Source organism: Streptomyces sp. URMC 124 (genome assembly GCF_051386455.1).
Classification (GTDB): domain Bacteria; phylum Actinomycetota; class Actinomycetes; order Streptomycetales; family Streptomycetaceae; genus Streptomyces.
The window spans coordinates 1-57494 of sequence record NZ_JBPQTS010000022.1 but is presented as its reverse complement, the minus strand read 5'-3'; the positions used below and the strand labels follow the sequence as shown (position 1 = coordinate 57494).

Sequence of the window (57494 nt, the reverse complement as noted above, 5' to 3'; positions counted from 1 at the left end):
GTGGTGGTGGGAGGCAGGAGCTCGGGGGACGACGGGGACGACGGGGACGACGGCGGCGTGGCAGGCGCCGCAGGCGCGGCAGGCGCGGCAGACGTGGCAGACGTGGCGAGCGCTTGCGCGGTCCGCGCCGCGGTGGTGTGCAGCGGAAGCCGTACGGTGAACTCCGCCCCGCCGCCCGCCGCGCGCGTGACGGAGACCGTACCGCCGTTGCGGCGCACGGCCTGCCGGACGAGCGCGAGGCCCAGGCCGCGGCCGTGCGGCGCGCTGCCGGGCGACTTGGTCGACCAGCCGCGCCGGAACACCTCCTCCATCGCCTCGGGCGCCACGCCCGCCCCCGTGTCCGCGACGCGCAGCAGCAGCTCGCCGGAGTCGGCGCGCAGGGTCACGGTGACCTGCGCGTGCCGGACCTCCGCCGCGTTGCGGTTGGCCTCCTCGGCGGCGGCGTCCACCGCGTTGTCGACCAGGTTGCCCAGGACGGTGACGAGATCGCGGGCCGGCAGGTGGCCGGGCAGCAGGCCGTCGTCGACGCGCGTGTCGGGGGTGAGGACGAGCTCGACGCCGCGCTCGTTGGCCTGGGCGGCCTTGCCGAGCAGCAGGGCGGCGAGGACCGGCTCCGCGACGGCGCCGACCACCTCGTCCGTGAGGGCCTGGGCGAGCTCCAGTTCGGCCGTGACGAACTCGACGGCCTCGTCCGCGCGCCCCAGTTCGATCAGGGAGACCACCGCGTGCAGCCGGTTCGCCGCCTCGTGCGCCTGGGAGCGCAGGGCCTCCGCGAAGCCGCGTACGGAGTCCAGCTCGCCGGAGAGCGCCTGGAGTTCGGTGTGGTCGCGCAGGGTCACGACGGTGCCGTGCCGTTCGCCGCCGGAGACCGGCGAGGTGTTGAGGACGACGATGCGGTCGGCCGTCGCGTGGACCTCGTCGACGCGCGGACCGGCGGCCAGCAGGGCGTCCGTGAGGGCGGGCGGCAGGCCGAGGTCGTCGACGCGACGGCCGATCACCTCCCCCGCCAGACCGAGGAGTTCGCGCCCGCCGTCGTTGATGAGGGCGATACGGTGCTGACCGTCCAGCATCAGCAGCCCCTCGCGCACGGCGTGGAGCGTGGCCTCGTGGTAGTCGTGCATCCGGCTCAGCTCGGTGGCGTTCATGCCATGCGTGTGGCGGCGCAGCCGGGCGTTGAGCACGTACGTCCCCGCCCCGCCCAGGGCCAGCGCGCCGAGCGCCACGCCCAGCAGCGCCAGCAGCTGGCGGCGTATCTCGGCGCTGATCGCGTCCACCGTGATGCCCGCGCTCACGAGCCCCGCGACCCGGTCGCCGTCCATGACGGGCACGACCACGCGGACCGACGGCCCGAGCGTGCCGGTGTACGTCTCCGAGAAGGTCCGGCCCTCCAGGGCCGGACCGGTGTGGCCCAGGAAGCGCTCGCCGATGCGGGCCGGGTCCGGGTGGGTCCAGCGGATGCCGTCCGGGCTCATGATCGTCACGAAGTCGACCCCCGTGTCGGTGCGCACGCGCTCGGCGTACGCCTGGAGGACCACGGGCGGATCGGCCGAGCGCACCGCGTCCCGTACGGACGCCGAGGAGGCCACGGCGACCGCCGCCGCCGTCACCTCGCGGCGCGCGGCCTCCTCGGCCTGGCCGCGGTCGGCGACGTACGCGAAGGCCGCGCAGCCGGCCACCACGAAGGCGACCAGCACGATCTGCATCGCGAAGAGCTGGCCGGCCAGGCTGCGGGGGCGGCGGATGCGGGGTCTGCGCATGGCGGACAGTGTGCACCGGGCCGCACCCGTGAACGTAATGCACATAAGGGTGACCACGGTCACAGAGCCGTGCATAGTCACCGGAGCCCCACTCGCCGGAGCTCCGGTCACGGGGTTCCGGTTCCACTCATTCCCCCGCTCAGATCCTTCCCCCGCTCAGAGCCGCGACCACGAGGAGACATCCGTGACGGCACAGGCAGCACCACCGGCCGGCCGGGCACGCCGCCGCCCGGACCGGACCCACTACCTCTACCTGGCCGTGATCGCGGCCGTCCTCGCCGGCATCGCCGTCGGCTTCGCGGCGCCGGGCGTCGCGGTCGAGCTCAAGCCGCTCGGCACCGGCTTCGTGAACCTGATCAAGATGATGATCTCGCCGGTCATCTTCTGCACGATCGTGCTCGGGATCGGCTCCGTGCGGAAGGCCGCCAAAGTCGGTGCGGTCGGCGGGCTGGCCCTCGGCTACTTCATGGTCATGTCGACCGTCGCGCTCGCCATCGGCCTGGTGGTGGGCAACATCCTGGAGCCCGGCAGCGGGCTGCACCTGACGGACGCCGTGCGTCACGCGGGTGAGGCACAGGCCAAGGGCGGCAGCGAGTCCACGACGGCCTTCCTGCTCGGCATCATCCCGACCACCATGGTCTCCGCCTTCACCGGCGGCCAGGTCCTGCAGACCCTGCTCGTCGCGCTCCTCGCGGGCTTCGCCCTGCAGGCGATGGGCGCGTCCGGCGAGCCCGTCCTGCGCGGCATCGGACACGTCCAGAAGCTGGTCTTCCGCATCCTCGCCATGATCATGTGGGCGGCCCCCGTGGGCGCCTTCGGCGCCATCGCGGCCGTCGTCGGCGCGACCGGCGTCGACGCCCTGAAGTCCCTCGCCGTCATCATGATCGGCTTCTACGTCACGTGCGTGCTGTTCGTGATCGTCGTCCTGGGCGCCCTGCTGCGGCTGGTGGCCGGGGTGAACATCTTCACGCTGCTCAAGTACCTCGGGCGCGAGTTCCTGCTCATCCTCTCGACGTCCTCGTCGGAGTCGGCCCTGCCGCGCCTGATCGCCAAGATGGAACACCTGGGCGTGAGCAAGCCGGTCGTCGGCATCACCGTGCCGACCGGCTACTCCTTCAACCTCGACGGCACGGCCATCTACCTGACGATGTCGTCGCTCTACATCGCCGAGGCCATGGGCGAGCCGCTCGCGCTGGGCCAGCAGATCTCGCTGCTCCTGTTCATGATCGTCGCCTCCAAGGGCGCGGCGGGCGTCACCGGCGCCGGCCTCGCCACGCTCGCGGGCGGCCTCCAGTCCCACCGCCCCGAACTCGTCGACGGGGTCGGCCTGATCGTCGGCATCGACCGCTTCATGAGCGAAGCGCGGGCCCTGACGAACTTCGCGGGCAACGCGGTGGCCACGGTCCTCGTCGGCACGTGGACCAAGGAGATCGACAAGGAGCGGGTGAGCGAGGTGCTCGCCGGGCGGCTGCCGTTCGACGAGACGACCCTGGCCGGCGACGGGCACGGGGCCGGCCCGGGAGGCGACGGCGAGCTGCCGGAGCCGAAGGAGCCCGTGGGCGCCGCGGCTTAACAGGCCGCGGAAGGCACGCGGGGCGCCCAGGGGCGTTCAAGGGGGCGTGCGGGTGCACGGGGCGGGCCCGGTGCTGGACGCGGGCCCGTGTACGACGGACGCTGCCGTACGCATGCGCGTCTCTCGTGTGCCAGGGGGATATGTGTACAGCGTTCTCTACGGCAATTCCCGTATCACTCTCACCTCCAGCAGCGGTACCCGGCTCGAACGTTCCGAGCTGCTCCTGCGCGATCCCGGCCTACGTCATCCGCGGTCCTCGCCCGCCGCCGCGGCACCCCTTCTCCTCGGGCGGGAGGAGACGACGGCCGCCGTCCGGCGGGACGTTGCGGCAGGGCAGTCGATGGAGTTCCACGGCCCTTGCGGAGTGGGAAAGACCACCCTGCTCCGGGCCGTCGCCGCGGACGGGCGGCGCAGCGCGTTCGTACGCGTGGCCGGGAAACCGCTGGAGGACGTGCTGCAACTGCTGGTGGACGAGCTCTACGTGTCCACCGAGCGGGAAGCGGTGAAGTACCCCCGCGCGGTCTGCGCGCGGCTCGTCGATCACGCCCGGCCGCTGATCGTGCTGGACGAGGTGCCGCCCGGTTCGCGCATCCCGCTGGAGCTGTCGGCCACCCTGCCCGGCTGCGTGCTCCTGGTCGCCGCGGAGCGCCCCGTGCTCGGCGGGACCGGCACGACCCGGCTCCTGGAGGGGCTGCCGCCGGAGCCCGCGCTCGACCTCTTCACCCGCTCGCTGGGCCGCCCCGTGCCGGACGCGGAACTGCCCGCCGTCCACCGGCTGCTGGAAGCCGTACGCTTCCGGCCGCTGCACGTCCGGCAGGCCGCGGCGCTCGCGCGGGCCGGGCACCCGGTCGGGACGCTGGCCCGGATCGCCGCCCGGGACCCGCGGGAGCTGGACCGGCTGAGCGCGGGGTCGCTGTCCGGGGCCGAGCGGAGGGCGCTGGTGGTCCTGGCGCTCGTGGCCGGAACCCTGGTGCCGGGGAACTGGGTGTCGGCCGTCGGCGACATCACGTACGCCGTGCAGTCCCTGGTCTCGCTGTACGAGCGCGGACTCGTCGAGCGCCCCGAGGAGGACCGGTTCGGGCTGCCGGTGTGCCTGAAGGAGAGCCTGCGGGGGCTGACGCTCGACGCGGTCTCCCTGAGCGCGGGAGTCAACGGGCTCGCCGACTGGCTGGACGACGCTCTCCACGGCGACGTGCACACGCTCACGGAGGCGCTCCAGGGCGTCGAGGGCATCGTCGGGCTGCTCGGCGTCGCCGCCGAGCGGGGGGAGTGGCGGGCCGCGATCCGGCTGGCGAAGATCGCCGAAGCCGCGTTGTTCGCCGGACTGCGGTGGCAGCAGTGGAAGGAGGTCCTGGAGAAGGGCGAGGAGGCGGCCAGGAGGATCGGCGACCGGGCCGCGGAGGCGCTCTTCTCCCACCAACTGGCCACCGTGGCCTACGCCGAGGACCGTCCCGCGGACGCCCGGGCCCGGCTCCGGCACGCGCTGCGGCTGCGGGAGGAGCTGGGCGATGTCGCGGGGGCCCGGCTGACCAGGGAGAACCTGGCGTACGTGGCGCCCCCGCCGGGGACGCTTCCGGGCGACGGGCCCGGTGCGCCGCGGCGGACGTGGGTCCGGTGGGCGGCGCTGTGCGTGGCCGTGCTGCTGGCCGTCGTCGTGGTGATCGCCGCGGTGCGGGCAGCGGTCTCCAAAGACCCTCCGGGGCCGGGCCCCTCGGTGCCGGGGGACAGCGCCGGTCCGGTCACCGCCGGGCCGGCGGACCGCAGCCCGACCGCCGCGGGGAGCGGCACGCCGGGCGCGAGCAGTGCCGGCCCCGGCCGCAGCCCGAGCGGTACGGCGGGGTCCCCGTCCGCCACGGGACCGGGCTCCAGTCCCGGTCCGACCCTGACGACGACCGGCCCCTCCCCGAGCAGGAGCCCGAGCCCGAGCCCGACCCGTACGAGCCCTTCCGCGTCGCCCAGCCCCAGCCGCACGACGCGGAGTCCGTCCGCTTCCCCCGGCCGTACGCGGAGTCCGTCCGTTTCCCCGAGCCGTACGACGCGGAGTCCGTCCGTTTCCCCCAGCCGTACGACGCGGAGCCCGTCCGTTTCCCCCGGCCGTACGCAGAGTCCGTCCGTTTCCCCCAGCCGTTCGACGGCCGGTTCCGGCCATGACGACGGGCCCGGGTGAAGCCCCCCGCTCCTACGCCGCCACCTACGCCGCCACCAACTCCGCCACCAGCTCTGCCGCCTCCCCCGCCGGTACCCCCGCCGCCGTGAGGGCCGTCACCGCGGCCGAGCGGCCCGCTTCGGCCGGGGCCAGGACGCCGTCGTTGACCGCCTGGATCAGGCCGAAGAGGATCTGCTCGCGGACGTAGGCCAGGGCGATGGCGGGCAGGGGAGAAGTGAAGCGGCCCTCGTCCAGGCCGCGTTGGAGCATGGCGGCGCACTCGCGGCGCACCGGCTCCAGGCGGCGGTGGATGCCCTCGACGGTGACGCTGCGCTGGGCCAGGGAGATCAGCAGGCGGTAGCCGTCGGCGATCTCCCAGGCGGCGAGCATGGAGCGGGCCAGGGCCTTGGCGGGGTCTTCGACCTCGTGCAGGGCCTCGGCCTGGGCGATCTCCACCGCGTTCGCGGCGTCGTCGACGAGGGCGCGCATCAGCGCTTCGCGGCTGGGGAAGTGGCCGTAGACCGTGCGCCGGACGACACCGGCCGCCCGTGCGATCTGGTCCATGCTCGCGTCCGCGTCGCGCAGCAGTTCCGCGAGCGCGATGTCCATGATGCGGCGGCGGTTGGCGTCAGCTCTGCCGGCCATTGGTCTCTTCTCTGTCCGTCGAGGCTCCGACCGAGTCCCGGATCGGGGCTCCGCCGAGGAAGGGGCTGCGGGCGCAGCCTTCGTGGCCGACATCCTGCACCTCATTTTGCACACAGCCGCACCCTCCCGTAATTTGCACACTGCTGTGTAATTGCACATCCATGTGCAAGATAGGAAAGGGGTGACCGATGGGCCTCGCGATGTCGACGCCGGTCGACGAGATGGACGGTCCGTACAAGAGGCGCTGGGCCGCGCTGGGGGTGCTCTGCATCAGCCTGCTGATCATCGTGATGGCCAACACCTCCCTGACGGTCGCCGCCCCCGACATGGTCAAGGACCTCGGCCTGGGCAGCTCCGACCTGCAGTGGGTCATCGACGGCTACACCGTTCCCTACGCCGCGCTGATGCTGATCCTCGGCGCCGTCGGTGACAAGTACAGCCGCCGCGGAGCGCTCGTTCTCGGCCTCTTCGTCTTCGGAGCGGCCTCCGTCGCCGGCTCGATGGTGGACAGCTCGGCCGGGGTCATCGCATCGCGCGCCGTCATGGGCGTCGGTGCGGCCATGATCATGCCGGCGACGCTCTCGCTGCTCGCGGCGACCTTCCCGCGCGAGGAGCGCGCCAAGGCCATCACCATCTGGACGGCCACCGCCGGTCTCGCCATCGCCGTCGGCCCGCTCGTGGCCGGTGCGCTGCTGGAGGACCACGGCTGGGCGTCCACGTTCCTGATCAACGTGCCGATCGCCTTCCTCGGGATCATCGGCGCGCTGGCGCTCGTCCCGCCGTCGAAGGCGACGCGCCCGGGCGAGGAAGCGGCCAGGATCGACTACGTCGGCGGCCTGCTGTCCGTCGTGTGGGTCGGCTCGCTCATCTACATGATCATCGAGGGGCCGCACTTCGGCTGGGGCGCCAAGGCGATCGCCGCCGCGGTCGTCGCGGGCGTCGGCCTGGTCCTCTTCGTGCTCTGGGAGCTGCGCCACCCGCAGCCGGTCCTGGACGTCCGCCGCTTCGCCGAGCGCGCGTTCGCCGGCTCGACCATGGCCGTCGCGCTGTTCTTCCTCGCCGTCTTCGGCGCCTTCTACTACCTCACCCAGCACCTGCAGTTCGTCCTCGGCTACTCGCCGCTGGACACCGGCGTGCGGATGCTGCCGCTGGCCGGCGCGGTGTTCGTGGGCGGCGCGCTGACCGCGATCCTCACCCCCAAGGTGGGCATGAAGGTCACCGTGGCGTGCGGCATGACCGTCGGCACCGTCGCCATCGCGCTGCTCGCCCGCGTCGACGAGTCCTCCACCTACGACGACTTCGTGCTGCCGCTGATCATCCTGGGCCTGGCCATCGGCCTGTCCCTGTCGCCGTGCACCAACGCCATCATGGGCTCCTTCCCCGAGGACCAGCTCGGCGTCGGCGGCGCCGTCAACAGCACCTCGATCGAGATGGGCGGCTCCCTGGGCATCGCCATCCTCGGCACCGTGCTCGCCAAGACCTACTCGTCCAACCTCGGCGACGCCGCCGCGAAGGCCGCCGAGGCCGGCGGCCCCGAGCTGCCGGAGAAGGCCCTCGGCATCGCGCAGGACTCGGTCGGCGCGGGGCTGGCCGTGGCCGAGGAGGTCGGCAAGCAGGTCGCGGCCGGCGCGGCGCCGAAGGTCGGCCCGGAGAAGGCCGCCGCCCTCGGGGCGCAGCAGGCCCAGGCCGTGGCCGAGGCCGTGCACCGGTCGTTCGCGGACGCCGTCGCCCACACCAGCGTCGTCGGGGCGGTCGTCCTCGGCGTGGGGACGGTCCTGGTGGCCCTCCTCCTCCCGGGCCGCAAGGCGCGGGCGGCGGCCGCCGCAGCCGCTTCCGCGGAGGCGGGGACCGGGGCGAAGGCAGGGGCTGACCGCGCCGGCAAGGAGCGCGTGAGCGAGAAGGCCTGACGCGCGGCGCGCCGCGGCGGACCCGTGCCCCGCACCCCCGTGCGGGGTGCGGGGCGCTCGCGCATGCGGGCTCCTACACCGCCCTCCACCACACCGTCGCCAGCGGCGGCAGCGTCACCGTGATGCTCGCCGGGCGCCCGTGGTGGCGGGTGGCCTCCGTCTTGACCGGGTCGGGCGTGGTGACACCGCTGCCGCCGTAGCGGGCGGCGTCCGTGTTGAGGATCTCCTGCCACGCCGTGAACCGGCCCGGCACGCCCAGGGCGTAGCCGTGCCGCACCACGGGGGAGAAGTTGCTGACGGCCAGCAGGGGCGCGCCCTGCGCGTCGAAGCGCAGGAACGCGAAGACGTTGTCCTCCGCGGCGTCGCCCACCACCCACTCGAAGCCCTCGGGCGCCGTGTCCCGCTGCCACAGGGCGGGCGTGGCACGGTAGGCCGTGTTCAGGTCGCGGACCAGGTCCCGGACGCCCCGGTGGTCCGCCTCGGCGGAGTAGGACGGGTCGAGCAGCCACCAGTCGGGGCCGTGGGCCTCGGACCACTCGGCGCCCTGCGCGAACTCCTGGCCCATGAAGAGCAGCTGCTTGCCCGGGTGCGCCCACATGAAGCCGAGGTAGGCGCGGTGGTTCGCGCGCTGCTGCCACCAGTCGCCGGGCATCTTCGACACCAGCGCGCGCTTGCCGTGGACGACCTCGTCATGGGAGATCGGCAGCACGTAGTTCTCGCTGTACGCGTAGATCATCGAGAACGTCATCTCACCGTGGTGGTACTTGCGGTGCACCGGCTCCTTCGAGACGTAGACGAGGGAGTCGTGCATCCAGCCCATGTTCCACTTCAGGCCGAAGCCGAGGCCGCCGAAGCCGCCCGCGCCGACGTGGTGCGTGGCGCGGGTGACGCCGTCCCAGGCCGTGGACTCCTCGGCGACGGTGACGACGCCGGGGCAGCGGCGGTAGACGGTCGCGTTCATCTCCTGCAGGAACGCCACCGCGTCCAGGTTCTCCCGGCCGCCGTGGACGTTCGGCGTCCACTGGCCCTCCTCGCGGGAGTAGTCCAGGTAGAGCATGGAGGCGACGGCGTCCACGCGGAGCCCGTCGATGTGGAACTCCTCGCACCAGTAGACGGCGTTCGCCACGAGGAAATTGCGCACCTCCGTGCGGCCGTAGTCGAACTCGAGCGTGCCCCAGTCCGGGTGCGCGGCGCGCAGGGGGTCCGCGGGCTCGTACAGCGGCCGGCCGTCGAACTCGGCCAGCGCCCAGTCGTCGCGCGGGAAGTGCGCCGGCACCCAGTCCATCAGGACGCCGATGCCGGCCGCGTGCAGGGCGTCCACCAGGTACTTGAAGTCGTCCGGGGTGCCCAGGCGGGCGGTGGGGGCGTAGAAACCGGTGATCTGATAGCCCCACGAACCGCCGAAGGGGTGCTCGGCGATCGGCATCAGCTCCACGTGCGTGAAGCCGAGATCCTTGACGTAGGCGGGGAGCTGCTCGGCCAGCTGCCGGTACGTCAGGCCCGGGCGCCAGGAGGGTAGGTGCACCTCGTAGACCGAGAAGGGGTGTTCGTGGACCGGCCGGTGCGTCCGGGTCGCCATCCACTCCTCGTCGCGCCAGGTGTGGTGCGAGGCGTGCACGACCGAGGCGTTCGCCGGAGGGGCCTCCGTGCGGCGCGCCATGGGGTCCGCGCGCATCGTGTGCGAGCCGTCCGGGCGCGTGATCTCGAACTTGTACAGCGCGCCCTCGCCGACGTCCGGCAGGAACAGCTCCCACACCCCGGACGCGCCCAGCGACCGCATGGGGTGGCCCGTGCCGTCCCAGTAGTTGAAGTCGCCGACGACGCGAACGCCCCGGGCGTTCGGCGCCCACACCGTGAACCGGGTGCCCGGCACTCCCTCGTGCACCATCGGCATCGCGCCCAGCGCCCGCCACAGCTCCTCGTGGCGGCCTTCGTGGATCAGGTGCAGGTCGAGGTCGCCGAGGGCGGGCAGGAAACGGTACGGGTCGCAGACCTCCAGCTCACTGTCCTCGTAACCGACCAGCAGGCGGTAGTCGGGGATCTCGCTCAGCGGCAGCACCGCCGCGAAGAAGCCGTCGCCCTCGTCGTAGAGCTCCACGCGCAGGCCCTTCGCGCTGACCGCCACGGAGCGTGCGCAGGGGCGCAGGGTGCGGAACGCCACGCCGCCGGGCACGGGGTGCGCCCCGAGCAGGCCGTGCGGGTCGTGGTGCGCGCCGTGCAGCAGCCGCTCGCGGTCCTCCGCGCCCAAGGGCTCGGCGGGCCGCACCCCGCGCCGCGCGGGCGCGCGCTTCGCTCGCGGCGGGGCGGCGTCCTGCGGCGCGTCCTGCGCCGCGTCCTGCGGCGCCTCCTGTGGCCCGGGCTCCGGCCCCGCCTTCCCGCTCCGCCCCGGCAGGAACGTGGCCGGGACTCCCGGCGAGGTGCCCGGGAGATCGTGCCCCGGCTCGTGGGACGGTCGGCGGGACGGCGGTCGAGCGCTCACGGTTCGCTCCTCCTGGAAGCCTCCCGACCGGCACCGCCGGGAGTGCGATCGGTGGTACGGATACGGATACGGATACGGATACGGGTACGTGTGCCCACGTCCCCGCGGGCACACAGCGCCGAACGCCCTCCTTGCCGCGTGCAGGAATCCCCCGCCGCGCCCCGGCGGCACAGGCCTGCCTGAGGCCGGCCGGGCACCGCCGGGTCCCGTCGTTGTGGCTGGACGCCGTCGCGGCGGGTGTACAGGGGCGGGCACTCTGGCTGGTTCCCTTGCCGTCGGCAAGGTCCCTCCGCCGCGGCGGTGATCGGCCCCAGCGGCGCGCTCCGGCGGTGCCGGGCTGCCTGGGGCCTGCTGGGCACCGCCGGGTTCCATCGCGGTGGTTGCGCGCCGTCGCGGCGGGGGTGTCGGGGTGGGTTCCCCGGGCGGGCTTCCTGGCGCAGGTGACAAACCTCCGCCGCGGCGGTGAGCAGCCCCAGCGGCGCGCTCCGGCGGTGCCGGGCTGTCTCGGGCCTGGTGGGCGTCGCCGGGCCCCGCCGTGGTGGGCCGTCGGGCACAGGCGTCACGTGGCCGGCCCCCGTTCCGGCCGGGAGGCCGGCTCCGCCAGGCGGTGGATCGCTGCCATCGGGACCGGGAGCCAGTCCGGGCGGTGGCGGGCCTCGTAGAGGACTTCGTAGACGGCCTTGTCCGTCTCGTGGGCGCGCAGCAGCTGCGGCTCCTCGCGCGGATCGCCGTGCACCGACCCGTAGCCCTCGCAGAACGCGGCGCGGGCCCGCTCCGACCAGTTGGTGCCGCTCGCGCGGCCGACCGCCGCCGCGTAGTCGAAGGAGCGCAGCATGCCGGCGACGTCGCGGGCGGTGGGCTGCGGCCGGGTGCGTTCGGCCAGGGGCCGGGCCGGTTCGCCCTCGAAGTCGATGAGGGCCCAGCGGCCGTCCTCGGCGGTGCGCAGCGCCTGCCCGAGGTGGAGGTCGCCGTGGATGCGCTGGGCGCGCCACGTGCGCCCGGCGCGGCCGAGCGCGGCGAGGTCGTCGTAGGCGCCGCGCAGGGCGGCCCGGAAGGGGCGCAGCGCGGGCACGGCGTCGGCGGCGGCGTCGAGCCGCCGGGTCATCGCCGCGGCGAGGTGTTCGAGCTGGGGGCGCCGCAGCACCACCGTGGGCAGCGCTTCGGCGAGCGCTCCGTGGACTTCGGCGGTGGCGTGGCCGAGGGCGCGCGCGGAGGCGGTGAAGTCGGCGCGGACGGCGAGGGCGCTCAGGGCCAGCTGCCAGCCGTCGGCGGAGCCGGGCAGGTAGGGCTGGAGGACGCCGAGCGTCATGGGTTCGGTGCCCGCGCCGGGCACGACGGCCTCGAACCAGGCGGCGGGGGCGGGCACCCGGGCGCAGCCGGTGCCGGCGAGGGCGCGGGGGAGTTCGAGGTCGGGGTTGGTGCCGGGGCAGACGCGGCGGAAGAGCTTGAGGATGTACGTTTCGCCGTAGACGATCGAGGAGTTGGACTGCTCGGCGCCGATGAGGCGGGGGGCGAGCCCGGCGCCGATGACGACGCCCTCCTCGCGGCTGAAGCGCAGCGGCCCGAGCCGGCCGGGCAGCCGCAGCCGTTCCAGCAGCAGGCCGGCGAGCCGGGGGTCGGCGAGGCCTTCGTAGACGGCGCGGCCGTGCAGCGGGCCGCCGACGGGGCGGCCGATGAGCGTGGGCGCGAGGTGCGGCGGCAGGACCTCGTGCACGCCGAGCAGGAGCTGGTAGCAGTCGTCGGTGCCGGCGTGGACGACGGGGGCGCCGGAGGCCGGGGCGTCCGCGGACCGCCCGGCGGGGGCGCCGGGCTGCTGGGCGCGCACGAGCAGGTGGAGCATGCCGGGGACGGTGGTGCCGGTGTGGTGGGGCAGCAACTCGGTGGCCGCGACGAGCGTGAAGCCGGTGATGGGGCGGCCCTTGCCCGCGAACCACCGCTGACGGGGCAGCCACTCGGAGAGCAGCGGCACCAGTGAGCCCAGCAGCCCGGCATCGGCGGTTTCCCGTTCCGGCGCGTGGGCCGCGGGGGCGGCGCGGACCGAGGACAGCAGCGGACCGGGGGCGCCCCCCTTCCGTCCGGTGTCCCGGTGTCCGGTGCCCCGGCGGGACGGTGCAGCGTCCGACATGGCGTCGCGTCCTTTCCCCGGGGCACGGCATATGGGGCAAAGTGTCCCGGATCACGGTCCCGGATTGCGGCATTGACCGGTGCGCGGTGCTGGGGTCCCCGCCGGAGGCGGGGGAGTGCCGGGCGAGGATCGTCCGTTCGGTCGGCGCCTGCGGCCCTGGTGCGGGCGTGCGGTGGCCGGGCGGCGGCCCCTGCGGCGGTGCCGGAACGGAAGCGGTCCGTTCGGCCCGGCCCGTGCGTAGTAGTGAGGGTGCCCCCGGTTCGCGGGGGAAAACCGCCCGTGCGCGACGGGCCGGCGGGCGCCGGCGCGCACGGGAGCGCCCTCAGTGTCCGGCCTGCGGCGGCGCGCCACGGCGGAGCCGGAACCAGTAGAAGCCGTGACCGGCCAGGGTCAGCAGGTAGGGCAGTTCGCCGATGGCGGGGAAGCGCACCCCACCGATCAGCTCGACGGGATGCCGGCCGCTGAACTCCTGCAGATCGAGCTCGGTCGGCTGTGCGAAACGGGAGAAGTTGTTCACGCACAGCACGAGGTCGTCCTCCCGCTGCCCGGGCAGCCGCACCTCGCGCAGGAACGCGAGCACGGCGGGGTTGCTGGAGGGCAGCTCGGTGTACGAGCCGAGCCCGAAGGCCGGGTTCTGCTTGCGGATCTCGATCATCCGGCGGGTCCAGTGCAGCAGCGACGAGGGGGAGCTCATCGAGGCCTCGACGTTGGTGACCTGGTAGCCGTAGACCGGGTCCATGATGGTCGGCAGGTACAGCCGGCCCGGATCGCACGAGGAGAAGCCGGCGTTGCGGTCGGGCGTCCACTGCATGGGGGTGCGCACCCCGTCGCGGTCGCCGAGCCAGATGTTGTCGCCCATGCCGATCTCGTCGCCGTAGTAGAGGATCGGCGAGCCGGGCAGGGAGAACAGCAGCGCGGTGAACAGCTCGATCTGATTGCGGTCGTTGTCGAGCAGCGGGGCCAGTCGCCGGCGGATGCCGATGTTGGCGCGCATGCGCGGATCCTTGGCGTACTCCGCGTACATGTAGTCGCGCTCTTCGTCGGTGACCATCTCCAGCGTCAGCTCGTCGTGGTTGCGCAGGAAGACGCCCCACTGGCAGCGCGACGGGATGGCCGGGGTCTTGGCCAGGATTTCCGAGACGGGGTAGCGGGATTCGCGCCGCACGGCCATGAAGATGCGCGGCATCACGGGGAAGTGGAAGGCCATGTGGCATTCGTTGCCGCCGGTCTCGTAGTCCCCGAAGTAGTCGACGACGTCCTCGGGCCACTGATTGGCTTCGGCCAGCAGCACCGTGTCCGGGTAATGGGCGTCGATCTCGGCCCGGACGCGCTTGAGGAAGGCGTGCGTCTGCGGCAGGTTCTCGCAGTTGGTGCCCTCCTCGGCGAAGAGGTACGGCACCGCGTCCAGCCGGAAGCCGTCGATGCCGAGATCGAGCCAGAACCGCAGCGCGGCCAGGATCTCCTCCTGCACGGCCGGGTTCTCGTAGTTGAGGTCCGGCTGGTGGGAGAAGAAGCGGTGCCAGTAGTACTGCTTGCGGACCGGGTCGAAGGTCCAGTTCGAGGTCTCGGTGTCGACGAAGATGATGCGCGCGTCGGGATAGCGCTTGTCGTCGTCGGCCCAGACGTAGTAATCCCCGTAGGGGCCTTCGGGGTCGCTGCGCGACTGCTGGAACCACTCGTGCTGATCGCTCGTATGGTTCATGACAAAGTCGATGATGACGCGCATGCCGCGCTGGTGCGCCGCGTCCACGAACTCCACGAAGTCGGCCAGGTCGCCGAACTCCGGGAGCACCGAGGTGTAGTCGGAGACGTCGTAGCCGCCGTCGCGCAGGGGCGACTGGAAGAACGGCGGCAGCCACAGGCAGTCGACGCCCAGCCACTGCAGGTAGTCCAGTTTGGCGGTCAGACCCTTGAGGTCGCCGATGCCGTCGCCGTCGCTGTCCTGGAAGGACCGGACGAGCACCTCGTAGAAGACGGCGCGCTTGAACCAGTCGGGGTCCAGGTCCTTGGCGGGAGTGTCCTCGAATGTGTCGGGGACGGGCTCATTGACGATCATGGTGTGGGTGACCCTCCGATCGGTGAGGACGGTCGCAGCGAGAACACGTGCGCGGGCGCGATGGAACGGCCCGGCTCGAGGCGCACATAGTTGTCCCTGCCCCAGTGATAGGTCTCTCCGGTGAGCTCGTCGCGCACCGGGACGGACTCGTGCCACGCGAGGCCGAGTTCCGGCATGTCCAACGAGACCGTGGCCTCCTGGGTGTGGTGGGGGTCGAGGTTGACGACCGTGAGTACGCACGAGCTGCCCGTCCGCTTGGAATAGGCGATGACGGCCTCGTTGTCGGCGTGATGGAAACGCAAGTTGCGCAGCCGCTGCAGGGCGGGATGGCGCCGGCGCAGCCGGTTCAGCAAGGTGATCAGCGGGGCCAGGCTGCGGCCCTCGCGTTCGGCCGCGTCCCAGTCGCGCGGGCGCAGCTGGTATTTCTCCGAGTCCAGGTATTCCTCGCTCCCGGGGTGCACCGGAGCGTTCTCGCACAGCTCGTATCCGGCGTACATGCCCCAGGTCGGGGAGAGCGTCGCGGCGAGCACGGCGCGCACCTCGAAGGCGGCCCGGCCGCCGCTCTGCAGATAGGCGTGCAGGATGTCGGGGGTGTTCACGAAGAGGTTCGGCCGCATGAACGCGGAGGCCTCCCCGGAGAGCTCGCCGAGGTAGTCCGTGAGCTCCTGCTTGGTGTTGCGCCAGGTGAAATAGGTGTAGGACTGCTGGAAGCCGATGGCGCCGAGCGCGCGCATCATCGCGGGCCGGGTGAAGGCCTCGGCGAGGAAGAGGACGTCCGGGTCGGTGCGCCCGATCTCGGCGATCACCTTCTCCCAGAACGCCACCGGCTTGGTGTGCGGATTGTCGACGCGGAAGATCCGCACCCCGTGCCCCATCCAGAACCGCAGCACCCGCAGGCTCTCGCGCACCAGCCCGTCGAAGTCCTCGTCGAAGGCCAGGGGATAGATGTCCTGGTACTTCTTGGGCGGGTTCTCGGCGTAGGCGATGGTGCCGTCGGCGCGGTGGTGGAACCACTCCGGGTGCTTGGCGACCCAGGGGTGGTCCGGGGAGCACTGCAGGGCGAAGTCGAGGGCGACCTCCATGCGCAGCTCGCGGGCGCGCTCGACGAAGTGGTCGAAGTCCTCGAAGGTGCCGAGGTCGGGGTGGAGGGCGTCGTGGCCGCCGTCGGCAGAGCCGATCGCCCAGGGGCTGCCGACGTCGTACGGGCCCGCGGTGAGCGCGTTGTTGGGGCCCTTGCGGTAGGAGGTGCCGATGGGGTGCACCGGGGGCAGGTAGACGACGTCGAAGCCCATCGCGGCGACGGCCGGCAGCCGCCGGGCCGCCGTGCGGAGCGTTCCGCTGCGGGCGGGCATGCGCCCCTCCGCGGGCACCGCCCCCTCCGAGCGCGGGAACATCTCGTACCAGGAGCCGAACAGGGCCCGTTCGCGCTCCACCAGCACCGGCACCGCGCGGCTCACCGAGACCAGCTCGCGCAGCGGGTGCTCGGCCAGCGCCGCCGTGACCGGGGGCGCGAGGGCGGCGGCGAGCCGCGCGGTGGGCGGGCGGCCCGGGTCGCGCAGCGCGTCGACCGCGGCCAGCACCGCCTCGCGGCCCTCCTTCTTCGGCACCCCGGCCGCGGCGCGCTCGTAAAGCAACGCCCCTTCCTCCAGGACGAGTTGGACGTCCATCCCGGCCGGGATCTTCACCGAGGCCCGGTGCCGCCAGCTCCCCACCGGATCGCTCCAGGCCTCCACCGCGTACGTCCAGCGGCCCTCCGAGGCGGGGGTGACGTCCGCGCCCCAGCGGTCGGTGCCGGGCGCGAGTTCGCGCATGGGCGTCCAGGGGCCGCTGCGGCCCGCCGGGTCGCGCAGCACCACGTTGGCGCCGAGCGCGTCGTGGCCCTCGCGGAAGACGGTGGCGGTGACCTGGAAGGTCTCGCCGACGACCGCCTTGACCGGCCGGCGGCCGCAGTCCACGAGCGGCCCGAGGTCCAGGACGGGGATACGACCGATCATGGGATCACCTGGGGGTTCGACGGAATCGGAGAGGCGGTGCGGGTGGGGCGGAAGGGCGGCTCTGGCGAGTTCTGCTCTTTCTATCTGCTCCGCCGGCGGTCGGCCGGGTGCGGGCATGACTGCTCCTGACCGCGTTCACTCGGGTGGGTGCGGAAGACGTGCGGAGGGGCCTGGACACGTACACGAGGCGGCGGCGGACTGCGACTCCCTGCATACCGCTTGAGCTTTCCCACCGGTCCCGGCCGGGCATGCCCGCACCGTGGGACCTACCGGGGCGTAGTTCCCGTGGCACCGGCTGGGGAGGATGGTCGGCACTCCGTCACCCGTACGAAGTCTCCCCGTTGAGCCGATCGTGTGCAATGCGCGAAAACCGGGTAACCGGCGGCCAGACGGGGGAATGGCGCCCCGCTCCGGCCGTCGAAGGCCGTAGCGGTAACCGGCCGACGCCGTTCCCGCTGTACGCGCGGCGTATTTACGCCTCGTACGCGTGCATGAGCCGCACCGCCGAGGCGTGCGGTCCGCTTCCCCGCACCGTCCACCATACGGACGCCCTTCCCGGCCACGCGACCGTCCGCCGGGAGTACCCGGCGCACCGGGCGGCAACCGGGGCTCCCGCCCCGCCCCAGGGGGCGCACTTCCCGGCTGCACCTGCCAGGAGCAGGCAGTTGCCGCGAAGCGCCACGAAGCCCCCGGGCGTCCCCGCTACCGTCGTGGGGGTGAAGGCCATTCGTCGATTCAGTGTGCGCCCCGTTCTGCCGGAGCCCCTACGACCGCTCAGTGAGCTGGCGCGCAACCTGCGCTGGTCCTGGCACCCCGAGACCCGTGAGCTCTTCCAGGCCGTCGACCCCGAGGGCTGGCGGGCCGCCGCCGGCGACCCGATGCGGCTGCTGGGCTCGGTCCCCGCGGCGCGGCTCGCGGCCCTCGCGGACGACCGCCGCTTCCGCCGCCGGCTCGCCGCCGCAGCCGACGACCTGCAGGACTACCTCACCGGCCGGCGCTGGTACCAGGAGCAGCCCGAGGGGCTGCCCGCCGCCATCGCCTACTTCTCGCCCGAATTCGGCATCACCGCCGCCCTCCCGCAGTACAGCGGAGGCCTCGGCATCCTCGCCGGCGACCACCTGAAGTCCGCCAGCGACCTCGGCGTCCCCCTCATCGGCGTCGGACTGCTCTACCGGCACGGCTACTTCCGCCAGTCGCTCTCCCGCGAAGGCTGGCAGCAGGAGCACTACCCCCTGCTCGACCCCAACGAGCTCCCGCTCACCATGCTGCGCGAGCCCGACGGCAGCGCCAGCCGCATCTCGCTGGCCCTGCCCGGCGGCCGCTCCCTGCGCGCCTACATCTGGCAGGCCCGCGTCGGCCGGGTGCCGCTGCTGCTCCTCGACTCCGACGTCGAGGACAACGGCCCCGGCGAGCGCGAGGTCACCGACCGGCTCTACGGCGGGGGCGGCGAGCACCGGCTGCTGCAGGAGATGCTCCTCGGCATCGGCGGCGTCCGCGCCGTGCGCACCTACTGCCGCCTGACCGGCCACCCCGAACCCGAGGTCTTCCACACCAACGAGGGCCACGCCGGCTTCCTGGGCCTGGAGCGCATCCGCGAACTGGTGGACGGCGGACTGGACTTCGACGCCGCCCTGGAGTGCGCCCGCGCCGGCGCCGTCTTCACCACCCACACCCCCGTGCCCGCCGGCATCGACCGCTTCGACCGCGAGCTGGTCGCCCGCCACTTCGGCGCCACCGGCGAACTGCCCGGCATCGACGTCGAACGCGTCCTCGAACTGGGCCTGGAGACCTACCCCGGCGGCGAGCCCAACCTCTTCAACATGGCCGTCATGGGCCTGCGGCTCGCCCAGCGCGCCAACGGCGTCTCCACCCTCCACGGGCAGGTCAGCCGGCAGATGTTCGCCGGCCTGTGGCCCGGCTTCGACGCCGAGGAAGTGCCCATCGACTCCGTCACCAACGGCGTCCACGCCCCCACGTGGGTCGCCCCCGAGGTGATGCGCCTGGGCGCCCGCCGGGTCGGCGCCGGACGCACCGAGGACGCCCTGGCCGTCGGCGGCTCCCCGCGCTGGGACGCCGTCGCCGACATCCCCGACGCCGACATCTGGGAGCTGCGCCGCACCCTGCGCGAACAGCTGGTCGAGGAAGTGCGCGAGCGGCTGCGCGCCGCCTGGCGCGAGCGCGGCGCCGGCACCGCCGAGCTCGGCTGGATCGACGGCGTCCTCGACCCCGGCGTCCTCACCATCGGCTTCGCCCGCCGCGTGCCCTCCTACAAGCGCCTCACCCTCATGCTCCGCGACCGCGACCGCCTCATGGAGCTCCTCCTGCATCCCGAGCGGCCCGTGCAGATCGTCGTCGCGGGCAAGGCCCACCCCGCCGACGACAGCGGCAAGCGCCTCGTACAGGAGCTGGTGCGCTTCGCCGACGACCCGCGCGTGCGCCGCCGCCTGGTCTTCCTGCCCGACTACGGCATGGCCATGGCCCAGCGCCTCTACCCCGGCTGCGACGTCTGGCTGAACAACCCGCTGCGCCCCCTGGAGGCCTGCGGCACCTCGGGGATGAAGGCCGCCCTCAACGGCTGCCTCAACCTCTCGGTCCTCGACGGCTGGTGGGACGAGTGGTACGAGCCCGACTTCGGCTGGGCCATCCCCACCGCCGACGGCGCCGCCATGGACGACGACCGCCGCGACGACCTGGAGGCCGCCGCCCTCTACGACCTGCTGGAGCGGCGGGTGGCCCCGCGCTTCTACGACCGCACGCACGGCGGGCTCCCCGGCCGCTGGATCGAGATGGTCCGCCGCACGCTGACCACCCTCGGCCCGAAGGTCCTCGCCGGGCGCATGGTGCGCGAGTACGTGGAGCGCCTCTACACCCCCGCCGCCGAGGCCCAGCGGGCCCTCACCCCGGCCGCGGCGAGCGAGCTGGCCGCCTGGAAGACCCGGGTGCGGGCCGGGTGGCCGGGCGTCGCCGTCGACCACGTGGAGGCCGTCGCCGACACCTCCCTCAACGGCACCGCGACCCTGGGCTCCACGGTCTCCCTGCGGGTGAGCGTCACACTCGGACCGCTGGACCCCTCGGACGTCGAGGTGCAGGCCGTGGCCGGGCGCGTCGACCCCACCGACCGGCTCAGCCAGACCGCCACGTTCCCCCTCAAGCCGGCCGGCGGCCCTTCCCTGGACGGCCGCCGCCTCTACGAAGGCCCGCTCACCCTCGACCGCACGGGCCCCTTCGGCTACACCGTGCGGATCCTGCCCTCGCACCGGCTGCTGTCCAGCGGCGCGGAGATGGGCCTGGTCACCCTGCCGTCGGAGGCGACGGGGGAGGCGGCGGGGGTGCTCCTGCGCTGACGCGGCCCGCACGTGCGTGGGGCGCCGTCCGGGGGAGTCGAGGCTCACCCCGGACGGCGCCCGGTTCAGGTACCGCACCCCTTGAGGGGCACGGGGATCAGAAGCTCAGCTTCCAGCCGTTGACGGTGCCGCTGTCCGCGGAGTACACGTCCTGCACCTGCAGCTTCCACGTACCGGTGGCCGAGACCCCGGACGCGTCCACCGTGTAGCTCTCCTTCACGTCCTCCGCCGAGTCCCAGGCGTCCGAGTCCTTCAGCCGCCACGTCTTGCCGTCCGGGGCGACGAGGTCGATCCGCAGGTCACCGCGGTAGGTGTGGGTGATGTTCACGTCCACCTTGAGCGCGGAGGAGCCGTTGCCGCTGCGGGTGACGACGATCGGGGAGGTCACGGCGCCGCCCGCGTCCGGGATCGCGACGGGGGTGGTGTTCTCGAAGACGCTGCCGCCGCCCGTGGTGTTCACGGTCCACTTGAAGGACACGCTCGCGGACTTGCCGGCCGAGTCCTTGACCGTGACGGTCACGTTGCTGGTGCCGGTGGCGGTCGGCGTGCCGGAGATCAGGCCGCTGGAGGCGTTGAGCGACAGGCCCGCGGGCAGGCCGGTGGCCGAGTAGCTCAGGGCACCGGAGTTGCTGCTGGTGGCCTTGATCTGCAGGGAGACGGCGGTGTTCACGATGCTCGTCTGGTCACCGGGCGCGGTGATGCTGACCCCGGTCCCGGGGGTCGCCCGGCTGCCGACGTTGACGGCCGCCCAGGCGTTGGCCACGTTGTTGTACGTCTCGCTGCCCACGCCGAAGAGCTCGCCCGCGGCCCACAGCGTCGCGTCGCGCGCGCCGGCGTAGTTGGTGGTGGACTGCATGCGCCCGGTCAGCGCCTTGAACCAGATCTTGGCCGCGTTGTCCCGGCCTATGCCGGTGACCGGCAGCCCGTCGGAGGTCGGCGAGTCGTACTTGACCCCGTTGATCTCCTTGGCGCCGCTGCCCTCGGAGGCGAGGTAGAACCAGTGGTTGGCGGGGCCCGACGAGTAGTGCACGTCGATGCCGCCGAGGCCCGAGTACCAGGCGTCCTTGGAGCGGCCGTCCTTGCTGGGCTTGTCCATGTAACGCAGCGGGGAGCCGTTGCCGTTGATGTCGATCTTCTCGCCGACGAGGTAGTCGCCCACGTCGTTGGGGTTGTTCGCCCAGAACTCGACGGCGGCGGCGAAGATGTCGGAGGTGGCCTCGTTCAGGCCGCCGGACTCGCCCGCGTAGTTGAGGTTGGCGGTGGCCGAGGTGACGCCGTGCGTCATCTCGTGCGCGGCCACGTCGATCGACGTCAGCGGCTTGGCGTTGCCGGAGCCGTCGCCGTAGGTCATGCAGAAGCAGTCGTCCGACCAGAAGGCGTTGACGTAGTTGGTGCCGTAGTGCACCCGGCTGTACGCGCCCACGCCGTCACCGCGGATGCCGCTGCGCCCGTGCACGTTCTTGTAGTAGTCCCATGTCAGCTGGGCGCCGTAGTGCGCGTCCACGCCGGCGGTGGCCGCGTCGCTCGTGCCGCCGTTGCCCCAGACGTCGTCCGCGTCGGTGAAGAGGGTGCCGGTGCCGGAGGAGCCGCGGTTGAGGTTGTAGGTCTTGTGGCCGCCGCGCGAGGCGTCGTTGAGCTGGTAGGAGCCGCCCGACTGCGAGGTGCCGATGGTGACCCGGCCGCTGTACTGGCTGTTGCCGGTGCCCTGCTTGACGCCCTGGAACTCGAAGAGCTTCTTGCCCGTGCGCGCGTCGGTGATGACGTGCAGCTGGTTGGGCGTGCCGTCCTCCTGCAGGCCGCCGACGACGGTCTCGTAGGCGAGGACCGGCTTGCCGCTCGCGGCCCAGATCACCTTGCGGGGCGCCCGGTCGGCCTTCGTGGCCTTCGAGCCCTGCGCGCCGGCGGCCTTCACGGCCTCCTTCTCGGCGGTGGCGGCCGTCAGCAACGCGGTGGTCGTCGCGATCGTCATCCGGGCCTTGGTCGCCTTGGCGACGCTCTTGACGCCGCCGCCCTTGGTGGCGTCGACGACGAGGTCGCCGCCGAGCACGGGCAGGCCGTCGTAGGTCCGCTCGTAGCGGGTGTGGGTCGTGCCGTTGACGTCCTTGACGACGTCCTTGACGACCAGCTTCTCCTGGGCGCCGAGGCCGAGGGTCCGCGCGGTCTCGGCCTTCGTCGCGTCGGCCTGGCGCATGAGCTCGGCGCGCTGCGAGGGGGAGAGCTTGACGGGCATGGCGCCCGGGTCGGCCTTGGCGACGACCTTGCGCGGGGCGCTGCCCGCCGCGTCGTCGCCACGGGCGGCGGCCGTGCCGGTCTGGGTGCCGACGGCGAGCATCGCCGAGACGGCGACCAGTGCGCCGGCGGCGACGGCTCTCTTCTGGGGGGTGGGTCTCACGCTGACTCCTTCTGCGAGGGCAGATCAGGCAGAACGGTGGAGCTGGGGCCGATGGATCCCGTCCGGTGGTCCGGTCCGATGAATCCGGCGGGTGCGGTGAAGCGTGGCGGGTGCGGTCGAACGTGGTGGAGCGCTGCGCTTCCCCGGGTGCGGTGGCCGCCGGGTGCTGCCGGTCGGTGCCGCGGGAGGGGGTGGAGGCGTGGGGCCTCGGGGACAGCAGGCGATGCACGTGCCGATGGAGCGGTGGGACGCGACGACCGGCGCCCGGCGGCAGTGCCGTGGGGAAGCCGCGCGTCGGTGGAGGGAAGAGTGCCACCGCAGGCATGTACGTGTCAGGAGTCCGGAGGCAAGTTGGCCGGATTCCGTCCGTTGACGAAAGAACGAGGTCCGCATAGCGGTGCGTGGGCGGCTCCTGCGCGGCCCGCATCGCGTCCGGGCCGCCCGTAAATGGCTGGCACACGTCGTCGTGCACCGGGATCCTCCGGAGTGCCCGGGCCGCCGAGAAGCCCCGGCCCGCGCTCCACCCGCCCGGAGAGGGAGTCATGATGACCGCCGACGCGTCCGAGCCGTCCGAGCACCCCGAGCCGTCCGAGCCGTCCGGGGGCCGCCCCGAAGTCCGCATCGGCGCCGGGGAACTGCGCGGCACCCGGGAGGCGGGCGTGGCGGTCTTCCGCGGCGTCCCGTTCGCCGAGCCGCCCGTGGGCCCGCTGCGCTTCGCCGCCCCGCGCCCGGCGCGGGGGTGGGACGGGGTGCGGGAGGCCGTGGTTTACGGGCCGCCGCCGCCCCAGGGCGGCCACTTCGGCATGGACGCCCTCGCGCGGGACGCGGCGGGCGAGGACTGGCTGACGGCCAACGTCTGGTCGCCCGATCCGGGCCCGGGCGCGGGACTGCCGGTGATGGTGTGGATCCACGGCGGCGCCTACACGATCGGCATGTCCGGCCTTCCCGAGTACGACGGCGGCCGCCTGGCACGGGACGGCCGCGTCGTCGTGGTGACGTTCAACTACCGCGTGGGCCCGGAGGGTTTCGGACGGATCGAGGGGGCGCCCGGCAACCGCGGCCTGCTCGACCAGATCGCCGCGCTGGAGTGGGTGCGGGAGAACATCCGGGCCTTCGGCGGCGACCCGGACCGCGTCACGGTCTTCGGCCAGTCGGCGGGCGGCGGATCGGTCGCCGCGCTGCTGGCGATGCCGCGCGCGGCCGGCCTCTTCCACCGTGCCGTCGCGCAGAGCGCGCAGGGCACGTTCTTCTCGCCCGGGCTCGCTGCCGACATCGCCGCCGCCTGCGCGGCCGAGCTGGGGCTGCGGCCCACGCTCGCCGACCTGGCGGCCGTGGACCCGGCCCGGCTGTCCGCCGCCGGTGACGCCGTCGGTGCGAAGGCGGCCCGGTGGGCGGACCGCTGGGGACGGGCCGCGCACCGGTCGATCCCGTTCTCACCGGTCGTCGGAGACGATGACCTGCCGGTCACTCCGTGGCAGGCCCTGACCGACGGCGCCGGCCGGGACGTCGCCCTCCTCGTCGGCCACACCCGGGACGAACAGCGGCTGTTCACCGCGATCGAGGGGCTGCTCGGCCAGGTGACGCGGGAGCAGGCGGACGCCGCCCTGCGCGCCTACGCCCCGGGCCCGGACGGCGCACGGCGCTACCGCGAGGCCCTGCCGGCCGCGAGCCCGGAGGAGCTGTACGAACGGGTCCACTCCGACTGGCTGTTCCGCATGCCGAGCCTCCGGCTGGCCCGGGCGCAGACCGCCGCCGGAGGCCGCGCCCACGTCTACGAGCTGACCTGGCCCGCCCCGGGCATGGGCGGCGCCTTCGGCGCCTGCCACGGCCTCGACGTGCCGCTCGTCTTCGGCAACCTGGACCGCGGGCAGCCCGCCGTGCTGATCGGCGAAGGCCCGCCTCCCGAGGCGGAGACGCTCTCCGCCCGCATGCGCGCCGCATGGACGGCGTTCGCCGCGCACGGCGACCCCGGCTGGCCCGCGTACGACGCCGGACAGCGCCTCGTACAGCTCTACGACGCCCGCCCGGCCGTCGCCCCCTACCCGGAGGAGATCTCACGGCTGATCTGGCAGGACCACGCCTTCGCTGCGCTGCCGCTGACCGGCGGATAGCGCCGGCCGCGGGTGGGGCCCGGACCGCCGGACCCGGGCCCCGCCCGCCCGGTCCGGCTCGGATTGCCGGACCGCCGGACCGGCCCGGGCCGTCAGGCCAGGCTGTCCCGCCAGGCCCGGTGCAGGTCCGCGAAGCGGCCCGTGCCGCCGGTCAGTTCGGCGGGCGTGCCGTCCTCCACGACGCGGCCGTCGGCCATCACCAGGACGCGGTCCGCGATCTCGACCGTCGACAGCCGGTGCGCGATGACCACCGCCGTACGGCCCTGCAGCACGGTGGCCATCGCGCGCTGCACCGCCTGCTCGCCCGGGATGTCCAGCGAGGAGGTGGCCTCGTCCAGGATGAGGACCGCCGGGTCGGCGAGCAGGGCCCGCGCGAAGGCGACCAGCTGGCGCTGGCCGGCGGAGATGCGGCCGCCGCGCTTGCGCACGTCGGTGTCGTAGCCGTCCGGCAGGGCCGTGATGAAGTCGTGGGCGCCGATGGCCTTGGCCGCCTGCTCGATCTCCTCCCGGCTCGCCCCGGGGCGGCCGATCGCGATGTTCTCCGCGACGGTGCCGGAGAACAGGAAGGCCTCCTGCGTCACCATCACCACCCCGCGCCGCAGCTCCGGCGCGGCGAGCGCGTCCAGCGGCACCCCGTCGAGGAGCACCCGGCCCTCGGTGGGGTCGTAGAAGCGGGCCAGGAGCTTGGCGAGGGTGGACTTGCCGGCCCCCGTCGAGCCGACGACCGCGACCGTCTGCCCGGCGCGCAGCGTCAGGTCGAAGCGGGGCAGCACCTCGCCGCCCGTGCGGTAGGCGAAGCGCACCCCTTCGAAGACGACCTCGCGGCCGGGCAGCCCGGCCCGCCGCTCCGGCAGCGCCTGCGGCTTGGCGGGCTCGGGCACGCCGGGCCGCTGGGCGAGCAGGCCCGCGATCTTCTCCAGCGAGGCCGCGGCCGACTGGTAGGAGTTGAGGAACATCGCCAGCTGGTCGATCGGGTCGTACAGCCGCCGCAGGTACAGCACCGCCGCCGCGAGCACGCCCAGCTCCAGCCCGTCGCCCGCCACCCGGTAGGCGCCCCACAGGACGACGCCCGCCAGGACCACGTTGGCCGTCAGGCGCGAGAGGAAGACGTAGCGGGCCATCTCCAGCAGCGCCCGGGTGTTGGAGTGCCGGTGCCGGTCGTTGAGCTCCGCGAAGTGCGCGGCGTTGGCGCGCTCCCGGCGGAAGGCCTGGACCGGGCGGATGCCGTTCATCGTCTCGGTGAACTTCACGATCACCGAGGCGATGGCCGTGGAGCGCTCGCGGTAGACCGTGTGCGCACGGCGCCGGTAGGAGCGCATCAGCAGCTGCAGCGGGACGAAGGAGAGGACGGCGACGGCGCCGATGCCCCAGTCCAGATAGAGCAGGGTGGCCGAGATGTACACGACGGCCAGGCAGACGCCGATGAGCTCCTGCAGCCCGTCGTTGATCAGCTCGCGGATCGACTCGACGTCGGTGGTCGCGCGGGAGATCAGCCGCCCGGATGTGTAGCGCTCGTGGAAGTCGAGGCTGAGCGTCTGCGCGTGGCGGAAGATGCGGCCGCGCAGGTCCAGGAGCACGTTCTGGCCGATGCGCGCCGACAGCCGGACGAAGGCGTACTGCAGCAGGCCCGCGGCCAGGGCGCTGACGGCGTACGCGGTACCGACGGCGATCAGCGGGCCGTAGTCGTCGCGGCGGGCCGCGGGCACCGCCCGGTCGATGGCGAACGCCACGAGCAGCGGCCCCGCCTGGACGGCCGCCTGCTGCAGCAGCATGACGAGGACGGTGAGCCGGACGCGGCCGCGCGCCGGGGCGAGCAGCGAGCGCAGCAGGGCGCGCGAGGCGCCCTTGGGGGCGGGCAGCACGTCCTTGTCGAAAGGATCGCCGTCCTGCCCGGCGGCCGCCGGGGCGGTCCGTTCGTCCTCGGCGGTGGTGCGGTCGGGTGCGGTGGTGGTCATCGCCGGCCTCCCTCGTGCCGTGCGTGCGTGCGGTCCGCTGCCGCGTCCCGGTCCTCGCCCGCCATGAGCGAGGCGTACTCCCGGTTGGTGCGCAGCAGTTCGTGGTGGGTGCCGACGGCGGTGATGCGTCCCCCGGAGAGCAGGGCCACGCGGTCGGCCAGCAGGACCGTGGAGGGGCGGTGGGCGACGACGAGGGCGGTGGTGGTGGCCAGCACCTCGCGCAGGGCCGCCTCGACCAGGGCCTCGGTGTGCACGTCGAGCGCGGAGAGCGGGTCGTCCAGGATGAGGAAGCGCGGGGTGCCGACGACCGCGCGGGCCAGCGCGAGCCGCTGGCGCTGCCCGCCGGACAGGCTCAGCCCCTGCTCGCCGACCTGGGTGCCGGTGCCCTCGGGCAGGGAGTGCACGAAGCCGGCCTGGGCGACCTCCAGGGCGCGGGCCAGATCGGCCTCCCGGCCGGACTCGGCGCCCATCAGCACGTTCTCCCCGACGCTCGCGGAGAACAGCGTCGGGTCCTCGAAGGCCACGGAGACCAGCTCGCGCACCCGCTCGCGCGGCATGGCGGCGACGTCCTCGCCGTCCAGAGTGATCCGCCCGGAGGTCGCCTCGTGGAGGCGGGGGACGAGGGCGGTCAGGGTGGTCTTCCCGCTGCCCGTGGCCCCGACGAGGGCCATCGTCTCGCCGGGCCGGATGTGCAGGTCGACGCCGTGCAGGACGGGCGGGGCGCCCGCGGGGGCGTCGGGGTAGCGGAAGCCGACGCCCTCCAGGCGCAGCCCGCCGCGCTCGCCCTCGGGGGGCTCCTCCCCGCGCGCGGGGGAAGCCGCTGCGGCCTTCGCCGCGGCGTTCTCGGTCGTCTTCTCAGCGGTCCTTTCAGCGGTCTTCGCGGCGGTCGTGTCGGCGGGGACGGGGACGTCCATGACCTCGAAGTAGCGGTCGGCGGCCGTGGCCGACTCGTTGGCGATCGCGATCAGGAAGCCGAAGGACTCCACCGGCCAGCGCAGCGCCAGGGCCGTCGACAGGAAGGCCACCAGCGTGCCGGCCGAGAGCTCCCCGTCGGCGACCTGCAGCACGCCGAGCACCAGCGCCGCGCCGATCGCCAGCTCCGGCAGGCTCATGATGACCGCCCAGAGCAGCCCCAGCAGGTGGGCCTTGTCCAGCTCGGTGCCGCGCAGCCGGCCGGAGAGCGCCGCGAAGGCCCGCTCCTGGCCGCGATGGCGGCCGAAGCCCTTGATGATGCGGATGCCGAGCACGCTCTCCTCGACGACCGTCGCGAGGTCGCCGGACTGGTCCTGCGCGGTGCGCGCGGCCCGGGAGTAGCGCTCCTCGAAGTACGTGCAGAGCATCACCAGCGGCACCACCGGGGCGAGCAGCACCAGCCCCAGCGTCCACTGCTGCACCAGCAGGACGACGAAGCCCACCAGGATCGTCACGCCGTTGACGAGCATGAACGTCAGCGGGAAGGCCAGGAAGATGCGCAGCAGCATCAGGTCCGTCGTGCCGCGGGAGAGCAGCTGTCCCGAGGGCCAGCGGTCGTGGAAGGCGACCGGCAGCCGCTGCAGGTGCGCGTAGAGGTCGGCCCGCATGTCCGCCTCGACCTTCGCCAGCGGGCGGGCCACGAGGAAGCGGCGCAGCGCGAAGAGCGACGCCTCCAGCACCCCGAGCACGAGCACCAGCGCGCCGCCCAGCCACACCCCCGAGGGGTCCTTGCCGGCGACCGGGCCGTCCACGATCCACTTGAGCGCGAGCGGAATGACGAGACTGGCGCAGGACGCGACGATGGTCACCGCGGCGCCCGTGATGATCCTCTTGCGCACGGGCCGCACGTAGGGCCACAGGCGCAGCAGTGAACGGACGGCGGACCGTCTCTCGGACGGGCGGGAGGCTTCGGCGGTATCGGTCATCACGACCGAGACTACGGTTCACCACTGACACCGCTCACTCGGTTTTTGCGCCCAGGAGCCGTACCCCGCTACGGAATTGGAGCCTCCGCTCCGGCTTCCGCCCGCTCCCTCGTCACCCGCCACAGGAGCACCGAGCGCGCCTCCACGGTGATGCGCGCGCCCGCCGCCCGGTGCTCGCCGGGGGGCGCCGCCTGCTCCTCCCGCGCGGTGTCCACGAGCAGCTCGTAGCCGTCCGCCCAGGGCGGGCCCGGCAGGGTGAACCCCGTGCCGGCCGGGCCCGCGTGCAGCACGGCCAGGAAGCTGTCGTCCGTGACCGGCTCGCCCTGCTGCCCGCGCTGGGGGATGTCCCGGCCCGAGAGGTACATGCCGAGCGTGGCCGCCGGCGCGTACCAGTCGGCCTGCGTCATCTCCGTGCCCCCGGCCGTGAACCAGGCCAGGTCCCGCAGCCCGTCCGCGCTCTGCGGGCGGCCGGAGAAGAAGGAGCGGCTGCGCAGGACGGGGTGGGCGCGGCGCAGCGCGAGGAGCCGGCCGCACAGGTCCGCGAGCGCGCGCCAGCCCGGCTCCTCCAGCAGCGACCAGTCGGTCCAGCTGGTCTCGTTGTCCTGGCAGTAGGCGTTGTTGTTGCCGCCCTGGGTGCGGCCCATCTCGTCGCCCGCGACGAGCATGGGCACGCCCGTCGACAGCAGCAGGGTGGTCAGCAGGTTGCGCAGCTGGCGCCGCCGCAGGGCCCGCACCGCGGGGTCGTCCGTGGGGCCCTCCGCGCCGCAGTTCCACGACCGGTTGCCGTCGGTGCCGTCGCGGTTGCCCTCGCCGTTGGCCTCGTTGTGCTTGTGCTCGTAGCTGACCAGGTCGCGCAGGGTGAAGCCGTCGTGGGCCGTGACGAAGTTGACGGAGGCGTAGGGGCGGCGGCCGCCCCAGGCGTAGAGGTCGCTGGAGCCCGACAGGCGGTAGCCGAGGTCGCGCACGTCGGGCAGGGCGCCGCGCCAGTAGTCCCGCACGGCGTCGCGGTAGCGGTCGTTCCACTCCGTCCACAGCGGGGGGAAGGAGCCGACCTGGTAGCCGCCCGAGCCCACGTCCCACGGCTCGGCTATCAGCTTGACGCGGCGCAGCACGGGGTCCTGGGCGATGACGGCGAGGAACGGCGAGAGCATGTCGACGTCGTGCATGGAGCGGGCGAGCGCCGCCGCCAGGTCGAAGCGGAAGCCGTCGACGCCCATCTCCGTCACCCAGTAGCGCAGCGAGTCGGTGATCAGCCGCAGGACGTTCGGCTGGACGACGTGCAGGGTGTTGCCGCAGCCGGTGTAGTCCGCGTAGCGGCGCCGGTCGCCCTGGAGCCGGTAGTAGCGGCGGTTGTCGATGCCCCTCAGGGACAGCGTGGGGCCCAGCTCGCCGCCCTCGGCGGTGTGGTTGTAGACCACGTCGAGGATGACCTCGAGGCCCGCCGCGTGCAGGGCGCGCACCATGCGCTTGAACTCGCCCACCTGCCGGCCGTCGGTCCCGGAGGCCGCGTAGGCGGCGTGCGGGGCGAAGTAGCCGATGGAGTTGTAGCCCCAGTAGTTGCGCAGACCGCGCCGCAGCAGGTGGTCCTCGTGCGCGAACTGGTGCACCGGGAGCAGCTCCACGGCCGTCACCCCGAGGCGCACCAGGTGCTCCACGGCCGCGGGGTGCGCGAGCCCGGCGTAGGTGCCGCGCAGCTCCTCGGGGACGCCCGGGTGGCGCTTGGTGAAGCCGCGCACGTGCAGCTCGTAGATGACGGAGTCGGGCCAGGGGGTCTTGGGCCGCTGGTCGTCCGCCCAGTCGTCGCCGTCGGCGACGACCACGCCCTTGGGGACGTACGGGGCCGAGTCGCGCTCGTCGCGGACGGTGTCGGCGACGTGCTGCTGGGGCCAGTCCCGCACGTGCCCGTAGACCTCGGGGGGCAGGGAGAAGTCGCCGTCGACGGCGCGGGCGTAGGGGTCCAGCAGGAGCTTGGCGGGGTTCCAGCGGGCGCCCGTCCAGGGGTCCCAGCGGCCGTGGACGCGGTAGCCGTAGCGGCGGCCGGGCAGCACGCCGGGCACGAAGCCGTGCCATATCTCGTGCGTCAGCTCGGTCAGCGGCAGCCGCGTCTCGCCCTGCGGCGCCCCGGCCGGGCCGCCGTCCCCTGCGCCGCCCCCGCCGTCGAACAGGCATAGCTCGACGGCCTCCGCCCCGCCGGCCCACAGGGCGAAGTTCGTCCCCGCCGTCCCGTCGGCGGCGGTCCTGAAGCGGGCGCCGAGCGGCTCCGGGCTGCCGGGCCACACCGTGGCTCCGGGCAGCGGCCGCAGGGCCGGGTCCGGGCGGGGGCGTCCGTTGACGGCGCCCGGGGCCCCCGCGGGCCGTCCGGACGTGCGGCCGTCCTCGGGGCGCCGGGTCCGGCGGCCGCCGAACTCGTCCCCCCGCTCCGCCTCTTGCTCGGGTGCGCTCGACACGTCTTCGCCTCCGGCGGCTCGCGGGCAGCGCGCCGGGCGCCCGGCGTCCCGTGCCGGGCGGCGGCGGTTCCGTCCTTGCCCCCAGTTCTGCCCAGAACCACGCGTGCGCTCACCCGTGTGATCGGGCGCCGGGCCGGGCGCCGCAAGGGCTCTGCCCGCTCGCGGGCAGCGGGCCGCCCCCGGGCCGGGGCACTCAGGTGGCCGGATTATGATGCTCACCTTCAGCCACGGGGATCACCCTCGCCGCATGTCTCGTACCACCGTTCCCATTTGGGACCGAACGGTGACATTCCCACGGGACGGTGGCACAGGAGCCCTGTGGTTATCTATCGCCAGCGCGTGAGCCGCGCTTTCGGGGGCGCCGCGTGGCCGCGGGCCGTGCGAGGGGAGACAACCGATTGTGAACGTGCAGCTGATACCGAGAGGCCGTGCAGACCGGCGCAGAGGTCTGTTCGCGCTGCTTCTCGGCGCGCTGATGCTGCTGGTCACCGCCTGTGGCGGCGGTGACGACGACGGCAAGAAGAACGGCGTCAAGAAGGTCCCGGACGGCCCCTCGCAGGCCGTCGTGTCCATCGCGCCCGAGGACGGCACGAAGGACGTCAAGACGTCCGGCGCGCTCAAGGTGACGGCCCAGAAGGGCAAGCTGACCTCCGTGAAGGTCGCCGATGCCAAGGGCCGCACGGTCGAGGGCAGGATCACCGGCGACGGCGCCGCCTGGGAGCCCACCGCCCACCTCGGCGCGTCCACCCAGTACACGGTCGACGCCCTGGCCAAGGACGACGAGGGCCGTCCGTCGGCCAAGCACGCGTCCTTCACGACGCTCACCCCGCAGAACACCTTCGTCGGCTACTTCACGCCGGAGGACGGCAGCACGGTCGGCGTGGGCATGCCCGTATCGGTCACTTTCAGCCGCGGCATCACCGACCCCAAGGCCGTCGAGCGCGCCATCAAGGTGAAGACGGAGCCGGCGGTCGAGGTCAAGGGCCACTGGTTCGGCAACGACCGCATCGACTTCCGCCCCGAGCACTACTGGAAGGCCGGCACCAAGGTGACGGTCGACCTGAACCTCGACGGCGTCCAGGGCCGCGAGGGCGTCTACGGCTCGCAGTCGAAGACCGTGAAGTTCACCGTCGGCCGCAGCCAGGTCAGCACGGTCGACGCCAAGTCGCACCAGATGACGGTCGAGCGCGACGGCAAGGTCCTCAAGACCATCCCGATATCCGCGGGCGCCCCCGCCAACCCCACGTACAACGGCCAGATGGTCATCAGCGAGAAGCACGAGGTGACGCGCATGAACGGCGCCACCGTCGGCTTCACCAAGGGTGACGGCAAGGGCGAATACGACATCCCGGACGTGCCGCACGCGATGCGCCTGTCCACCTCCGGCACCTTCCTGCACGGCAACTACTGGTCCGGCTCCTCCACCTTCGGCTCGGCGAACGCGAGCCACGGCTGCGTGGGCCTGGAGGACGAGCGCGGCGGCGGCGACCCGAACACGCCCGCGGCCTGGTTCTTCAACAACTCGCTCATCGGCGACGTCGTCATCGTGAAGAACTCCGACGACAAGACGATCAAGCCGGACAACGGACTCAACGGCTGGAACCTGCCGTGGTCCGAGTGGGGCAAGAGCAGCCCCCAGGCCGGCTGACGGCCCCTCGCACACGGCCTGCGGCCCGGAGCACTCGCGACGAGAGCTCCGGGCCGCAGGCGTTTCCGCGCCCGATCGGGGGGAGCCCGCGCACCCCCGTGTCACTAACCTGGTGCCATGACTGTGCATCTTGAGGTTGCCGAGGGCGTCGGAACCATCCGCCTGGACCGTCCGCCGATGAACGCGCTCGACATCGCCGCCCAGGACCGTATCCGCGAGCTCGCCGAGGAGACGACCCGCCGCGAGGACGTGCGGGCCGTCGTGCTGTGGGGCGGGGAGAAGGTGTTCGCCGCCGGGGCGGACATCAAGGAGATGCAGAAGATGGACCACGCCGCGATGGTGGCGCGCTCCCGCGGGCTGCAGGACTCCTTCACCGCCGTGGCCCGGATCCCCAAGCCCGTCGTCGCCGCCGTCACCGGCTACGCCCTGGGCGGCGGCTGCGAGCTGGCGCTCTGCGCCGACTTCCGGATCGCCGCCGACGACGCCAAGCTCGGCCAGCCCGAGATCCTGCTCGGCCTGATCCCCGGCGCGGGCGGCACGCAGCGCCTGTCCCGGCTGATCGGCCCGTCCAAGGCCAAGGACCTCATCTTCACCGGTCGCATGGTCAAGGCCGACGAGGCGCTCGCGCTCGGCCTGGTCGACCGCGTCGTGCCCGCCGCCGAGGTGTACGAGCAGGCGCACGCGTGGGCGGCGCGGCTCGCCGCCGGCCCCGCGCTCGCGCTGCGCGCCGCGAAGGAGTCCGTCGACGCCGGTCTGGAGACCGACATCGACACGGGCCTGGCCATCGAACGGAACTGGTTTGCGGGCTTGTTCGCGACGGAGGACCGCGAGATCGGCATGCGCAGCTTCGTCGAGGAGGGCCCGGGCAAGGCCAAGTTCGTCTGACGCGCGACCGGTTGGCGGCGGCTGCGAGGCGGCCCGTCGCCGCCGCCCGGCGTTGACGCGCGGTCGTGCCGGTGTCCACCCCCGGGTGCCTCTTGTGGGGGAATTACGCGCAGTGCACGACCGCGCGGAACCGCCGTTCCGGCCGTTTCGGGCGATCTTTCAGGGTGCTGTGGTCGCCGCAGGTCAGTGTGGGTTTCCGGGCCTCTTTCCTGCCCTTGGCATATGTCGTCGCAGGGGCTCGGAGGGTGTCATTCCGGTCAGGTGAATCCCCGGGTTCCAGCCCCGGCCGTGCTTGCGGCGGCCATGATGGGGGCATGGCGGGCCTGGAGGGAACGGAGCAGCCACGGCAGCGGGCCGGTACGGCCGCTGTGCGCTGGTCGCCGACCGTGGAGGATGAGCTGGCGCTCAAGGCGCTGGATCTGTTCGGCAACCCCACACTGGGCGAGGTGCGCCTGCCCTCCCGGCCCGAATCCGCCGTCGCGGCCCGCCGGCTGACCCAGTCCGTGGTCCTGCGCCAGTGGGGCCTCTCGGGCCAACTCACCGAGCACGCCGTCCTGCTGGTCTCCGAGCTCGTCGGCAATGCCGTCCGCCACACCGGCGCGCGCTACTTCGGCCTGCGGATGCTGCGCCGGCGCGGCTGGCTGCGCATAGAGGTCCGCGACCCCTCCCGCGGGCTGCCGTGCCTGATGCCGGTGCGCGAGCTCGACGTCACGGGCCGGGGGCTCTTCCTCGTCGACAAGCTCTCGGACCGCTGGGGGGTGGACCTGCTGGCCCGCGGCAAGACCACCTGGTTCGAGATGCGGGTCGCCGACCGCTGAGCCGTCCCCCAGGCCCCCTGGGCTCGCCGCTACGACGAAGAGGCCCCCATCCGTCGGCGTGCGACGGGCCGGGGGCCTCTTCGGGCGCCGCGGAGAATTGGGGTGTGTTCCGCGGCGGATGACGACCGGGCTCGGGTCAATGAGGGTCGTGGCTTCCGACTATGGCAGACGGGGTGCGTTCCAGCCAAAACGGCTAACTGTTCAATTCGGGCAAGGGTGGCCATTTCTCTCCGTAATCAAAGGTGAGGTGGGCCACGTGCCTTGAATTCTTCGAATGGATCACTGGCAGCGCTTATTTTTATGCGAAATTACACAGAGTGAGCTCTGGCCGTGATCAACCCGGGGGAAAGGGCGGCTAATCTGTGCCGGTCATACCAGCACACCAAGGGGAGGCCCACATGGCCGACATGGAGAGCGCACGCGAGACGTTCGCCAAGTTCGACATCGACGGGGACGGCTTCATCACGGCCGCGGAGTACAAGAAGGCGATGGCGCAGCTCGGCGACCACTTCGTCACCGAGACCGTCGCCCAGTCCATCATCGACTCGAAGGACAGCAACGGCGACCGCCTGCTGTCCTTCGAGGAGTTCTGGAACTCCGTCAGCAAGGGCTGACCCGCACGGAGCGGCCGGCCGGCCCTCGTGGAAGGCCGGCCCGGGCCGCGGCCCCGGTCAGCGCCAGCCGCGCCGCTGCGCCCCGGCCCGGCGCCGCCGGTCGTTGCACAGCAAGCAGCGGCCCCAGCCCGGCGGCAGGGGATCGGTCTTGTCCCCGTACAGCGGATCCACGGGGCCCTTCGGGTGCTCCGAGCAGCCCGTGGCCGCCAGGCCGCCGCCCAGGGCGCTCGCCGCGGTCAGCGCCCTGCGCAGGGCGTCCACCAGCTGCTCGGCCTCATGGGGCGCGGGTGCGGCGGCGTCGAGGGAGAAGGCGATGTCCGAGGCGGTGGTGAGCGCGCTCTGGAGTTCGCGCAGGTCTGCGTAACTCATGCTCGCGAGCGTAACCGCCCCCACTGACAACACCGTCCCGCCGCCCGTCGCACACGGCCCCTGCGGTACGGTCGCGCCATGCCGGAGGCCCAGTACATCGCCGTCATGACGACCACCGACAGCGAGGAGCGCGCCGAGCACCTCGCCACCACCGCCGTCGAGGCGCGGCTCGCCGCCTGCGCCCAGATCGACGGCCCCGTCACGAGCGTCTACCGGTGGCAGGACGAGGTGCACAGCGACACCGAGTGGCGTGTCCTCTACAAGACCGCCGCGGACCGCTACGGCGAGCTGGAGGCCCACATCCGGGCCGAGCACACCTACGAGACCCCGGAGATCATCGCCACCCCCGTCACGGCGGGCAGCGACGCCTACCTCGCCTGGCTCCGGACGCAGACCCGCGTCAGCCGCGGCTGAGGACCCAGCTCCGCTCGGCACCCGCCGAGCCCGTGTCCCGGACCGTCCGCACCCCCTCGCCGGTCGCGTCGCGCGAGGTGCCCGTGCGGTGCGAGACCTGCTCCCAGATGCGCCCGTCGGCCTCCGCGACCACCTTCTGCCGCCCGCCCGCGCCGACCGGCTCCGTGCGGAAGCGCTGCTCCTCCGCGCCCGCGTCGCACGGCACGGTGACGAGCAGCGAGGCCTGTCTGCCGATGCAGCGGTAGGGCTGCGCCTGCGACCAGAACTGGTGCGTGGCGGGGCTGTAGACCCAGGTCTGGGCGCGGCGTTCGGAATCCCGGCACGGCTGCAGCGCCACCAGCCAGGGGCGCAGCGAGCCGCGCGGGTCGCGGTAGCCCGATCCTTCGGCGGTCAGGCAGCCGCCGTGCGTGCCGTTGTGGATGCGCACGGCGCCGCCGGGCGCCGCGGGCGTGGGCCCGGCGTCGGCGCCGGCCAGGGGGGCCGTCACACCGAGGGCGGCGACGGCGCCGAGGATCGCTGCGGTGGCGCGGAGGCAATGGCGCATGGCGAGGACTCCTCGATCAAGGGGTGAGAACGGAACGAGGGCGCCGACATTACTGACGGCTGTGGTGCGCTGACACGCTGTTTCCGGTCATGGTCATTTCGACTCGCAACTCATGATCAGCCGGGATATCCTCACCGAAACTTGATGAAGTACGGACAAAGGACAGTAAGGCACTTGAAGGCGATACGTAAGAGCGTCGTGGCGGTTACGGGGGTCGCTCTCGCTCTGAGCCTGGCGGCGTGCGGGGGTGGCGCGAGCGCCGGGCGCGACAAGGGCGGCTCCGGCGCGGACGAGGCGCTCAAGGCGGCCGATCCGGTCGGCACCCTGAAGGCGGCCGCGGCCAGGGGTGCCCAGCAGAACACCTACCGCACCAAGGGGACGCGAAAGGGTGCGAGCGGTGCCTACGTCACCGAAGGCGCCCACCAGGTGAAGCCCGAAGCCTCCGAGTCGAAGGACGTGGGTCCGAAGACGGCGGAACTTCCCGACGGCGTGAGCCGCCTCATCGCGGTGAACGACAAGATGTACTTCAACGGGGAGAAGGTTCCCGGCAAGAAGTGGTGGACGTTCGGCGGCGAGGGTGTCGACAAGAGCGACGACCCGTCGTCGGAGCTCTTCGTCCGGAAGACTTCGGCCCTCGCCACGTCCAAGAACGTGAAGAACACGGGCGTCGAGACGGTCGGCGGCCGCCGCACGGCTCGCTTCCAGGGCACGGTCGTCGTGTCCGACCTGGCCGCGTACAAGGGCGACGCGATCCGGGACAAGGACCGCGACTTCGAGGTGAGGCACTACAAGGACGACGGCGTGCGGCAGTTCGACCTCGTCGTCTGGGTGGACGGGGAGGGCGTGGTCGCGAAGATCGAAGAGTCGGGCAAGGGCTCCGAGGGCGAGTTCCGCAGGACCGACGAGTACTTCGACTGGGGCGCGAAGCTGGACATCAAGCCCCCGCCGGCCGGCGAGACGGCCACCGAGAAGGAGGTCTTCGAGGCCGAGCTGGAGAAGCAGAAGCAGAAGTAGCGTCCGGAACGCGACGGGGCGCCTCGCCCGGCGGATGCCGGGCCAGGCGCCCCGTCGTCGATCAGCGACGCGTCAGCACTCGATGATGTTCACGGCCAGACCGCCGCGCGCCGTCTCCTTGTACTTCACGCTCATGTCCGCGCCCGTCTCCTTCATGGTCTTGATGACCTTGTCGAGGGAGACGTGGTGCCGGCCGTCGCCGCGCAGGGCCATGCGGGCCGCGGTGACGGCCTTGGCGGCCGCCATGCCGTTGCGCTCGATGCACGGGATCTGGACCAGGCCGCCGACCGGGTCGCAGGTCAGGCCGAGGTTGTGCTCCATGCCGATCTCCGCGGCGTTCTCCACCTGCTCGGGGGAGCCGCCCAGGACCTCGGCGAGGCCGCCGGAGGCCATGGAGCAGGCGGAGCCGACCTCGCCCTGGCAGCCGACCTCGGCGCCGGAGATCGAGGCGTTCTCCTTGAAGAGCAGGCCGATGGCGCCCGCGGCGAGCAGGAAGCGGACGATGCCGTCCTCGTCCGCGCCGGGCACGAAGTTCATGTAGTAGTGCAGGACGGCCGGGATGATGCCGGCGGCGCCGTTGGTCGGTGCGGTCACCACGCGGCCGCCCGCGGCGTTCTCCTCGTTGACGGCCATGGCGTAGATCGTGATCCACTCCATGGCGCGGGCCTGCGGGTCGCCCTCGGCGCGCAGCTGGCGCGCGGTGTTCGCGGCGCGGCGGCGGACCTTCAGACCGCCCGGCAGGATGCCCTCGCGGGACATGCCGCGGGCGACGCACGCCTGCATGACGCCCCAGATCTCCAGCAGGCCCTCGCGGATCTCCTGCTCGGTGCGCCAGGCCTTCTCGTTCTCCATCATCATCGCGGAGATCGACAGGCCCGACTCGCGGGACATGCGCAGCAGCTCGTCGCCCGTGCGGAAGGGGTACTTCAGGACGGTGTCGTCGAGCTTGATGCGGTCCTCGCCGACCGCGTCCTCGTCCACGACGAAACCGCCGCCGACGGAGTAGTAGGTCTTCTCCAGCAGGGGCGCGCCGGCCTCGTCGTAGGCGAAGAGGGTCATGCCGTTGGCGTGGTACGGCAGGGAGCGGCGGCGGTGCAGGATCAGCTGGGTCGACTCGTCGAAGTCGATCTCGTGGGTGCTGCCGATCTCCGCGCCGAGCAGCCGCAGCCGCTTCGACTCGCGGATGCGCTCGACCTCGGTGTCCGCGAGCTCGACGTCGACGGTGCGCGGGGAGTAGCCCTCCAGACCGAGCAGGACGGCCTTGGGGGTGCCGTGGCCGTGGCCGGTGGCGCCGAGCGAGCCGAAGAGCTCGGCCCGGACGGAGGCGGTGTGGGCCAGCAGGCCCTCGTTCTTCAGCCGGCGCGTGAACATCAGCGCGGCCCGCATGGGACCCACCGTGTGGGAGCTGGACGGGCCTATGCCGATCGAGAAGAGATCGAAAACGGAGATGGCCACGGTGGCTGCTCCCTGTCTGCTTGGAGGTGGTACGGGTCGTGCTGGGGGGCGCCCGCGGTGGTACGGAGGGCGCGTGGTGCGGGGCACCGGGCGCTCACCTTTTCAGTGTGCCCGGTGCCCCGTACCGATGCGTAAAACGGATGCAGATGTGTTACTTCAGGCCGGGGTACAGCGGGTGCTTGTCCGCCAGGGCCGTGACGCGGCCGCGCAGGGCCTCCGCGTCGTAGACCGGCTTCAGCGCCTCGGCGATGATGTCGGCGACCTCGCGGAAGTCCTCCGCCTGGAAGCCGCGGGTGGCCAGCGCCGGGGTGCCGATCCGCAGACCCGAGGTGACCATCGGGGGCCGGGGGTCGTTCGGGATGGCGTTCCGGTTGACCGTGATCCCGACCTCGTGGAGGCGGTCCTCGGCCTGCTGGCCGTCCAGCTCGGAGTTGCGCAGGTCCACCAGCACCAGGTGCACGTCCGTGCCGCCGGAGAGGACGGAGACGCCCGCCTCGGTGACGTCGGCCTGCACCAGGCGCTCGGCCAGGATCTTCGCGCCCTCCAGCGTACGCTGCTGGCGCTCCTTGAACTCCTCGCTGGCCGCGACCTTGAAGGAAACGGCCTTCGCGGCGATCACGTGCTCCAGCGGACCACCCTGCTGACCGGGGAAGACGGCAGAGTTGATCTTCTTGGCGAGCTCGGCAGTGGAGAGGATCACACCACCGCGGGGACCGCCGAGGGTCTTGTGCGTGGTGGTGGTCACGACGTGCGCGTGCGGCACCGGGGAGGGGTGCAGCCCGGCGGCGACGAGGCCCGCGAAGTGGGCCATGTCGACCATCAGGTACGCGCCGACCTCGTCGGCGATCCGGCGGAAGGCCGCGAAGTCCAGCTGGCGCGGGTACGCGGACCAGCCGGCGACGATCAGCTTCGGGCGGTGCTCCTTGGCGAGGCGCTCGACCTCCTCCATGTCGACCAGGTTGGTCTGCTCGTCGACGTGGTAGGCGACCACGTTGTAGAGCTTGCCGGAGAAGTTGATCTTCATGCCGTGGGTCAGGTGCCCGCCGTGGGCGAGGTTCAGACCCAGGATGGTGTCGCCCGGCTTGAGCAGCGCGAACATCGCGGCGGCGTTGGCCTGCGCACCGGAGTGCGGCTGGACGTTCGCGTGCTCGGCACCGAAGAGCGCCTTGATCCGGTCGATGGCGATCTGCTCGACGACATCGACGTGCTCGCAGCCACCGTAGTAGCGGCGGCCGGGGTAGCCCTCGGCGTACTTGTTGGTGAGGACCGAGCCCTGGGCCTCCATGACCGCGACCGGAGCGAAGTTCTCCGAGGCGATCATCTCGAGGGTGGACTGCTGACGGTGGAGTTCGGCGTCGACAGCGGCGGCGACGTCGGGGTCGAGCTCATGGAGGGAGCTGTTCAGCAGAGACATGAGTTCTTCCTGGACTTCCTGGGCGAGGGAGGGCGAGGGGCGGGTTCAGCCTGCGGTGAAGCCGTCGTACTCGGCGGCGGAGAGGAGGTCCGCCGGCTCGTCCGTGATCTTCACCTTGAACAGCCAGCCGCCCTCGAAGGGGGCGGAGTTCACCAGCGAGGGGTCGTCCACGACGTCCTGGTTGGCCTCGGTGACCTCGCCGGTCACCGGGGAGTACAGGTCGCTGACCGACTTGGTCGACTCCAGCTCGCCACAGGTCTCGCCCGCGGTGACCGTGTCACCGACGGCCGGGAGCTGGGCGAAGACGACGTCACCGAGGGAGTTCGCGGCGAACTCGGTGATGCCGACCGTGGCCACGCCGTCCGCGTCGACGGCCGACAGCCACTCGTGCTCCTTGCTGTAGCGCAGCTGCTGGGGGTTGCTCATGGCTAGATTCTCCTGGATGCGCGTGAGTGCTTGTGCAACGGGTCTTGACAGGGGTGGGACGAGAAGGTTCCGGAAACCGGGAAAGCCCTAGCGCTGCCGCTTGTAGAAGGGCAGGGCGACGACCTCGTACGGCTCGTGGCTGCCGCGGATGTCCACGGCGACGCCCTCCGTGCCGGGCGCGGCGTGCGCCGCGTCCACGTAGGCGATGGCGATCGGCTTGCCGAGCGTGGGGGAGGGGGCGCCGGAGGTGACCTCGCCCACGACCTCGCCGCCGGCCGTCACCGCGAAGCCGGCGCGCGGCACGCGGCGGCCCTGGGCGATCAGGCCGACCAGCTTGCGCGGCGGCTGCGCCTCGGCGCGCTCGGCGGCCGCCTTAAGCGCGGCGCGGCCCACGAAGTCGCCCTCCTTCTCGAACTTCACGACCCGGCCCAGGCCCGCGTCGAACGGGGTGGTCGCGGTCGTCAGCTCGTGGCCGTACAGCGGCATGCCCGCCTCCAGGCGCAGCGTGTCGCGGCAGGAGAGCCCGCACGGCACGAGGCCGGCGTCCGCGCCCGCCTCGGTGAGGGCCTGCCACAGCTTCACGGCGTCGCCCGGGGCGACGAACAGCTCGAAGCCGTCCTCGCCGGTGTAGCCGGTGCGGGCGATCAGGGCGGGGACGCCCGCGACGGTGCCCGGCAGGCCCGCGTAGTACTTCAGGCCGTCCAGGTCGGCGTCCGTCAGGGACTTCAGGATGCCGGGGGAGGCCGGGCCCTGGACGGCGAGGAGGGCGTAGGCGTCGCGGTCGTCGCGCACGTCCGCGTCGAAGCCGGCGGCGCGCTCGGTCAGCGCGTCCAGCACGACCTGGGCGTTGGAGGCGTTGGCGACGACCATGTACTCCGCCTCGGCGAGGCGGTAGACGATCAGGTCGTCGAGGATGCCGCCGTCCTCGCGGCAGATCATCGTGTAGCGGGCGCGGCCGGTGGCGACGCTCCCTATGTTGCCGACCAGGGCGTAGTCGAGCAGGGCGGCGGCCTGCGGGCCGGTCACCGTGATCTCACCCATGTGCGAGAGGTCGAAGAGGCCCGCGCGGGTGCGGACCGCGACGTGCTCGTCGCGCTCGCTGCCGTAGCGCAGGGGCATGTCCCAGCCCGCGAAGTCGGTCATGGTCGCGCCGAGCTCGCGGTGCAGGGCGTCGAGTGCGGTGCGGCGAGGGGTGTCGGTCATGGTGTGGGCTCCCGGACATGGCAGTGAGGACGTCCTCCCCATCTGTCATCGGAACCTGAGAGGTTCACCGGAAGCCACCGCGACACGCGGGGGGCCGGCTTGCACCTTGGGTGGAGCCGCGCACAGTGCGGCCCGCTTTTCAGATCTGCCTCGTCCGCGCGGTACGGGGCCTGAGAGATTCAAGGGAGGAACTTGCTCCTTCGGCGCCCAGCGCACACGGTGTGGTGTGCGGCCTGGGACTCTCCCGCGCGGATTCGAGCGGCCGGTATGCAGTTGGATACGCAGTTGGCGCGCACATCATTGCACGTGCAGGCGCGTTACGGACTGCCTGGCGCCCCCCGAATTCGATTACCTTTCTTTTACGTTCGGTGGGTAGGGGGCAGTGACGGGCAGTGACCGGGCCCGGGGAGGGGCGGGGACGGATGGGAACAGCACCGACGGCAGGGACGGCCGGGGCGGCCGGGGCCGCGCCGGCGCACGGGGCCGCCGCGCACGACGCCGCCGCGCACGGGGCCGCCGCGGCGGGGAGCGGCGCGGTGCGGCCCCGGGCGGGCGTGCTCGACCTGCGCTCGGGAGCGGGCCGCGGAGAGCTCCGCTTCCCCACGGGGGACGTGCTGATCGTCTCCGGGCTGCCCGGGAGCGGGAAGTCCACGCTCATCCGGCGCGCGGTCTCCGTGCTGGACGCGCGCGACGGCATCGTCTGGTGCGTCGACTCCCAGGACACCCGGGAGCGGCTGGAGCGGCGCACCCCCGGCTGGCTGCCGTACGCGGCCTACCGGCCCTTCGCCCGCCTCGCCCACTACGCGGCGCTGCGGCGCGCCCTGCGCTCCGGCGCGAGCGCCGTCGTGCACGACTGCGGGCAGCGCGGCTGGGTCCGCCGCTGGGCCGCGCGCGACGCACGGCGCCGCGGCGCCGCGGCCCACCTGCTGCTCCTGGACGTGCCGCCGGGCACGGCGCTGGCCGGGCAGGCGGCGCGGGGCCGCGGCGTCTCGCCGTTCGCGTTCCGCCGCCACCGGCGGGCGATGGCCCGGCTGGTCACGGCGGTGTCGGCCCCTCCGGCCCCGGACGGCCGGGGCCCGGGGCGCCTGCCGGCGGGGGTGGCGTCGGTGGTGCTGCTGGACCGCGGGGCGGTGGACGCGCTGCGGAGCATCGCCTTCGAGTAGGGCGCGCCCGGCGCCGCGGGCCTCGCCGGGGCGGGTCCGGCTCCGCCGGGTGCCGCCGTCGCGCGGGCGGCGCGCGCTGCCTACAGCGGCAGCGGCGCGGGCAGCGACGAGGCCTCCGCCGGCATCGGGAGCTTCGCCAGGAGGTCCTTCACGACGGTGAGGGCCTCCGTGATCGCCATCTCGACCCCCGCCGAGTCCTTCTGCGCCGCCGCCGCGATCAGCTTCTCGATCGCCTTCTGCAGCTTCTTCAGCAGCTCCTGGACGTCGTCCCCGGGAGCCGCCGCCGGGCGCCCCGTGCCGGGCGGGGACTGCCGCAGGGAGTCGGTGAGCCGGTTCGCCGCCGAGCGCAGCCGCTGCTGCATGTCCTTGAGCGCCTCCACGTCCGGCGTCGCGGACTGCGCCTCCTTGCCGATCCGGGAGACCAGCGTGAGCGCCTCCCCGAGCTGCCCCACCGCGTCGAGCTGCTGGTGGACGGCGGCCGTCGTCCTCGGCCCCGTGGCGGGGAGCACGTGGGACATGTCGGGGTCCGGTGCGTTCACGGCGGCCAGGGAGGGGCCCGCGACGCCGACGGCCACGGAGCCGCAGGCGGCGACGGCTATTGCGGAGGCGGCGAACTTGTTGACACGCATGCTGGGGTTCCCTTCGGTCCGAGGAGCCGGCGCCGGCGGGGCCGGCGGAGCCGGTTGGCGCTGCAGGGCAGCCGCCCGACCACCGTGCGACCGGCGGTGGCCCTGTGCAACACGGTGCCCACGGTCAGTGCCGTGACGGGCGGGGCCGGGCCCCGGCACCGCCCGCCCTGACCTGGGACATCACCGGCGATTTCGGCAGCCCGCAGCAGCCGGTGGGGGTACAGCCGTTAGGGTGCACCTGCGGCTTCGTCGAGAGTGGTTGGGCGGCATTGGACGAGTTGGACGAGATGAGCATCCCCGGGCAGTACGGCTGGAGTCCGGCCCACGGCGGCGGCGTGCCCGCGGCCGCCCCGCCCGGCTGGCCCGCCAACGAACTCGAAGAGGTCCTCGCCGCCTCCGTGGGCGTGCCCGGCGCGGGCCCCCGCATCGTGCAGGCGCTGGGCCGCAGCCAGGTGTGGGTCCCGCTGCCCTCCGGCGGCGGCCCGGACAGCCCCGACCTCGACCTGCCCACGCTGGAGCTCGACGGCGCGGCCTTCGTGCCCGTCTTCAGCTCCGAGAGGGAGTTCCTCAGGGTCGCGGGCGAGCGCATGCCGTACGCCGTCGCCCCGGCCGTCGAGTTTGCCCGCGGACTGCCCCCGCAGGTGGGCATCGTCGTCAACCCCGAGGGCTCGGTCGGCGCGCCGCTGCCGCCGCCCGCCGTCGCCGAGCTGTGCCGCGCCGGCCGCACCGCCCTGGACGGCGACGCCACCGGCGGCCGCGTGCGGCTCTTCGAGCCCGACTGGCAGGACGAGCCCACGGCCTTCCTGGCGGCCGCGGGGCCGGAGTTCGCCGCCGCCCGGGTGGTCCGCACGGCGCGGCGCGCCCTCGCGAGCGTCGAGGGGGCGGCCCCCGCGCTGTTCATCGGCGTCGAGCTCGACCTGCCGGACCCCGGCAGCCGGTCCGCGGCCCTGGCCGCCGTAGGCCGCGCCCTCGGCTCCGCGCCCGTGCCGTGGCCCGTCCAGCTGGTCTTCCTGGACGTCGCGCGGGACCCGGTCGGCGCGTGGATGCAGGACAGGCTCCGCCCGTTCTACGACCGCGACCTGTGACTCCTCCCCTGTCCGCCCCGGCGGGCTCGTAAGCTGGTCGGACGACCCCGGGCGCGCGACGGCGCCCTCGGGTCGCAGCAGTCAAGGCCGAGAGAAGAGGCGGACCCAGGTGAGCGCGGGCGCGGAGAGCGGCGTGGAGCAGATGCTGCGCCAGGTGGCGCCCGGCCGGTACGACGCGTACGAGGAACTGCTGCGGTCGCTGGCCGAGGGCCGGGTCTGGATGCTGCTCTGGCACGGCCAGGCCGGCTCGCCCGACGCCCAGTACGGCAACATGGAGGTCGAAGGGCTGGGCTACGCCCCGTGCGTGACCTCCGCGCAGGAGCTCGCGGCCAGCGGCTGGAACCGCGCCCACGAGGTGATCTCCGGCCGGGCCGTGGCCGAGGCCCTCTACCCCGGCCGCTGGGGCCTGTGGCTCAACCCGCACGCGCCCGGCGGCGGCGTCGGCATCCCCTGGCTCGACCTGCGCCGCATCGCCGGCGGCCTGGACCGGCTGCCGGCCGGCCCGCTGCGCGTGAGCGAGCCCGGTGTGGACATCCCGCAGTTCTACGCCCTCCTCGGGCAGAACGCCCACCGCACGCCCGCGGTGCGCTCGCTGCGCCGCGCCTGGGTGCAGCCCGCGCTCGGCACCGCGTACCTCGCGATCGGCCTGGACCTCTACGACAGCTCGCAAGGGGCCGTGGAGTCCGTGCGGCTGATGATGCAGCAGTCGATCGGCGCGGTCCCCGACGGCCTGCCGGTCTCCACGGTGGCGATGTCGGACGAGCACGACCCGGTCGCCCTGTGGATGCGCGCCAACACCCGCCCCTTCTACGACCGCGACGCCTACGGCGGCGCCGCGGCGGGCGGCTCGCAGGCGGCTCCGTCGGGCTACGGCTATCCCCCGCAGCCCCCTCAGGCCGGCGTCTACTGAACCGCCGGCGGATCACCGTTGTCCGTATAACGGAATTCCTCTCCACACATCACGGTTGCGCATCCTTTGCCGACCGGGTCTGGCGGGTGATCGCGGGGGCGTTGAAGACTCCCGCCACAAGGACTCCCGGTCCTGCGTACGGTCCCGCGTACGTCCCGTGCACGACCTGCTCCGCGTGAACATCCCGCACCATCGCACCTTTCGCACCAGTGATGTGAATGTGAACCAGCCGCCTGCGCGGCGGGCGTTGGGCCGGTCGGCACCGGCCGAGAGGGGTCCACCACACGATGACGGCACCACTGCACGACACGGGCGCGGCGGAGACCGCAGCCGTCGACGTCGCCGCCGGAGTCCCGGCCAAGGCGATCGAGGGCCGTTCACCCTGGCGGATCGCCTGGATCCGGCTCAAGCGCGACAAGTTCGCGCTGGCCGGCGGTGTCGTCGTCCTGCTGCTCATCCTGGTGGCGGTCCTCGCGCCGGTGATCGTGAGCCTGCTGGGCCACCCGCCCAACGAGTTCCACGAGGACCGGATCGACCCGCTGTTCAGCACCCCCAAGGGCGACTGGGGCGGGATCAGTTCGGACTTCCTGCTGGGCGTCGAACCGACGAACGGGCGCGACGTCTTCAGCCGCATCGTCTACGGGGCCCGGGTCTCGCTGCTCGTGGCCTTCCTCTCGGCCGTCGTCGCGGTCGCCATCGGCACGGTGTTCGGCATCGTCGCCGGTTTCTTCGGCGGCTGGGTCGACGCGGTGATCAGCCGGGTGATGGACCTGCTGCTGGCCTTCCCGCAGCTGCTGTTCATCATCGCGCTGGTGTCCGTGGTCCCCGACTCCCTGTGGGGGCTGACCGGTTCGGGCGTGCGCATGGGCGTGCTGATCGCGGTGATCGGCTTCTTCGGCTGGCCCTACATCGGCCGGATCGTGCGCGGCCAGACCCTCTCGCTGAGGGAGCGGGAGTACGTCGAGGCGGCGCGCAGCCTCGGCGCGGGCCGCGGCTACATCCTCTTCCGCGAGCTGCTGCCCAACCTGGTGGCACCGATCACGGTGTACACCACGCTGATGATCCCCACCAACGTCCTCACCGAGGCCGCCCTCAGCTTCCTCGGTACCGGAGTCAAGCCCCCCACGGCATCGTGGGGCGAGATGCTCGCCAGAGCCGTCGACCATTACGAGGCCGACCCGATCTTCATGATCATTCCGGGTCTCGCCATCTTCGTCACCGTCCTCGCCTTCAACCTCTTCGGTGACGGCGTACGGGACGCGCTGGACCCCAAGGGTTCGCGCTAGCGCCCGCCGCCGGGCGGCCGCGCTCCGCCGACCCGACCCGCACGTGTCCCACCGCCCCTGTCGGTCCGTCAGGAGGCTCCGTCCGCAAACCCGCCGGCCCGCTTCCCCGGGCGGCGACGATCACGGAGGTCGCGACACCTTGAGAACACAGAGAACGCCGGCGCGGAGGTCGGCCGCCGGGGCGGCCCTCGTGGTCGCGGCCCTGGTCACGACGGCGGCCTGCGGCGGCGGGAGCAGCAAGAGCAGCGACGGGGACGGCAAGGGCGCGGGCTTCAACGCCGCCGTCGGCAAGCTCGCCTCCTCCTCGGACAAGAAGGGCGGCGAGCTGAAGTTCATCGGCACGCAGGACGCCGACTCCTGGGACCCGCAGCGCGGTTACTACGGTTTCATGTGGGACTTCGCGCGCTACTACACGCGGACACTGGTCACCTCCAAGCCCGCGCCCGGCGCCCAGAGCTCCGAGATCGTGGCGGACATGGCCACCGACACCGGCAAGGTCTCGGACGACAAAAAGACCTACACCTTCACCCTCAGGCCGGGCCTGACCTGGGAGGACGGTCAGCCGGTCACCGCCCAGCAGATCAAGTACGGCATCGAGCGCACCTGGGCCACCGACAAGATCTCCGGCGGGCCCACCTGGCTGATGCAGGTCCTGGACCCGGACAAGACGTACAAGGGCCCGTACAAGGACGAGAGCAAGGACAAGCTGGGCCTGAAGGCGATCGAGACGCCGGACGAGAAGACGATCGTCTTCAAACTGCCCAAGCCCAACGGCGACTTCCTGCAGATGCTCGCGCTGCCCGCCGCGGCCCCGGTCCGGCCCGACAAGGACACCGCGGAGCGGTACGGCCAGAAGCCCTTCTCCAGCGGGCCGTACAAATTCGTCTCGTACAGCCCGAACAAGGGCCTGGAGCTGGTCCGCAACGACAAGTGGAACAAGGACTCCGACCCCGTCCGCAAGGCCCTGCCGGACAAGATCTCGGTCACCCTGATCACCAACGCCGACGACATGGACAACCGGCTGCTCAAGGGCGACTACGACCTCGACATCAACGCCACCGGCATGGGCTCGGCGGGCCGGCAGAAGGCCCTCAAGGAGCGCAAGGGCAACGTCGACAACCCGCAGACCGGCTTCATCCGCTACGCGGCGTTCCCCAAGACCGTCGCCCCGTTCGACAACGAGCACTGCCGCAAGGCCGTGATCTACGGCGCCGACCACACCTCGCTGCAGACGGCGCGCGGCGGCCCCCAGGCCGGCGGTGACATCGGCATCAGCATGCTGCCCCCGGCCGTCAAGGGCTTCGACGCCGGCTACGACCCGTACAACATGAAGCAGGGCAAGCCCGACGTGGCCAAGGCCAAGGAGGAGCTGAAGGCCTGCGGCAAGCCGGACGGCTTCAAGACCACCATCGCGGTGCGCAACAACAAGATGCAGGAGGTCGCCTCCGCGGAGTCGCTACAGGCGTCCCTGAAGGCCATCGGCATCGACGCGCAGATCGACAAGTACGACGGCGCGCAGACCACCGGCATCATCGGCTCGCCCAAGAACGTCAAGGCCAAGGGCTACGGCATCATCATCATGGGCTGGGGCGCCGACTTCCCCAGCGGCCAGGGCTTCCTGCAGCCCATCGTGGACGGCCGCTTCATCCAGCAGAGCGGCAACCAGAACTACCCCGAGCTCGACGACCCGGCGGTCAACAAGCTCCTGGACGACGGCATCGCCGAGATCGACCCCGAGAAGGCCGGGAAGGTCTATCAGGAGGCCAACAAGAAGGTCATGGAGGGCGCCTGGTACCTGCCCTTCACCTACGAGAAGAACATCATCTGGCGCAGCTCCCGGCTGACCAACGTCTACACGGCCGACGCCTACAACGGCCGCTACGACTACGCCTCGCTGGGCGTCGTCAAGTGACCAGTCCGTCCGCTCCGCCGGCGCACCCGCCGCTAGGCACGAAGGGCAGGTGAGGGCCGAGCGCGACGGCCGGGGACGCCCCCCTCTTCCCCAGGGGGGCGCCTTCGGGCCGCCGCCGGGCCGACCGCAGTGTTCGCTTACATCGTCAGGCGGCTCTTCGCCGTCATCGTGATGCTGCTCGTGGTCATCCTGGTGACCTTCGGCATCTTCTTCGCGATCCCGAAGTTCACCGGATCCGATCCCGCGCTGATGTACGTCGGCAAGCAGGCGGACCCGGCGGCCATCGAGGGCATCCGGCAGAAGCTGGGGCTCGGCAAGCCGATCCTCGAACAGTTCTGGAACTTCGTCACCGGGCTCTTCGCCGGCCGGGACTACGTCAGCCAGGGGGACTCGATCCACTGCCCGGCGCCCTGCTTCGGCTACTCCTTCCGTCACGAGAGCCCCATCTGGCCCGAGCTGACCAGCCGGCTGCCCGTCACCCTCTCGCTCGCCGGCGGCGCCTGCGTGCTGTGGGTGACCGGCGGCGTCCTGACCGGCGTCGTCTCCGCCCTCAAGCGCGGCACCGTCTGGGACCGCACCGCCATGACCGTGGCCCTGAGCGGCGTCTCCCTGCCGATCTACTTCACGGCCCTGCTCTCGCTCGCGGTCTTCAAGTACAAGCTCGGCTGGGTGGGGGGCGAGTACACCTCGTTCGCGGACGACCCCGGCAGCTGGTTCGGCGGCCTGATCCTGCCCTGGGTGACCCTCGCCTTCCTCTACGCGGCCATGTACGCCCGGCTGACCCGGGCCACCATGCTGGAGGTCCTCGGGGAGGACTACATCCGCACGGCCCGCGCCAAGGGGCTGGCCGAGCCCGTCGTCATCGGCAAGCACGCGATGCGCTCCACCATGACCCCGATCCTCACCGTGCTCGGCATGGATCTCGGGGCGCTGGTCGGCGGCGCCATCCTCACCGAGACGGCCTTCAGCCTGCCCGGCCTGGGCCAGGCCGCGGTGGCGGCGATCAACGAGCGCGACCTGCCGATGATCCTCGGCGTCACGCTCATCACCGCCTCGGCCGTGGTCTTCGCCAACCTGGTCGTGGACCTCCTGTACGCCGTGATCGACCCCCGAGTGAGGCTCTCGTGACGACCGCCCCCGCCCCGGACCCGGGGCAGCCGCCCACCGCCTTCCTCGAGGTGCGCGACCTGCGCATCCATTTCCCCACCGACGACGGGCTGGTCAAGTCCGTCGACGGGCTCTCCTTCCAGCTGGAGAAGGGCAGGACGCTCGGCATCGTCGGGGAGTCGGGCTCGGGCAAGTCGGTCACCTCGCTCGGCATCATGGGCCTGCACACCGTCGGCCAGTACGGCCGCGGCAAGGCCCGCATCTCCGGCGAGATCTGGCTCGACGGCAAGGAGCTGATGACCGCCGACCCCGACGAGGTGCGGCGGCTGCGCGGCCGCGAGATGGCGATGATCTTCCAGGACCCGCTGTCGGCCATGCACCCGTACTTCACCATCGGCCACCAGATCACCGAGGCCTATCTGGTGCACAACGGCGGCGCGGACAAGAAGGCCGCCCGCAAGCGCGCCGTCGAGCTCCTGGACCGCGTCGGCATCCCGCAGCCGGACCGCCGGGTGGACGACTACCCCCACCAGTTCTCCGGCGGCATGCGCCAGCGCGCCATGATCGCCATGGCGCTCGTCAACAACCCCGAGCTCCTCATCGCCGACGAGCCGACCACCGCCCTGGACGTGACCGTGCAGGCGCAGATCCTCGACCTCATCCGCGACCTGCAGAAGGAGTTCGGCTCGGCGGTCATCGTCATCACCCACGACCTCGGCGTCGTCGCCGAGCTGGCCGACGACATCCTCGTGATGTACGGCGGCCGCTGCGTGGAGCGCGGACCCGCCGAGAAGGTCTTCTACGAGCCCCGGCACCCCTACACCTGGGGCCTGCTCGGCTCCATGCCCCGCATCGACCGCGAGCAGACCGACCGGCTGATCCCGGTCAAGGGCTCCCCGCCCAGCCTGATCAACGTGCCGTCCGGCTGCGCCTTCAACCCGCGCTGCCCGTACGCCGATCTGCCCGCCGGCGGGGTCACCCGCAAGGAGCGGCCCGAGCTGCTGCCGGTGGCCGCCGCCGCGGGCGCCGCCGGGGACGGCAGGCACTGGTCCGCCTGTCATCTGCCCCAGGAGGAACGGACCCGCATCTGGACCGAAGAGATCGCGCCGAAGCTGTGAAGGACCACGAGATGACCATTCCCGCGCAGCAGGCGAACGACGGGCCCGAGGCCCTCCTCACGGTCGAGGGCCTGGTCAAGCACTTCCCGATCACCAAGGGGCTGCTGCGCCGCCAGGTGGGCGCGGTGCAGGCCGTCGACGGCCTCACCTTCGACGTCCGCACGGGGGAGACCCTGGGCGTGGTGGGGGAGTCCGGCTGCGGCAAGTCCACCATGGGGCGGCTGATCACCCGGCTGCTGGAGCCGACGGGCGGCCGGGTCGCGTTCCAGGGCAAGGACATCAGCCACCTGGGCGTGGCGGGGATGCGCCCGCTGCGCCGCGACATCCAGATGATCTTCCAGGACCCGTACTCGTCGCTGAACCCGCGGCACACCGTCGGCACCATCGTCGGCGCGCCCTTCAAACTGCAGGGCATCGCCCCGCAGGGCGGGGTGAAGAAGGAGGTGCAGCGGCTGCTGGAGCTGGTGGGGCTCAACCCGGAGCACTACAACCGCTACCCGCACGAGTTCTCCGGCGGCCAGCGGCAGCGCATCGGCATCGCCCGCGCGCTCGCGCTCAAGCCGAAGCTCGTCGTCGCCGACGAGCCGGTCTCGGCGCTGGACGTGTCGATCCAGGCCCAGGTGGTCAACCTGCTCGACGACCTCCAGGACGAGCTCGGCCTGACCTACGTGATCATCGCGCACGACCTGTCGGTCATCCGCCACGTCTCGGACCGCATCGCCGTGATGTACCTCGGCAAGCTCGTCGAGCTCACCGACCGCACCTCGCTCTACGCCAAGCCCATGCACCCGTACACCAAGGCGCTGCTGTCCGCGGTGCCGGTGCCCGACCCGAAGCGGCGCACCAAGAGGGAGCGCATCCTGCTCAAGGGCGACGTGCCCTCGCCGATCTCGCCGCCGTCCGGGTGCCGCTTCCACACGCGGTGCTGGAAGGCGACGGAGGTCTGCGCGGCGCAGGAGCCGCCGCTGGTGGCGCTGGAACCGGGGCACCAGGTGGCCTGTCACCATCCGGAGAACGCCCCGGAGGCGGCGTCACAAGCCGGCGGAAGGTAATCGTCCGTATCAGTCTCCGGGCTGAGTGACAATGTTTCGTGCTCACCGACCTGTTCAGCCCCTCCGTCCAGCACTCCCTGGACATCGCCGGGATCTTCGTCTTCGCGATCTCCGGTGCCCTGCTCGCCGTCCGGAAGAACTTCGACGTCTTCGGCATGGCGGTCCTGGCGGAGGTCACGGCGCTGGGCGGCGGGCTGATCCGTGACGTGATCATCGGCGCCGTGCCGCCCGCGGCCTTCACCGACCTCGGCTACTTCCTCACGCCGCTGATCGCCACGGTGATCGTCTTCTTCCTGCACCCGGAGGTCGAGCGGATCACCAAGGCGGTGGGCGTCTTCGACGCCGCGGGGCTCGGGCTGTTCTGCGTCACCGGCACGGTCAAGGCGTACGGGCACGGGCTGGGCCTGGTCTTCGCCGCCACGCTCGGGCTGGCCACGGCGGTCGGCGGCGGCGTGCTGCGCGACATGCTCGCGCACGAGGTGCCCTCGCTGCTGCGCTGGGACCGCGACCTGTACGCCGTGCCCGCGATGGTCGGGGCCGCGCTGGCCGCGCTGCTGCTGCGCTTCGAGGCGCTCGACGGCTCGACGTACGCGGTGCCCGTGGTGACCGCGTTCGTGCTGCGGCTGCTCGCGATGCGCTTCCACTGGCGGGCGCCGCGGGCGTGGCACCGCAGGAGCGCGGCGTCCGAAGAGGTGTGAGGGCGCCTCGCGCGGGTGGTCGTTGATGCTTCACCCAACCCCTACCGATGAGTAACTTCCGGGTGTAGCGTGACCGGCATGGCACAGGCAACCATCGGTGACAGCGAATTCGACCGCGACACCGCAGTGACCCCCCGCACGCCCGGCACCTACGACGCCGAGCTCCCCGCCGGGTGGGGCATCGGCGGCGCGGTCAACGGCGGCTACCTCCTCGCCCTGCTCGGCCGGGGCCTCGGCGCGCACCTGCCCCACCCGGACCCGTTCACCGTCACCGCGCACTACCTGTCCGTCACCAGGCCCGGCCCCGCGGTCATCCGCACCCAGACCGTGCGCACCGGCCGCGCGCTCTCCACCGGCCAGGCCTCCCTCGTCCAGACCGCCCCGGACGGCAGCGAGACCGAGCGCATCCGCGTCCTCGCCACCTACGGCGACCTCGGCACCCTCAGCGACGACGTGCGCACCACGGCCAAGCCGCCCGTCATGCCCCCGTACGAGCACTGCCTCGGCAAGGAGCACGGCGACGCCTCCCACCCCCTCGCCGAGATCGCCGCCCGCCTCGACGTCCGCCTCGACCCCGAGACCGCCGGATGGGCGGTCGGGAAGCCCGGCGGACGCGGCGAGATACGCGCCTGGTTCGGCCTGGCGGACGGCCGCCCCCTCGACCCCCTGGCCCTGCTGCTGGCCGTCGACGCCCTGCCGCCGGCCACCTTCGAGATGGGCCTGACCGGCTGGGTGCCCACCGTCGAGCTCACCGCCCACGTCCGCTGCCGCCCCGCCCCCGGCCCCGTCCGCGTCGTCGTCAGCACGCGCAACCTCGCGGGCGGCTACCTGGAGGAGGACGCGGAGGTCTGGGACAGCGGGGACCGCCTCGTGGCCCAGTCCCGCCAGCTGGCGGTGGCCCCGCGGCACTGACCCCCGTACAGCGCCCCGGACCGGCCGGCGCTCACGCCACCTCGCGCCCCAGCCAGGCCGCGAGCCGCGCGCACGCGTCCGCGCCCTCGGGCGCGGGCCGCACCGGCCCGAACGGGACCTCCGGGCCCCGCCGGTCCGCCGGCAGGAACTGCTGCGCCCAGCCCAGGGCAAGCTCGGCCAGCTCCTGGTCCAGCGGGAGCGGGTGCCCCAGCGCGTGCGAGAGGTCCCAGGCGTGCGTGACGCTCTCCAGCACCATCCCGGACGTCAGGTACACGGCCCCCGGGAACGTCCCCCACTCGACGCTCACCGGCCGCGCCAGCTTCGCGTCGTCCGCCCAGGCCGCCGCCAGGCGCGCCCGTCCCTCGTCGTAGGCCCGGCCCCAGCCGTCGTCCGCGATGTCCGTCGGCGGCTTGCTCCACTCCACCGTGCCCTTCTCGCCCAGCTGCGCGCCGTCGTGCACACCGGCCACGAGGTGGCCCAGCAGGGCCCGTACGTCGAAGTCCGCGCACGGGGTCGGGTCGCCGAGCCGCTCCGCGGGCACGGCGGCGACGAGGGCCGCGACCTGGGCGACGGCGCGGTCCATCAGGGGGCGGGGGTCGGTGAGGGCGGCTGGGCTGGTCATGTGCGACTCCGGAAGGTCCGTCGGATCGGGAACACGCAGAGCATCCCGCCATAACCTGACAACCGCCGTCAGGTTTTCGTACAGGCCCCCGGGTCATCCTTGTTCCCGTGAAATCCGACCGCCTGCTGTCGATCCTGCTGCTCCTCCAGACCCGCGGCCGCGTGCCCGCCCGCGAACTCGCCGACCGGCTGGAGGTGTCCGTCCGCACCGTCTACCGCGACGTCGAGTCCCTGTCGGCCGCAGGGGTGCCCGTCTACGCCGAGCGCGGCCGCCACGGCGGCATAGCGCTCCTGCCCGGCTACCGGACGGACGTCACCGGCCTCACCGCCGACGAGGCCCGCGCCCTGTTCGTCCTCGCCACCGGCAGCACGCACGCCGATCTCGGCCTCGACGGCGCCCTCGGCTCCGCCCTGCGCAAGGTCATGGCCGCCCTGCCCGCCCCGCACCGGCCCGCCGCCGAGGCCACCAGCCGCCGCATCCTCGTCGACCCCGTCCGCTGGCTGGGCGGCCCCGCCGCCGCCCCCGCCGTGGACGTCGGCGAGCTGCACGCCGCCGTCTTCGCCGACCGGCGGCTGCGCCTGCGCTACCGCCACGGAGGGCAGGAAGAGGCCCGCACGTACACCGTCGACCCCTACGGCCTCGTCGCCAAGGCCGGCGTCTGGTACCTCGTCGCCGACCGGCGGGCCCGGCCCCGGCTCTTCCGTGCCGACCGCATGGCCGCCCTCACCGTCACCGCCGACCCGGTCCGCCGCCGGGCGGGCGTGGAGCTCGCCGACGCGTGGGAAGTGCTGCGGCGCGGCGTCGAAGAACGCCCGGCGGAACTCCGGGTGACCGCCACGGTGCGCCGTGCGCGGCTCGACATGTTCCTGCGCATCCTCGGCCCCGCCGTCGCCGGGCCGCCCTCCGACGGCGACCCGGCCACCGTCGGACTCCTCCTGCCCGAACTCCGCTCCGCGCGCCAGCTGCTCTCCTTCGGCCCCGACGTCGAAGTCCTCTCCCCGCAGGAGGTCCGGGAGGACCTCGCGCGGGTCGCGGCGGCCACGGCGGAGCGCTACGCGGGCCGGGCCGCGGGCCCGTGACGGGCCGTGCGGACGGGCGCCGCACCGGGCCGCCGGCCGAGGGCCGGAACGCCCGGTACGGCGCCCGGCCGCGCCTCGTAGAATCGTCCCCACCATGGCCTACCTCGACCACGCCGCCACCACCCCGATGCTCCCGGAGGCGGTGCAGGCGATGACCGCCCAGCTCGCCCTCACCGGAAACGCCTCCTCGCTGCACGCCGCCGGGCGGCGGGCGCGCCGCACCGTCGAGGAGGCCCGCGAATCCCTCGCCGCGGCGCTCGGCGCGCGCCCCAGCGAACTGGTGTTCACCGCGGGCGGCACGGAAGCCGACAACCTCGCCGTCAAGGGCCTGTACTGGGCGCGCCGGGCCGCCGACCCCGCCCGCACGCGCGTCCTCGCCAGCCCCGTCGAGCACCACGCCGTCCTCGACGCCGTGCACTGGCTCGGCGAGCACGAGGGCGCCACCGTCGAGTACCTGCCCGTCGACTCCCACGGCCGGGTCCACGCCGACGCCCTGCGCGAGGCCATCGCCCGCAACCCCGGCGACGTGGCCCTGGCCACCGTCATGTGGGCCAACAACGAGATCGGCACCGTCATGCCGGTGCACGAACTGGCCGCCGCCGCGGCCGAGTTCGACGTCCCGCTGCACGCGGACGCCGTGCAGGCCGTCGGCCAGCTCGACGTCGACTTCGCCGCGTCCGGGCTGGCCGCGATGACCGTCAGCGGACACAAGATCGGCGGCCCCTACGGCATCGGCGCGCTCCTCCTGGGCCGCCGGTACGCGCCCGTGCCGCTGCTCCACGGCGGCGGACAGGAGCGCCACGTGCGCTCCGGAACGCTCGACGTGCCCGCCGTCGCCGCCTTCGCCACCGCGGGCCGGCTCGCCGCCGCACGGCGCGCGGACTTCGCGCGCGAGGTCGGTGCCCTGCGCGACAGCCTCATCGCGTCCGTGCGGGAGGCCGTGCCGGACGCCGTCCTCGGCGGCGACCCCGACCCCGCCGGCCGGCTCCCCGCCAACGCCCACTTCTCCTTCCCCGGCTGCGAGGGCGACTCCCTGCTGCTGCTCCTGGACGCCCGGGGCATCGAGTGCTCCACGGGCTCCGCGTGCACGGCGGGCGTGGCCCAGCCCAGCCACGTCGTCCTGGCCACGGGCACGGACCCGGACCTCGCCCGCGGCACCCTGCGTTTCTCCCTGGGCCACACCTCCACGGCGCAGGACGTCGCGGCCGTGGCCGAGGCCATCGGGCCCGTGGTGGAACGGGCACGCTCGGCGGGCCTCAGCTGACCGACGCCTCCCGCACGAGCCGCAGGTACCGGTCCCAGTCCCAGTGGGGGCCGGGATCGGTGTGATCCGTCCCGGGCACCTCGGAGTGGGCGACGATGTGCGTGCGGTCCACGGGGATCCGGTACCGGGCGCAGATCCGGGCCGCGAGGCGGGCGGACGCGGCGTACATGGCGTCCGTGAAGTCGTCCGGCCGGTCCACGTAGCCCTCGTGCTCGATGCCGATGCTGCGCTCGTTGAACCGGCGGTTCCCGGCGTGGAAGGCCACGTCCAGCTCGCGGACCGTCTGGGCGACGTGCCCGTCCTTGCGCACGACGTAGTGCGCGGCGGCCTCGTGCAAGGGGTCGCGGAAGACGCGGAGGGCGTCGCCGTAGCCGCCCTGGACGACGTGGACGACGATGCGGTCCACGGCGTAGTCGTCCGGCCGCTCCGCGCGCCGCCAGTTCGCCGACGACGCGGCGACCCACTCGGCGCCCGGGTGATCGACGGCGCCGTCCGTCCGCGGCCTCTCCTTGCCGGAGGCCCGCCACCACCACCGCCTGACCTCGTCCCGGCCGGCGTACGCGGTGGCCGCCGCGGCCGCCGCGGCACCGGCGCCCCCGACGAGCACCTGCCGCCGCGACACCCTTCGCACCCGCTCCCCGCCCACGCCCACCCGCGCCCCCGCCTCCACCGCCGCACCCTTCGCCCCCGAAAACGCGTACGACCCCCGGTCGGTTCCGGCCACCGCCGAGCGGCCTCATGCCTGCCGGGCACCGCCGGACACGCCCGTCGTGGTGGTCCGCCGTCGCGGCGGGGGGAAAGAGGCCGGGCCGGCACGGTCTTTCCGCCGCGGCGGGCGAGGAGCGCCGGCTCGGCAGGCTCCTTCCGCCGCAGCGGCGAGAAACCGAAGCGGCGCGCCCCGGCGGTGCCGAGCGGCCTCGGGTGGGCCTGGCCCCGCCGGTCACGATCGTCGTGGTGGTCCGCCGTCGCGGCGGGGGGAAAGAGGCCGGGCCGGCACGGTCTTTCCGCCGCGGCGGGCGAGGAG

Annotated in this window: 42 protein-coding genes and 1 riboswitch; of the genes, 23 read left to right on the top strand and 19 right to left on the bottom strand. The window is 73.0% G+C overall.

Translation table 11 applies throughout. The features are described 5' to 3' along the window. Positions 1-1757 (bottom strand): sensor histidine kinase (locus tag ACSNOG_RS07095; protein WP_436751681.1); only part of this gene is annotated, 1757 nt, incomplete at its 3' end. A 184-nt stretch (positions 1758-1941) separates the two neighbouring features. On the opposite strand from ACSNOG_RS07095, the gene ACSNOG_RS07090 reads away from it, so the two are divergent. Both ACSNOG_RS07090 and ACSNOG_RS07085 read left to right on the top strand, forming a co-directional pair. Further along, positions 1942-3330 carry a cation:dicarboxylate symporter family transporter gene (locus ACSNOG_RS07090; RefSeq protein ID WP_436751680.1) on the top strand — a complete coding sequence of 463 codons (1389 nt, stop codon included), beginning with the start codon at positions 1942-1944 and terminating at the stop codon, positions 3328-3330. Positions 3331-3472: 142 nt separating this feature from the next. Next, positions 3473-5497, top strand: a complete 2025-nt coding sequence (locus ACSNOG_RS07085) for a hypothetical protein (protein WP_436751679.1) — start codon at positions 3473-3475, stop codon at positions 5495-5497. A gap of 24 nt (positions 5498-5521) precedes the next feature. On the opposite strand, the gene ACSNOG_RS07080 is transcribed toward ACSNOG_RS07085, so the two are convergent. After that, on the bottom strand, positions 5522-6121 hold the full coding sequence (locus ACSNOG_RS07080; RefSeq protein WP_436751678.1) for a TetR/AcrR family transcriptional regulator: 600 nt from the start codon (positions 6119-6121) through the stop codon (positions 5522-5524). Between the two features lie 188 nt (positions 6122-6309). Here ACSNOG_RS07080 and ACSNOG_RS07075 point away from each other — a divergent pair, with 188 nt between their 5' ends. Further along, positions 6310-8028, top strand: coding sequence for an MFS transporter (locus ACSNOG_RS07075; RefSeq protein WP_436751677.1), 1719 nt, complete (start codon positions 6310-6312; stop codon positions 8026-8028). Between the two features lie 73 nt (positions 8029-8101). Here ACSNOG_RS07075 and glgB read toward each other — a convergent pair whose 3' ends face one another. From glgB to ACSNOG_RS07055, 4 genes are all read right to left on the bottom strand, one after another. Continuing rightward, entirely contained in the window at positions 8102-10420 is a 2319-nt protein-coding gene (gene glgB / locus ACSNOG_RS07070) for a 1,4-alpha-glucan branching enzyme (protein ID WP_436751686.1), read from the bottom strand. A 646-nt stretch (positions 10421-11066) separates the two neighbouring features. Next, on the bottom strand, positions 11067-12632 hold the full coding sequence (locus ACSNOG_RS07065; RefSeq protein WP_436751676.1) for a maltokinase N-terminal cap-like domain-containing protein: 1566 nt from the start codon (positions 12630-12632) through the stop codon (positions 11067-11069). 322 nt (positions 12633-12954) lie between these two features. Then, a complete protein-coding gene (treS, locus tag ACSNOG_RS07060) occupies positions 12955-14688 on the bottom strand; it encodes a maltose alpha-D-glucosyltransferase (RefSeq protein WP_436751675.1) in 1734 nt (577 codons plus the stop codon). Continuing rightward, complete coding sequence (locus ACSNOG_RS07055) at positions 14685-16682, bottom strand: alpha-1,4-glucan--maltose-1-phosphate maltosyltransferase (RefSeq protein WP_436751674.1); 1998 nt, start codon at positions 16680-16682, stop codon at positions 14685-14687. The genes treS and ACSNOG_RS07055 overlap by 4 nt, the downstream gene beginning before the upstream one ends. 716 nt (positions 16683-17398) lie before the next feature. Here ACSNOG_RS07055 and glgP point away from each other — a divergent pair. Further along, complete coding sequence (gene glgP / locus ACSNOG_RS07050; protein ID WP_436751673.1) at positions 17399-20026, top strand: alpha-glucan family phosphorylase; 2628 nt, start codon at positions 17399-17401, stop codon at positions 20024-20026. Between the two features lie 97 nt (positions 20027-20123). On the opposite strand, the gene ACSNOG_RS07045 is transcribed toward glgP, so the two are convergent. After that, a complete protein-coding gene (locus ACSNOG_RS07045) occupies positions 20124-22418 on the bottom strand; it encodes a M4 family metallopeptidase (RefSeq protein ID WP_436751672.1) in 2295 nt (764 codons plus the stop codon). 542 nt (positions 22419-22960) lie between these two features. Here ACSNOG_RS07045 and ACSNOG_RS07040 point away from each other — a divergent pair. Continuing rightward, positions 22961-24529 (top strand): carboxylesterase/lipase family protein, encoded by a 1569-nt coding sequence (locus tag ACSNOG_RS07040; RefSeq protein ID WP_436751671.1) that lies wholly within the window; start codon positions 22961-22963, stop codon positions 24527-24529. Positions 24530-24621: 92 nt separating this feature from the next. On the opposite strand, the gene ACSNOG_RS07035 is transcribed toward ACSNOG_RS07040, so the two are convergent. The 3 genes from ACSNOG_RS07035 to glgX all read right to left on the bottom strand — a co-directional run bounded on the left by ACSNOG_RS07035 (position 24622) and on the right by glgX (position 30829). Beyond that, entirely contained in the window at positions 24622-26484 is a 1863-nt protein-coding gene (locus ACSNOG_RS07035) for an ABC transporter ATP-binding protein (RefSeq protein ID WP_436751670.1), read from the bottom strand. Further along, complete coding sequence (locus tag ACSNOG_RS07030; protein ID WP_436751669.1) at positions 26481-28382, bottom strand: ABC transporter ATP-binding protein; 1902 nt, start codon at positions 28380-28382, stop codon at positions 26481-26483. The genes ACSNOG_RS07035 and ACSNOG_RS07030 overlap by 4 nt, the downstream gene beginning before the upstream one ends. 68 nt (positions 28383-28450) lie before the next feature. Beyond that, complete coding sequence (glgX, locus tag ACSNOG_RS07025; RefSeq protein WP_436751668.1) at positions 28451-30829, bottom strand: glycogen debranching protein GlgX; 2379 nt, start codon at positions 30827-30829, stop codon at positions 28451-28453. A gap of 475 nt (positions 30830-31304) precedes the next feature. Here glgX and ACSNOG_RS07020 point away from each other — a divergent pair, with 475 nt between their 5' ends. From ACSNOG_RS07020 to ACSNOG_RS07005, 4 genes are all read left to right on the top strand, one after another. After that, a complete protein-coding gene (locus ACSNOG_RS07020; RefSeq protein ID WP_436751685.1) occupies positions 31305-32477 on the top strand; it encodes a L,D-transpeptidase in 1173 nt (390 codons plus the stop codon). Between the two features lie 117 nt (positions 32478-32594). Continuing rightward, a complete protein-coding gene (locus ACSNOG_RS07015; RefSeq protein WP_436751667.1) occupies positions 32595-33362 on the top strand; it encodes an enoyl-CoA hydratase/isomerase family protein in 768 nt (255 codons plus the stop codon). 314 nt (positions 33363-33676) lie between these two features. Then, positions 33677-34180, top strand: coding sequence for an ATP-binding protein (locus ACSNOG_RS07010; RefSeq protein WP_436751666.1), 504 nt, complete (start codon positions 33677-33679; stop codon positions 34178-34180). Between the two features lie 398 nt (positions 34181-34578). After that, positions 34579-34794, top strand: a complete 216-nt coding sequence (locus ACSNOG_RS07005) for an EF-hand domain-containing protein (RefSeq protein WP_436751665.1) — start codon at positions 34579-34581, stop codon at positions 34792-34794. Positions 34795-34851: 57 nt separating this feature from the next. On the opposite strand, the gene ACSNOG_RS07000 is transcribed toward ACSNOG_RS07005, so the two are convergent. Next, positions 34852-35163, bottom strand: a complete 312-nt coding sequence (locus tag ACSNOG_RS07000) for a hypothetical protein (RefSeq protein WP_336009345.1) — start codon at positions 35161-35163, stop codon at positions 34852-34854. Positions 35164-35241: 78 nt separating this feature from the next. On the opposite strand from ACSNOG_RS07000, the gene cutA reads away from it, so the two are divergent. Continuing rightward, positions 35242-35577, top strand: a complete 336-nt coding sequence (cutA, locus tag ACSNOG_RS06995; protein WP_436751664.1) for a divalent-cation tolerance protein CutA — start codon at positions 35242-35244, stop codon at positions 35575-35577. On the opposite strand, the gene ACSNOG_RS06990 is transcribed toward cutA, so the two are convergent. Beyond that, positions 35564-36121 carry a hypothetical protein gene (locus ACSNOG_RS06990; RefSeq protein WP_436751663.1) on the bottom strand — a complete coding sequence of 186 codons (558 nt, stop codon included), beginning with the start codon at positions 36119-36121 and terminating at the stop codon, positions 35564-35566. The two genes, cutA and ACSNOG_RS06990, sit on opposite strands and share 14 nt — an antisense overlap. Before the next feature lie 174 nt (positions 36122-36295). On the opposite strand from ACSNOG_RS06990, the gene ACSNOG_RS06985 reads away from it, so the two are divergent. Continuing rightward, positions 36296-37135: a hypothetical protein gene (locus tag ACSNOG_RS06985; RefSeq protein ID WP_436751662.1), complete on the top strand. Its 840-nt coding sequence runs from the start codon at positions 36296-36298 to the stop codon at positions 37133-37135. A gap of 72 nt (positions 37136-37207) precedes the next feature. Here the strand turns inward: ACSNOG_RS06985 and ACSNOG_RS06980 are convergent, their stop codons facing one another. The 4 genes from ACSNOG_RS06980 to gcvT form a co-directional block, all read right to left on the bottom strand. After that, positions 37208-38590, bottom strand: a complete 1383-nt coding sequence (locus ACSNOG_RS06980) for an L-serine ammonia-lyase (protein WP_436751661.1) — start codon at positions 38588-38590, stop codon at positions 37208-37210. 151 nt (positions 38591-38741) lie between these two features. Next, entirely contained in the window at positions 38742-40004 is a 1263-nt protein-coding gene (glyA, locus tag ACSNOG_RS06975; protein WP_436751660.1) for a serine hydroxymethyltransferase, read from the bottom strand. 45 nt (positions 40005-40049) lie between these two features. After that, a complete protein-coding gene (gene gcvH / locus ACSNOG_RS06970) occupies positions 40050-40430 on the bottom strand; it encodes a glycine cleavage system protein GcvH (protein ID WP_436751659.1) in 381 nt (126 codons plus the stop codon). 87 nt (positions 40431-40517) lie between these two features. Further along, positions 40518-41633, bottom strand: coding sequence for a glycine cleavage system aminomethyltransferase GcvT (gene gcvT, locus ACSNOG_RS06965; protein ID WP_436751658.1), 1116 nt, complete (start codon positions 41631-41633; stop codon positions 40518-40520). A 149-nt stretch (positions 41634-41782) separates the two neighbouring features. Beyond that, positions 41783-41890: riboswitch (glycine riboswitch) on the bottom strand. A gap of 165 nt (positions 41891-42055) precedes the next feature. Between gcvT and ACSNOG_RS06960 the strand changes: the two genes are divergently transcribed. After that, positions 42056-42796, top strand: coding sequence for an AAA family ATPase (locus ACSNOG_RS06960; RefSeq protein ID WP_436751657.1), 741 nt, complete (start codon positions 42056-42058; stop codon positions 42794-42796). An 80-nt stretch (positions 42797-42876) separates the two neighbouring features. On the opposite strand, the gene ACSNOG_RS06955 is transcribed toward ACSNOG_RS06960, so the two are convergent. Further along, positions 42877-43425: a hypothetical protein gene (locus tag ACSNOG_RS06955; RefSeq protein WP_436751656.1), complete on the bottom strand. Its 549-nt coding sequence runs from the start codon at positions 43423-43425 to the stop codon at positions 42877-42879. Positions 43426-43712: 287 nt separating this feature from the next. Between ACSNOG_RS06955 and ACSNOG_RS06950 the strand changes: the two genes are divergently transcribed. The 9 genes from ACSNOG_RS06950 (at position 43713) to ACSNOG_RS06910 (ending at position 53505) form a co-directional block, all read left to right on the top strand. Next, positions 43713-44510 carry an enhanced serine sensitivity protein SseB gene (locus ACSNOG_RS06950; protein ID WP_436751684.1) on the top strand — a complete coding sequence of 266 codons (798 nt, stop codon included), beginning with the start codon at positions 43713-43715 and terminating at the stop codon, positions 44508-44510. A gap of 142 nt (positions 44511-44652) precedes the next feature. Further along, entirely contained in the window at positions 44653-45420 is a 768-nt protein-coding gene (locus tag ACSNOG_RS06945; protein ID WP_436751683.1) for an enhanced serine sensitivity protein SseB C-terminal domain-containing protein, read from the top strand. 287 nt (positions 45421-45707) lie between these two features. Beyond that, positions 45708-46706 carry an ABC transporter permease gene (locus tag ACSNOG_RS06940; RefSeq protein ID WP_436751655.1) on the top strand — a complete coding sequence of 333 codons (999 nt, stop codon included), beginning with the start codon at positions 45708-45710 and terminating at the stop codon, positions 46704-46706. 139 nt (positions 46707-46845) lie between these two features. Beyond that, positions 46846-48618: an ABC transporter substrate-binding protein gene (locus ACSNOG_RS06935; RefSeq protein WP_436751654.1), complete on the top strand. Its 1773-nt coding sequence runs from the start codon at positions 46846-46848 to the stop codon at positions 48616-48618. A 129-nt stretch (positions 48619-48747) separates the two neighbouring features. Next, entirely contained in the window at positions 48748-49746 is a 999-nt protein-coding gene (locus ACSNOG_RS06930; RefSeq protein ID WP_436751653.1) for an ABC transporter permease, read from the top strand. Then, on the top strand, positions 49743-50843 hold the full coding sequence (locus ACSNOG_RS06925) for an ABC transporter ATP-binding protein (RefSeq protein ID WP_436751652.1): 1101 nt from the start codon (positions 49743-49745) through the stop codon (positions 50841-50843). Before ACSNOG_RS06930 ends, ACSNOG_RS06925 begins: the two co-directional genes overlap by 4 nt. Before the next feature lie 11 nt (positions 50844-50854). Then, complete coding sequence (locus tag ACSNOG_RS06920) at positions 50855-51895, top strand: ABC transporter ATP-binding protein (protein ID WP_436751651.1); 1041 nt, start codon at positions 50855-50857, stop codon at positions 51893-51895. Positions 51896-51933: 38 nt separating this feature from the next. Then, the gene (locus tag ACSNOG_RS06915) at positions 51934-52593 is read left to right on the top strand and encodes a trimeric intracellular cation channel family protein (RefSeq protein WP_436751650.1); all 660 of its coding nucleotides are present in this window, start codon (positions 51934-51936) and stop codon (positions 52591-52593) included. A gap of 78 nt (positions 52594-52671) precedes the next feature. Next, positions 52672-53505, top strand: a complete 834-nt coding sequence (locus ACSNOG_RS06910) for a thioesterase family protein (RefSeq protein ID WP_436751649.1) — start codon at positions 52672-52674, stop codon at positions 53503-53505. 31 nt (positions 53506-53536) lie between these two features. Here the strand turns inward: ACSNOG_RS06910 and ACSNOG_RS06905 are convergent, their stop codons facing one another. Continuing rightward, on the bottom strand, positions 53537-54127 hold the full coding sequence (locus ACSNOG_RS06905) for a TIGR03086 family metal-binding protein (RefSeq protein ID WP_436751648.1): 591 nt from the start codon (positions 54125-54127) through the stop codon (positions 53537-53539). 107 nt (positions 54128-54234) lie between these two features. Between ACSNOG_RS06905 and ACSNOG_RS06900 the strand changes: the two genes are divergently transcribed. Together ACSNOG_RS06900 and ACSNOG_RS06895 are read left to right on the top strand one after the other, a co-directional pair. Continuing rightward, entirely contained in the window at positions 54235-55206 is a 972-nt protein-coding gene (locus ACSNOG_RS06900) for a helix-turn-helix transcriptional regulator (RefSeq protein WP_436751647.1), read from the top strand. Positions 55207-55300: 94 nt separating this feature from the next. Next, positions 55301-56470: a cysteine desulfurase family protein gene (locus tag ACSNOG_RS06895; protein WP_436751646.1), complete on the top strand. Its 1170-nt coding sequence runs from the start codon at positions 55301-55303 to the stop codon at positions 56468-56470. Here ACSNOG_RS06895 and ACSNOG_RS06890 read toward each other — a convergent pair. Beyond that, positions 56463-57140: an N-acetylmuramoyl-L-alanine amidase gene (locus ACSNOG_RS06890; protein WP_436751682.1), complete on the bottom strand. Its 678-nt coding sequence runs from the start codon at positions 57138-57140 to the stop codon at positions 56463-56465. The two genes, ACSNOG_RS06895 and ACSNOG_RS06890, sit on opposite strands and share 8 nt — an antisense overlap. Between the last annotated feature and the right edge of the window lie 354 nt (positions 57141-57494).

Bases quoted from the DNA above. Each gene is read 5' to 3' on its own strand.
- ACSNOG_RS06905 (WP_436751648.1), bottom strand. From the start codon at position 54,127: ATGACCAGCCCAGCCGCCCTCACCGACCCCCGCCCCCTGATGGACCGC.
- ACSNOG_RS06895 (WP_436751646.1), top strand. From the start codon at position 55,301: ATGGCCTACCTCGACCACGCCGCCACCACCCCGATGCTCCCGGAGGCG.
- ACSNOG_RS06910 (WP_436751649.1), top strand. From the start codon at position 52,672: ATGGCACAGGCAACCATCGGTGACAGCGAATTCGACCGCGACACCGCA.
- ACSNOG_RS06940 (WP_436751655.1), top strand. From the start codon at position 45,708: ATGACGGCACCACTGCACGACACGGGCGCGGCGGAGACCGCAGCCGTC.
- ACSNOG_RS07080 (WP_436751678.1), bottom strand. From the start codon at position 6,121: ATGGCCGGCAGAGCTGACGCCAACCGCCGCCGCATCATGGACATCGCG.
- cutA (WP_436751664.1), top strand. From the start codon at position 35,242: ATGCCGGAGGCCCAGTACATCGCCGTCATGACGACCACCGACAGCGAG.
- ACSNOG_RS07000 (WP_336009345.1), bottom strand. From the start codon at position 35,163: ATGAGTTACGCAGACCTGCGCGAACTCCAGAGCGCGCTCACCACCGCC.
- glyA (WP_436751660.1), bottom strand. From the start codon at position 40,004: ATGTCTCTGCTGAACAGCTCCCTCCATGAGCTCGACCCCGACGTCGCC.
- ACSNOG_RS07075 (WP_436751677.1), top strand. From the start codon at position 6,310: ATGGGCCTCGCGATGTCGACGCCGGTCGACGAGATGGACGGTCCGTAC.
- ACSNOG_RS06990 (WP_436751663.1), bottom strand. From the start codon at position 36,121: ATGCGCCATTGCCTCCGCGCCACCGCAGCGATCCTCGGCGCCGTCGCC.
- ACSNOG_RS07035 (WP_436751670.1), bottom strand. From the start codon at position 26,484: ATGACCACCACCGCACCCGACCGCACCACCGCCGAGGACGAACGGACC.
- ACSNOG_RS07055 (WP_436751674.1), bottom strand. From the start codon at position 16,682: ATGATCGGTCGTATCCCCGTCCTGGACCTCGGGCCGCTCGTGGACTGC.
- ACSNOG_RS07015 (WP_436751667.1), top strand. From the start codon at position 32,595: ATGACTGTGCATCTTGAGGTTGCCGAGGGCGTCGGAACCATCCGCCTG.
- ACSNOG_RS06950 (WP_436751684.1), top strand. From the start codon at position 43,713: ATGAGCATCCCCGGGCAGTACGGCTGGAGTCCGGCCCACGGCGGCGGC.
- ACSNOG_RS06920 (WP_436751651.1), top strand. From the start codon at position 50,855: ATGACCATTCCCGCGCAGCAGGCGAACGACGGGCCCGAGGCCCTCCTC.
- treS (WP_436751675.1), bottom strand. From the start codon at position 14,688: ATGATCGTCAATGAGCCCGTCCCCGACACATTCGAGGACACTCCCGCC.
- ACSNOG_RS07005 (WP_436751665.1), top strand. From the start codon at position 34,579: ATGGCCGACATGGAGAGCGCACGCGAGACGTTCGCCAAGTTCGACATC.
- ACSNOG_RS06945 (WP_436751683.1), top strand. From the start codon at position 44,653: ATGCTGCGCCAGGTGGCGCCCGGCCGGTACGACGCGTACGAGGAACTG.
- gcvT (WP_436751658.1), bottom strand. From the start codon at position 41,633: ATGACCGACACCCCTCGCCGCACCGCACTCGACGCCCTGCACCGCGAG.
- gcvH (WP_436751659.1), bottom strand. From the start codon at position 40,430: ATGAGCAACCCCCAGCAGCTGCGCTACAGCAAGGAGCACGAGTGGCTG.
- ACSNOG_RS06960 (WP_436751657.1), top strand. From the start codon at position 42,056: ATGGGAACAGCACCGACGGCAGGGACGGCCGGGGCGGCCGGGGCCGCG.
- ACSNOG_RS07030 (WP_436751669.1), bottom strand. From the start codon at position 28,382: ATGACCGATACCGCCGAAGCCTCCCGCCCGTCCGAGAGACGGTCCGCC.
- ACSNOG_RS07020 (WP_436751685.1), top strand. From the start codon at position 31,305: ATGCTGCTGGTCACCGCCTGTGGCGGCGGTGACGACGACGGCAAGAAG.
- ACSNOG_RS06955 (WP_436751656.1), bottom strand. From the start codon at position 43,425: ATGCGTGTCAACAAGTTCGCCGCCTCCGCAATAGCCGTCGCCGCCTGC.
- ACSNOG_RS07040 (WP_436751671.1), top strand. From the start codon at position 22,961: ATGATGACCGCCGACGCGTCCGAGCCGTCCGAGCACCCCGAGCCGTCC.
- ACSNOG_RS07065 (WP_436751676.1), bottom strand. From the start codon at position 12,632: ATGTCGGACGCTGCACCGTCCCGCCGGGGCACCGGACACCGGGACACC.
- ACSNOG_RS07010 (WP_436751666.1), top strand. From the start codon at position 33,677: ATGGCGGGCCTGGAGGGAACGGAGCAGCCACGGCAGCGGGCCGGTACG.